Raw genomic sequence first — 57671 nt, forward strand, 5'->3', positions numbered from 1 at the left:
GAGATCATAAAATGTATCTTCATCTAATGAATTATATTTTTCAAGAGAATCATGTAATAGTTCGAATTCATTTGATTTTAGCTCGTCTTTTAAATTCTTAAGTTCATTATTTAAATTATGAACATGAAGAAGCTTTTTGGATAATTCGATATTATCTAAGGCATTTTCGTCTTTCTTTAAGATAGCAACTTGTTTTGATAATTCCTTATTATCAAAACCATTTTCTTTAAATACTAATAAATCTTTGTCTTCTTCATCGATTGAATCAAAGGTTTCCTTGATTTCACTTTCTATTAATTCAATGTCATATTTAAGTTTTTCATTTTTATTTAAGCTAGCAGCAAAGAACTTGTTAATGATTGATTCTTTATTTACTAAACGAGCATCCCAATTAACTAAACTACCGTTTTTATTATTTTCGACATTTTTTTCTTGAAGAATAATTTCAGAGATTGGAATATTATCATTTTGATAATTTTGAATTATTTCAATATCTTCCTTAATGATTTCAAATTTTTCTATTGCTATTTGATATATATCGTATTTTTCAATAAAAGCATTATCCTTAATGTTTAATATAAATTTTTCAAAAATGCTTTCAAAGTTATAGACATTAATACCATTGATACTTTGATATGATGGAACATTATTTTTAATAAATTCAATAATTGAAATTGCGATATTCTTATTTTCGTTAATAAATTCTTTTACATAATTATCGTTTTTTATTGTATTTATTAATTCTTCATTTCTTAAATTTAAGAGATTATACCCATCGGATCTTTTTGAAATAAGTTTTTCCTTTAAACCGATAAATTTATTTCAAAACGAATCTAAAGTTGAAATTTCTTGGTCAGATACACCGCCATACATAGTTGAATATAAATCGTGAATTTCTTCCTTATCATAATTATCAATATATCTTGAAATGTTTAAATTATAATCATTATCTTCAATTTCTTTTAGTGAGACAATTCTTGAAAATCCTTCTTTTTCAATTCGGTTATTAACAACATCGGATATTTTAATAATATGTGATCTATCTAGTTTATTTTTATTTCCATCTTTTGAAAAAAGTTTAGATCCGTCAACAAACATAAAATCGTCGGTTGCTTTATTTTCTTTAAGAATCATAATTATGGTTGCAATACCTGTACCCATAAACATGTTATTAGGAAGACCAATAATAGTATCAATTTTTTGTTTCTTGATTAAAGATTTTCTGATTTCATATTCGGACCCCCCTCTAAATAAAACGCCATGAGGTAAAACGATTGCCATTATTCCGTCTTTGTCTAAGTGATATAAACTATGCAATAAGAAAGCATAATCTGCTTTTGATTTTGGCGCTATACCATAAGATTGAAATCTTGGATCATTCACCTTATTTTCGGGTTTTCAAAGGTGTGAATAAGGCGGGTTAGCTACAATAGCTTTGACTTTTTTGTCACCATTACTTTCTGTTGGCCAGTCATCTTCCAACGTGTCAGCTTCTCTAATATTTATTAATTGTGGTGGAATATTATGCATAATTAAGTTCATACTTAATGTTTTGAATGAAGTTGGTAGAATTTCTTGGGCAATATATTTAATTCTAATATCATGATGCAATTCATTCATATGTTTTTGGAATTTTTCAGCAACTCTAATTAATAAGGAACCAGATCCGGCGGTAGGGTCATAAATTCTAATGAGATCATTTTTATTATATGTAAACTTGCTTAGATGAAATGAAATAATATCGGACATTAAAATTCCTGCTTCAAGTGGAGTATAAAACTCACCAGCTTTTTTACCAGCTGTTGATGCAAATTCGCCAATTAAATATTGATAAATAAAACCTAAAACATCGTAATCTTGTTTTTTGATTGGAATTTCATCAATAATTCTAATTATCTTTTTGATACTATCTTCATTTTTCACCTTTTGAATTGAAAGATAAAACTCATCAAAGATGTTTTTGTATAATGAATTAGGTTCATTAATAACTTCGATTTCACTATTAAAATGATTGATAGACTCAATAATATAGTTTCTATCAAATTTGTTGCGAAATTCCTTTTTATTCCATGAAGAAAATAAGTATTCATATGGTATATAGTATCCTAAATTGTTTTTTAAACTGTCAACTATTTCGTCAGGATTATTGCCTTTGGTAAGGTCCTCAATATATAAACATGATTCATTATCGTTGTCTTTCTTTTCACTTTTTTGAGCTAGTTGATAATCACCGTTTTTATCTATTAGTGTTTCAGTTTGTTTCGAAGATAGGAATTTATAAAATATTAGACCTAAAATAATTTTGTCATATTCTGTTACATCTAATTGAGATCTTAGTTCATTAGCAGCAGACCAAATTTTATTAGCAAGCTTTTGCTTGCTCATTTTAATAAAGTCTTGATTATTTTCAATATTTTTTGACATATACAGCTCCTTAAAAATAAGAATAAAATTTATACATTAAATTATAGCCTTATTTATTAATTTGCCTTCCTCTAAGGTTGAAAAAAGATTAATACTAATTAACTAATTAATTAAATACAGAAGTTAAAGAATTTTTTTGTTGCATGTCTAAGTTAGCTTAATATAATTTAGCCTAAATTTTAGGAATATTTAAATATTGTTTTTGTGATTCAAAAATAAATGAATTAATTAAGTTAGAATCATTTTATAAATTTATATTTAGGTTAACAATGTGATGTAATTTGAGTATTTTTTGTAAAAAAATATGGCTAGTTATGTAAAACTAACTATATTTTTTAATTGTCACTTTCCTTTATTAATATCTATTTTTGATTCTTTGATAATTCTTTTTATTTTTAGCAAGATATGAATTAACAATATCCTCTTCTTGAATATCAACCAATAAGCCTAAACCTAAATAAGCCTCATATGCCTTTAAGATCTTATTTTTGTCTTTGGTATTTAAAAGTTCGGTAAAAAGTTTGTATGTATATGCCAATTGAAGTGTAAAATTTTTGTGTTTAATGTAGGGTTTGATAATTGGACTTATACCTTTTGGATATGCAATACTAGTTATAAAATGAATTCCATCAGCAAACTCCTCTAGCATCTTTTCGCGATCTATAACTTTATTTTTTTTTCAATATTTGAAGGCCTTAACTTCGTTGGCAAATTCTCCCAATTCAACTAATAGAGCAATAACAATTTTTGTATCAAAAAAACGAAAATCCTTTTTTGAAATGGTTTCAGAAAAAGCCTTATCCAGGTCAATTTGCAACATAAAAATTTCTTTTAAATCCATAGCAATAATTATTATATTCCCAATCATAAAAATAAAAACTTTTTATTTATCAATTAGTTAATTTTACATTTTAAAATTAAAAAGAAATAATTATGATTTTTTATTTTTAACATTATTTTCGTTAAATTGCAACAAAAATGGGCCACCTAACATATATAGTAAAATGTTATAGGTGGTCTTATTATGCATGAAATAGAATTAAACTATTTTCAATTAAATAGAAAACGAAAATTAGATGTTATAACTACATATTCTAATTTAACAAATAAGCAATTATCTTTAAAAGCAAAATGTTCAATATCAACCATAAAAAGATTAAAACAAAAATTAAGAAATGCTAAATTATGCAAAAAAGAGGTTAACTTAGCACATGGCAATCAATGAGGCGATAGAAAAAAGATTTACAGTAATGATTTAATTATCAATTATGGAAAAAAATACGAAAGTGAAAAATTAATTGCTGGAACAAAAAATAGTTCTTGTAATTCATATATGTCTTACCGTTTGTTTTATGAGAGAATAGCTAATGTAAAAATATCATATAGTCAATTAACAAGAAGACTTACGCAAAGCGGATTTCTAAGTGCTTTTGCTCATAAAAATACAATAAAAAGACAAAAAACTTTTGTAAAAAAATATATACCTTATAAGCCAAATATTTTGCCTAAAGAAAAGATTGCAAAACCAACCATAATCTCAAAAAGAAAATTAGTAAATATGGGCGAATGTGTTGAACTTGATGGATTTATTCATTTTTATGTTGATCAAACCTTATGAACAATTGTTGCATGTATCGATGTTTCAACTTCAAAAGTTTTATCACTTTATTTTGACGAAAAAGCCGAATCAGTAAAAGGTTATCAAATTATTATTCAAGATATGATTAATAAATATGGGATACCAAAAGTAATGATTAGCGATAATAGAATGAATTTTCATAATAACCTTGAATCTAGCGCTATTTTGTATGATGCAGTCACAAAATTAGGTACTGAATTTATAACAACATCAGTATCTAATGAAAAACCACATATAGAAAGTTTTTGGAGAATTGCACATAATAGAATTCCGATATTTTTAAAAGATAGAAATATTAAAACAAACCAAGACGCTAATAAATATAGATGCGAAATTATTGCAATGCTTAATGATATAAAAACAAGAAAATCAATTACCGATTCTGAAAAAAATGAATTTAGAAAACCAAACAGCGCAACTCTTGAAGCTTATTTTGATTTGCCAATTAAAAGACAAATTTTTAATGGAATTGTAACATTTAAAAATAAAAAATATATTCCTAAAAATGAAAAAAATCAAAAAATAAAAGTCACATCAAAAAATGATGCAACTTTTATGATCGGTGCAGATCAACAATACTATTTTCACATAAACAATAAAAGATATAAAGCTTTTGAATTAAATGAAAATGACATTCAAATGTATGAGAAAATAGCATATAGTAAAAAGCTTCCTCTTGAAATATCGGTGGTTAAAAAAATTGTGAAACATCAAGAAGCCGGATATTACTACAATCAAATGTTATCTAAAAAAACAGAAATTTTAGAATCTTTTGTTAAAACTGGTCTTATTTCACAAAGAGAAATAGATTTAATGCGATCAATTAATGAAGATTTAGAAAAAATAAGAAGAGATATAAATAAAATTGTAATTTTATAATAAATTATTCTATTCCTAAAAGTAGAGCTATTTTTTTATATTTTTTTATTAGAAATTATGCAAAATGTATAATTAAACAAATTCAAAATATCGGTGGCTCATTTTTCACGCTAATTAATGTTATGATTTTTTATTTTTAACATTATTTTAAAAATATAATTTATAATTATTAATGCTTTTATGCTCCAGTGGCGGAATGGCAGACGCAGTTGACTCAAAATCAACCGGTTAAGAGCCGTGCTGGTTCAAGTCCAGTCTGGAGCACCATATAAATAATTTACCTTTCACAAATGTAGATACAGAATACTTATAATACAAATATAAGTATTTTTTTATTATAATTTATCTTAATAAATAATAAAATACCAAAGGTGGTTTAATGAATAACAGAAAACAAGAATTAAGAAAGTTAAAACGGCTTGATTTACATTCAAGTTGATATTCGATATTAACCATTGCTGTCATTATCATTGTATGAGCCTTAATTATTTATATGGTTACCATATTTGAAAATAAATATTCAAGTGATAGCACTTTTAAAATATTTAACGATATTACTGTCAGCATTATTGCTGGTTTAATTTCGGGTATATTATCAATATTGCTAGCTTTTATTTTTCTTGATTTAATTAAAAGAGCTAAGATAAAGGATTATTATTCATATTACTGTTATCTAAAGTCGATGGCTAATAAATCAAAATTTGTTTTTTTAAAGGACCCTAGAATTCCCCTTGCCTTGTATTCCAAGAAAGAACAAGAATTGACTAAAAATGATATTATTTTGATTACCGCTGAAATATTGGGATATTCACATGAATCGCCTCATTTTAAGAATTTGGAAAAAGAAATAGAAACAGACTTTGCTATGCATTCGTTTATGACTCCTGACTTTATAAAGCAAAAAAAGATTGCAATTTTGAGAATACTTATGTTTGATATTTTGATTCCATTGGCTATAATGAGTATTTTGATTGCTTCTGTTATTATCTTTTATAATAGACATCATGAAGAAAAAAACATCCCATTATCAGCAATATCAAGAATGTTAATTATAATTATTTCTAATGTTTTTTCGCTAGCTATTTCGACAACTATATATGAATTTTATATTTTAAAACAAGTCAAAAATTATCAAACATTTAATGATTTTTATCTGCTATCGTTTAATAATTTTGGGTATAAATTCTTAAATTCATCGATTGTTAGAAATTATTAAATAATCATATATTTTACAAATTGTTATTAAAAAAAGTTTAACTAGCTTTTCAGTTAGTTAAACTTTTTTTAGCTTCTGAAATCTATACTTGAAATTTTTAAAAAAATAATTAGAGCTAAATAATTATAAATAATATAGTTTTATATCTAGTCTTTATAATATAATTTAAAAAACATATTTAGGAGTATATTTTATGAAAAAAATATTAGTTATAAATGCAGGATCTAGTTCTATTAAATGAACATTGTTTAATGAGAAATTGGTTGTTGAGGCTAAGGGAATTGCTCAACGCATTAAGTTGAAACAAGGTATTCTTACATTGAAATATAAGGAAATTAATAAAGATTTTGAAATACCTCTTCCTACGTTTTTAGAAGCTGTCAAACAATTGGTAAAACAGTGAAAAGAATTCAATATCATAAAGGATTTTAATGATATTGAAAAAGTTGCATTTCGTATTGTGAATGGTGGTCCAAAATTGCAAAAAACAACCCTTATCGATGAAGAGAAAATCGAAATTTTAAAGCAATCAATAGATTTGGCACCAGTTCACAACCCTGGCGCAATTGAAGCAATTGAAGCATTCAAAGCTTTATTACCTTCTGCAAAAATGTCAATGCATTTTGATACTACATTTCATCAAACCATGCCTAGGATCTCGTATTCATATCCTATAAATAAGGATTTAGCAAAGGAATTAAATATTAGAAAGTATGGATTTCATGGATTAAATCATAATTATATTACTTTAAAGTGCCAAGAAATTTTAAATAAAAAAGACGTTAACATAGTTAGTTTACATATCGGAAATGGTGCAAGTTTATGCGCTGTGCAAAATAGTCAGTCAATTGATACGAGTATGGGTTTTACACCGCTCGCTGGTATTATGATGGGGACTAGATCAGGAGATTTTGATCCATCGATTATTCCATTCATTTTAAAGCACAAGGATATTAGTGTTGAAGAACTATTTAAATTATTCAATGAGCAGTCTGGTATGTTGGGCGTTTCTGGTATTTCATCTGATCTAAGGGATATTCAAAAGGCCAAGATAACTAATTCAGATGCGCAATTTGCTCTCGATTTATATACTCAAAGAATTGCCGATTATTTAATTACCTATTTAAATAGAATTACAGAAAAAGTTGATGCTATAGTATTTACTGCAGGCGTTGGCGAAAATGACGATTATATAAGAAGTGAAGTTATAAAAAAAATAAATATTGTTAATCTTTCACTAGATAATAAGAAGAATCAATGCCGAGAATTTAGTGATTATAAGATTATTTCTGATGCATCAAGCGCTATTCCTATTTATGTAATTCGTGCCGAGGAAGAACAATTCATTGCAAATGAAGCAATAAATTTATAGTTTTAAAGTAGCCTTATAAAGCTACTTTTTTTCTAGGTATTGCAATGATTTTGAAACAATAAGCAATCATGATTAATTAATATATAATTAATAAAGATATTAAATTTTAATTAAAGGAGTTAATGTTGCTTCGATTATTTAGATACATGGACCATAAGTATAAAATTTTATCAATTATAACCATTTTGCTAACATTACTTCAAGTTATCTGTTTTTTATTTGTACCGATTTTCATTGGAAATTTATCCAATTTAATCGCACAAAATTCATTTTTACAATTGCATAAAGACCAAACAAGTATATTAGATTATTCTAAAATCAATATTCTTAGGTTGTTTACAATTGAAGGAACACTCTCTTATTCTATAAAGTGGTTTACCTCATATTTTGCTCTTGTGTTATTAATTGGAACAATAGTAACCTTATTAGGGTCTATGCTTGCTTCATATATTTCGACAGGTGCTGCAAAACATATTCGAAAGTCGTTATGACAGCATTTAACAATTCTTTCGGAAAAAGATATTGAGTTTTTTAGTCATTCAAAAATTTTAACAAGGTTTACTATCGATATATCTAGGATACAAATTGGAATTTCCTCTGGTTTAAGATTAAGCATTATCGGCCCTTGCAATTTAATTTTTGGGTTAGTTTTTGCTTTGCTAACTGATCTGAATCTTTCAATTACATTAGGCGCTTTTGTTCCTGCATTATTTGTTATTATGGCGATAGCAGGAATGTCTTCTATGAGATTATTTCCAAAGGAACAAAAAGCATATGATGAAATTAATAATGAAGCAAGAGAAAGTATTTTAGGTGTAAGAGTTATTAAATCATATAATCTTGAAAATGTTCAATTAGATAAGTTTCAAAATAGTAATAAAAACTGGTCGAACGTAGCTAAAAAATCTTGAATTATTTATCATATTACTTTTTCATTTATTAATTTGTTTGCAAATATTGTGACTTCATGTATATTATTAGCCACTGGCTTTATTATTAGATCGAGAATTAACCAAGGTTTTTATGGTGTGATAACTGATTTGAAAGTTTTTAAGGATTTTAGCGATGTATTATCCTTATATAAAACAAAAATATCTAATGCTACAACATTTATAAATTATGTAATGTTTATTACTATTGGGGTAGTTATGTCTTCATTTGCAGTCTTTTTAATTTCTCGTGGAAATGTTTCATCAAAAAGAGTCATTGAAATCTTAAAAAAAGAAGCAGATATAGATTTTATAAAATCTAATAAAGTTATTACTAAAGGTGAAATTGAATTAAAAAATGTTTCATTTAAGTATCATGAAGAATCCGAAAATTTTGTTATAAAAGATATTAATTTAAAAATAAATCCAGGTGAAAAAATCGGAATAATAGGGCCGACCGGATCAGGCAAGACAACGCTTGCTAGATTACTTAGCCATGAATTTAAAACTATCCACGGAAGCATTAGCATTGATGGCAATGATATTAATGAAATTGATACAACTTCTTTGCGAAAAAATATTTCATTTGTTTATCAAAAACCAATTTTGCTTTCTGGAACTATTAAGTCTAATTTATTAATGGCAAATAACAAAGCTACACAAGAAGATTTAGAATATTTTGCAAAATTAGCATTTGCTTATGATTTTATAAATGCATACAATGATGGATTTGAGCATGAGGTTCTTAAAAATGGATCAAATTTGTCAGGAGGACAAAAACAGAGAATTTCAATAGCTCAAGGCCTTTTAAAGCAACCAAAGATTTTGATATTAGATGATGCAACATCTGCTCTTGATACTAAAACTGAGAAAATGGTTAAGGATAATATTGATATGCATTTTTCTTCAAGAAAAATTGTAACTATTATTATTACACAAAAAATATCATCAATTATTGATGCTGACCGAATACTGGTAATGGAAAATGGTTCGATAAGCGATATCGGGACGCATAAAGAGTTATTAAAAACTTCGAAGCTATACCTAGAAATAGCAAAAACGCAGTTAGGAGGTTTAGATGTATAATTTGGACCCTCTTAAGGTGGATGATAAGCAACAAAGTTTAACAAAAACCCAAAAAAAGAATATTCAAAAGCAAAGAAGAAAAATAAAAAGAGACGCTTTCAAAAGATTAATTTGGTATTTGAATTATAGAAAAGGGAATCTTTTTTGGATAATTGTCTTTTCAGTTTTTTCGGCCTTATGTTTAACTACCGGTACTTTCTTTTTAGGATATTTTATTGATAATTTTTTATCTGCTTCATTTCTTGTTGGCGAAATAAAATCTTTAGTACCAGAATATGTTGATAATTTTAATATTTCAAGCTTTGTGTGACATTTTGTTTTACTTATATTAATATTTGTTTTTCAGCAAATTTTTTCGTTAATTTCAAATGTTTTATCAGTTAGAGCCTCAATTTTGTCATGTTTAATTATGCGAGAAGATGCTTATAAGGCAATTATGAAAATGCCTGTTTCATTTTTTGACTCAGTTAAGACTGGCGAATTAATGTCTATACTAACTAGTGATATTGATAATATAAATAATGGTATGACTGGAAGCCTTAATACTATTATTATAACTTTTACAACAATCATTTCATCCTTTGGATTTATGTTTTACTATTCTGCTTATTTAACTCTAATTACTCTATTTTTAATGCCTTTAATGCTTTGCTTTGTTTTTATTGTTTTAAAGAAGGCTAATCCACAATTTAGAAAGCAACAATCACGTGTTGCTTCATTAAATGGGTTCATTGAAGAAAATCTTGCTGCACATCATTTAATTAGATCACTTGATTTTACTAAACAAATTGAAGACGAATTTATTATTAAAAATGATAAATTATATAGTTCATCTCTTAAGGCTAATCTGTATATTGGTTTAATGTGACCTCTTGGCAATGCCGTTATTAATATATTGCAATTAATTATCGTTGTAATTGCTTCTGCATTTACGGTTGTAAATATTGGTACAGGCTCTAATTCTAATTTTACGCCCGGGGTTATTATTACATTTGTTTTATACATAAGAGTTATGGCTAATAGTATTGTTCGTGTTTTTGAGAATCTTTCGTCTATTCAAATGGCGCTAGTTTCAGCAGTTAGAGTAATGAATTTGGCTACATTCAAACCACTTGTTGATGAAACCAAATTAAGGTCAATTAATTATACAAAGGGAAATGTTTCATTTATGAATGTTGATTTTTCCTATACAAATGATGTTAATAATCTTCAATTAAAAAATGCTTCATTTATGGCAAAAAAAGGGCAAGTATTTGCTATTGTCGGCCCTACTGGCGCTGGTAAAACTACGATTATAAATCTTTTAAGTAAGTTTTATTTACCGCTATCTGGTAACATTGAAATTGATGGAAATAATTCGCGCGATATTAAAGAACAAAGTTGAAGACAACAAATATCGATTGTTTTGCAAGATACATTTTTATTTAAAACCACAATTATGCAAAATCTTCGTTATGCTAATCCAAATGCTACTGATGATGAAATAAAGGAAGCTGCAAAAATTTCACACGCAGATGAGTTTATAATGCGATTAGGAAATGGATATGAAGAAATTATTGAAGAAGGTGGCGCTAATTTATCGCAAGGTGAAAGACAATTAATTGCTATAACACGAGCAATCATTGCTAATCGAAATATTTTAATTCTTGATGAGGCAACTTCTAATATTGATACGAGAACCGAAAAAATAATTCAAAAAGCAATGATGAAATTAATGAAGGGTAAAACTTCGTTTATTATTGCTCATAGACTTTCGACTATTTTGAGCGCAGATAAAATTTTGGTTGTTAATAATGGCGAAATTGTTGAATCTGGTACCCATAAGGAATTATTAGCTAAAAAAAGTTTATATGAAAAAATGTATAATTCATCATTCAGGGAAGACTAGCACCTATTTGTTTGCTAACTAATAAAGCCATTTTTCATGGAGCTAAATTAAAAAATCTGGTTTAAATCCAGATTTTTTTGTTAAAGCAATAATCTTTGTTATCTCTTTTGAAAAAACCTAATTTTACTTTTTAAAAGTTTTATAATTCTCTAAAATTTTGCTAATTTCATCTTGACATATTTCTCTGATTTCGCCCAGATTCAAATTATTATCTAATTTTAGTGTGCCTATTGATACTCTTTTTAGGTAGGTTATTTTATAACCAAAAAAATTTAGCATTTCCTTAACTTGATGAAATTTACCTTCATAAATAGTTATATATGCAGATTTAGAGTCTATAAAGATAAACTCATATCTTTCTACATGATAATTATTTGCAATGATAATTGGTTTGGGATAGTGATTTTTTATTTTTTCATCAAAAGGTTTATTAGTCTGGAAATAATATGTTTTAGGTATTTCGAATTTTGAGTTCATAATTTGGTGGCCTAAAAAACCATCATTACTTATTATTAATAATCCCTCTGTGTCTTTGTCAAGTCTACCATATGAAAAAAATTTATTGGGATCAAGGTCAATAATTTCGAAAATTGTTTTACTTTTTTTATCAAAATTTGCCGTTATGTATCCTGATGGTTTGTTGAAAACAAAATATTGTTTTTCTTTATATTCAACTAGCTTACCATCAATCATAATTGTATCATTATTAATATCAACACAAATTGGCTTAAGGATTGATTTATTATTTATTAGAACCCTTTTAGCTTTTATTATTTTTTTGCATTCATTTCTTGAAATGTTAAGATATCAAGAAATGATTTTTTCTATTCTTATTTTCATTATATTTCATCTTGTATTCTATTTAGAGCATTAATGTAAATTTCGAGTGATTTTTTTATTTCTTTGAATGTGAAGCATTCGTTTGGTCCATGCATTAAATGCATATATTTTGTTGAACCAAAGGCTACGCAATTATTAACTATACGTGCGTAGGTCCCTCCGCCAATTGCTAATGGTAGCTCTTCGGTATTCATTGCTTCATTATATGTTTGCATTAGTAATTTTATTAATTTGCTTTCGGGTGACATAAACATAGAATTTTTAGTTCCAACTACTTCAAAATGTACATCCGAAAAATTGCATGAAAGGTATTTTTTTATAGAATTTGTAACCTCTTCAACAGAATGGGTTGCCGGGACTCGCAAATCAAAAGTTATGATATGTTTGTCAGAGGTTGTTTTGATAATACCAAGATTAGCACTAAGGCTACCCGAGAAATCATCATAGTCTGGAAAAATATTTTTTAATCTAAAATCACGAGTTTCTAAATTTTCACTAATAAATTTTATTAGATTATATCTTAATAATTGGGGATGTTTTTCTTTTAGTTCTAGGATTGATTTGATAATAGCATTATCACCTTTTTCTGGCGTTGAACCATGACCACCCTTCCCTAGTACACTGTGTAGTTCTCCGTTGTATATATATTCAGTTTTGTCTGGTATTTGATTTACAACATTTCCGGCATTTATTTCAAGATTATCAATTTTATTAAAAATAAAACTAACTTGATATATAAGTTTTTCTGCAAAAATAAGTGGCCATTCTCCGTCAGGAGTATATGAAACATATGGATGGCCGAAGTCTGCAAGATAAAATTTCATTGATTTCATAGTTGTCTCTTCGGAAATCCCAAAGATAATTCGAATAGACCATTCATCATTGACTAGACCATTGTCTTTGAGATATTTCATTGCATACATGTTAATGATTGCAGGACCCTTGTCATCAAGACTACCTCTACAAATTATTTCATTATCAGTGATTACTGGAACAAAGGCGCTAGTTTTTCATTGCTTTTCATCGCCAGCAGGAACAACATCTAAGTGAGCTAAAATACCTAGAATTTTTGCCCCATTACCAATTTGTGCATATCCATATCGATTGTGTGGATCTTTATATGTTTCAAAGCCAAAAGAATCAGCTAATTTTAGGGCATAGTTTAAAGCATTATCAGCGTTTATACCAAATGGATATTTTCCTTCTTGCTCTATACTGATGGAAGGGATTTCGCATAAGCTTGCAATGTTTTTGATCATTTTATCAAACGCTTCTTTTTCTTGATTAAATTGAATATATTTTTTCATTTTAAATCCTTAAAATAAGATTAATTTTTAACTAATTTTATAGCAATCCCTTTGTTTTGAAAGACGTAATTATCGTCATGTTCAAAATAGACCTTTATTAATTCAGGATAGTCAGTAAATGGGTTACGATTTCTTTGATGTTTATAAACACCATTGTTTCTATCGATATCAAATTGTGAAATTCCATCTAATTTATTTCATTTTAAATAAGTTTCTAAATATTTTTGTTTTATTTGATTTATGCCATTTTCTTCAAAAAATACTCTTTGTGCAGAGTGGTTGTTTGTAATATTTTTGTCTCTATAAGTTAACACAAAATAGAAGAAGACTCTTGCTATATCACCTTTAAATTCATCTATTACTTCAAAAACCTGCTCTCCATCTTCTTTTCCAATTCCTAACTTTGAACCATTGCTTGAAACTATTTTGCCATTTTGAGTTTCTCCATATGGTAAATTACCATGGATAGCATTGACTTTTTTATCTGATGGTCAAACATGGTGAGCATCATTTCTCATTGGCCCTTGTTTTGCAAATCAGGATTGTGCAATGATATGTTCACGATTCATACCTTGCCCCTCTTTATTTCCAATGTCACGATATTTGCCAAATTCAAAGTTGTATTTGTCTTTTCCCCCAATTATTTCCGTATATAGATCTAAAACTGTGCCATCTTTTTCATAATACTTATCAACGAATGCATCAACATAAGTATTGTGCAACTTTGCATAAGCAGCTCTACCGACACCCGTTTTGTCTCGGTTTTGTAGTTGAATCATAAAAAGTTTGTCTCTTAATTCTTGTCCACTTAACCCATTTAGTGATTCATAAAATTTATTCGAGTTATCATATTGGATGTGAAATCCATTATTTGTGGTTGGGGCAGCGCCATTTCTTGCCAAGGTGTTATTATCTTGTTCTTGTTGTCTATTATCTTTCTCTTTCTTATCGGGAGTAATAGGATTATTCTCGGTTCCTGCTTCTGATTTTTTATCATTTGGATTTGCTGAAGGACTTATTTCCCTTAGAGTTTCATTATTTAATATTTCAATTTCCTTAATTAATGAATCAAAGTTTTTAGAGTTTTCCTTGCTTTCTATAATCTCTAGCTTGTTTCATAGCTTATTTAATTTTTCATTATCTTTTATTTTAAGGATGTTTTTTAGAAGTTCTTCTTTTTTATTTAGATATTTTTTTTCATTTTCAGAAGTTTGCGTTTGCGTTGAACATGAGGACAAAATCAAAAATGTTGTTGGTAACGTTAGCGTTGTTAAATAAATCATTATGTTTTTTGAATAAGTTTTTTTCATATTAATAATTTCCTTAGAATAAATTGGTTAACATTTTAATTATAATACTATTTAATTTTTAGCGTTTTTATAATACTCTAATATGCCTTAAAAGAAGGTTAATACTCACGACATAGAAGTTGTGTTATTTTATATTAATAATAGCAATGTTCTTAACATTAAAAAAACACACCACAGTGTGCTTAAGAGGTTACAAAATATATTATTATTGTGATTTTGCTTCAGCTTTTCTTGCTTCTCTTCTTAGGTCGCGGGCTCTTTCTTTAGCTAATTTGTGAGCTCTTTTTTCAGCTTTAACCTTATTTGCTAATCTAACGTCTTTTCTCATCGCATTTCCTTTCAATATTTGCTAATTTTATTACTTTAGAAGGATAGTTAATATTATAACTATTTTTTCTTAATTTGCTCAACTTTTTGCTCGATCAAATCAAAATCAATATCATCCATTGCTTTTATTTTTTCTTCAAGCGATAATGATTTCTTTAAATGTTCCTTATTTGATATTTTATGATTAAGTTCTTTGAAGTCATTGGCCGCATCAAAAAGGTTAATTTGATCTTCTTCATCAAAGATTTGGTTATTAATCTTTAATGAATTAGTGTAATAATTTTTTTTAAATAGTGTTGTTTCAGTTGTTTCTTCGATGCTGCTATTTTTTGTTAAATTATCTTGAAATTTCAGTTTTAGAATTTCTTTTTGTTTACTATCATCTTCAATAAGTTTGTTTATTTTTATATGCTGAATTAAGTAACCTGAATTATTTAATTCATTGCTAAATTTATTTAATTTTTCGATCTTAATTTTATCACTTTGACTGCACTTAAAATCAAGTTTTTGTGTTTCATTATTTTCATTTGTTATTAGTAATTCAAGGTTTTTAGTATTTACTTCTATACATTTTGGAATGCAATTGATATTTTTTAAACAGTTGAATAATTTGGTCCCACGGTTTGCGCGCCCTGTATATTTTATGTCCCTCATATTTCATTGTTTATACATTCCGCCTTCAGTTATCATTGTTACTACATTTAAAGGTAAACAAGTTGTAAAAGTAGACACAAAAATTTCTTCATTTGTTTGTAATTTAGGCAATAGTTTTATGCCTTGCGCTTTGAGGGCTAGATCAGTTGAAAAAACATTTTCATTTAATAAGAAATATGAACCATTATTAAGCAGTATAAAAATATCCTTTTCATCATTGCCAATTTTTGCATCGATTAATTCATCATCATTATTTTTAAAATTTATACAAATTCTCTTCTTGTTTAATACTTTTGAATTAAAGCTAGATATCTTTACTTTTTTAGCAAAACCATATTTTGTTATTAGTATAATGTTAGCATATGATTCATATGATGTTATTTCCATTACTCGAATAATTTTTTCATTGCTATCAAGATTCACTAATGAAGATATATGCACACCCAATTCTTTTCATGAATTATCTTTTAAAATATGTGCTTCAATGATGAAAAAATTCCCCTTGTTAGTAAAGAAAATTAATTTTGAAAGAGAATTAATTTCATCATAATATTTAATTGCATCTCCTTCTTTTAGTTTATATGTAGCAAAGTCGTTAGCATTATAGATTTTTGTACTAATTTTTTTGATATAGCCTTCTTGAGAAATAAAGAAATAAAAATTTTCATTTTTAGCAAGAAGTTTATGATCAATATCTTTATTTATGCCTTCTTCTTTAATTATGGTTTTTCTATCCTGTGCATATTCAATTTTTATTTCAGTTAGTTGTTTTATTAAAAAAATATTAAATTCGTAGTTATCACTAAGTAAGGTTTTACATTGTGTAATTAAGGCTTCAAGGTTAGTTTTTTCTTGCTGAAATTCAATTTGATCCATTCTTGAGAGTTTATATAATCTTAGCTCAGCTATGGCTGTTGCCTGAATTTCGCTAAAATTAAATGCCTTTATTAGTGAAAGAATTACACCTTTTTTGGAATTATCACTTTCCTTGATTAATTTGATAACTTCATCAGAAATTTCTGCTACTCTAATAAAACCTTCAACGATTTCATGGCGTAATTTATATCTTTGAAGATCGTATTTTATTCCATTGGTATTTATTTGTTTTGAATGCTCAAGAAATGCATATAATGCTTTGTAAAGCGATAATAGGCTAGGTGCATTTTTATATATAGCAAGCATATTGTAATCATAATTAACTCTTAGTTTAGTTTTGTTCATTAGATATATCATGATTGCCTCGGCATTTGCATTTTCTTCAAGTTCAATGTATATTGACAATCCATTGCGATCAGATTGATCTCTAATTTCTTTAATTCCAGAAATTACTTTTGAAGAAATGATTGTATCAATTTCAAAAACCATTTTCGACTTAACTACACCAAAGGGAATTTCAGTAATTTCTATGCCAATAATGTTTTCTTTTTTGTCATAAACATAATTATATTTTGAGGATAGTGCAATTTTTCCTCTTCCGGTCATAAAAGCATCGTGGATTCCTTTGGTCCCGTTAATTATGCCTCCGGTCGGAAAGTCAGGGCCTTTAACATAATTCATTAATTCGCTAGTGGTGATATTTGGGTTTTTAATCATAGCAATTAAGGCATCAATTAGTTCCCCTAAATTATGAGGAGGAATTTGTGTTGCAAAGCCTGATGCAATCCCCATTGCTCCATTTACTAGCAAATTAGGAAAAAGGGTCGGTAAGACAACAGGTTCATATTCTGAATCATCAAAGTTTGGAATCATTGGTACTACTTTGCGCTCCAAATCTTTTAGCATTAGTTCTGTTATTTTTTCTAATCTTGATTCTGTGTAACGCATAGCAGCAGCAGGGTCATCATCAATGGAACCCTTATTTCCATGCATTTGCACAAGCGGATAATTGCTTTTTCATTCCTGCGCCATTCTTACCATTGCTTCATAAACAGAACTATCGCCGTGTGGGTGATATTTACCTAAAACATCACCAACAATCCGTGCCGATTTTTTGAATGCCTCCTTGTTTCTAAGTTTTAGATTTCACATTGAATAAAGGATACGACGTTGTACTGGTTTTAAGCCATCTCTGGCATCGGGTATTGCACGCTGTTGAATAACATATTTTGAAAAACGGGCAAAACTATCGCTCATAATGTCGACCATATTCTTATCAATAATATTTTCAATTACCTGGTCATAATTATTTTTATTTTTCTTGTCCATAAGTCGTGCCTCATTTATTTTTTATTAATTTCAAATTCATCAATACTTGAAAAGTCGATGTTATTATTGATTCAATTTTTTCTTGCCTCCGAATCATCACTCATAAAGGTAGTTATATACCTTTCTACTAATGCTTGCTGATCGATGCCTACTTTAATGATTGAACGAGTTGCGGGATTCATTGTTGTTTCTCAAAGTTGGTCAGCATTCATTTCTCCAAGTCCTTTATATCTTTGGATTTCGTAGTTTGTATATTGCGACGTTATTTCTCTTAGTTGTTCTTCGTCTCAAGCGTAGAAATATTTGTTATTTGAGTTTTTAATTGTTATTTTATATAATGGGGGCAAAGCGATATATACCATTCCTAATTCAATTAGTTTTTTCATATATCTTCAGAAAAATGTTAATAAAAGCATTTGGATATGGGCTCCATCAACATCAGCATCAGTCATAATAATAATTTTTCCATATTGAGAATTCTTGGCATCGAATTCGCTACCAATTCCAGCTCCAATCGTGTTAATAATTGTTGCAAGTTCTTCATTTGCAAGGACATCAACTAACTTGGCCTTATCAGTATTCATTACAACCCCACGTAAGGGAAGAATGGCTTGAGTCATTCGATTTCTGCCCATTTTAGCTGACCCACCGGCCGAATCACCTTCGACTAAAAAAAGCTCTTTGATTGTTTTGTTCTTTGTTTGTGCAGGAGTTAATTTGTTTGAAAGAATTTTTTTTGAATCGAGTTTATTTTTTACCTTTCTAGCTTCATTTCTAGCATTTCTTGCCGCAATTCTTCCATCATATGTTCGCTTAATTTTCTCGATGATTTTGTCAGCTTCTTGCTTGTTTTCATTTAAAAAAAATGTAAATTTTTCACTAAAGAAATCTTCAACAGATTCCCTTGCTTCAGGCGTTCCTAATTTATCCTTAGTTTGCCCAACAAATTCAAGAATACTTTCAGGAATTTTTAGTGATACTACAGCAATTATTCCCTCTCTAACATCTAATCCATCAAAATTAATTTTTGTTTTAGAACTTGAATTTTTTGCATACCATTCATTAATTGTTTTGGTTAATGCAGATTTAAATGCTGTTTCATGAGTTCCTCCATCCCTAGTTTTAACATTATTGACAAAGGAATATATTGATTCACTATAGTTTTCAGTATAGGCTAATGATATTTCAACCTCAATATTGTTTTTTGATTTTCCTGACGCAAAGAAAATTCTACTGATAAATTTTCGGCCCTCGCCAACAAAGTTGATATATTCTTTAATTCCTTCATTGGTTTGAAAAACAACATTTTCGTTAGTATTTTCATTGATATAGTTGATTTTCAAATTTGATATTAAGAAACTGGCCTCTCTTAATTTTTCTTTAACTGTTTCAGATGAAAATTTCGCTTTTTTAAATATTGAATAATTAGGTCAAAATTGAACCCTAGTTCCACGTTTTGTAGTTGGTCCTATAATTGTTGTTTTAGTTGTAATTTTTTCTTGTTCAAAAGATGTGAAGTATTCTTTTTTGTCACGATAAACGCTAACTTCAACCTTAGAACTAAGGGCATTTACTACTGAGGACCCAACGCCGTGAAGTCCTCCACTAGTTTTGTATGCCCCATCGCCGAATTTACCGCCAGCATGTAATTCGGTAAATACTAGTTCAACACCACTTTTTCCTGTCTCATGTTTATTGATTGGAACACCTCTTCCGTTGTCTTCAACAATAACAGACCCATCACTTTTTAATATTACCTTAATATTATTAGCATATCCGGCTAATGCTTCATCAATAGCATTATCAAAAATTTCCCAAATTAGATGATGTAATCCGTTTGAATCAGTAGAACCAACATACATTCCAGGTCTTTTAATAACTGCCTCTAAACCCTTTAAAACTTTTAAATCTTTTGCTTCGTAATTAGTTGTACTCATGATAATTAATTATATATTTTTTGAATATTTAAATAAAAATTAAAAAATATAAAGACACAAATGAGTGTTTTATAGACGTTGGTTTTTATTGTTTTCTTCCAGTTCTTGGTTAATCATATGAATATCTGCATTCATAATTTTTTCACCCAAAAAGAAAATAGCAATTTTGTTAATTATTTTATTTTTAGTTATTTTATATATTTTTGCAAATGTGATTTTAATAATATATCTAATTAAGAAAAAACAGGTAAGTCAGCTAATAAATAGTATGATAGTGATCAAAATTAAAACTATAAAATTATTTGATTGCATTAGAAAATGTTTTCCATTATTTAAAATAAGATAAACAATCCATGCTGTAATGAGAATGATAGGAATAATAATTGCATAAACACATAAAGCAAGAAAGAAAATGTAATTTCTTTTAAGTTTTGGATATTTTTTTAGTTTACAAAAAAAATTATTTTTATTTGTCATTTCTTAAATTAAATGTTTTTATTTCAACTTCGTTAATTATTTCATTCTCAAGTTTCTCAAGATTTTTAAGTTCTTCTTCTAATCTTTTTGCTTCCTCTCTTGTGGGTTTGGTGACTGGGAATCTTGGAGCAAAAAGTTCACATGTTTCGCAAGCTTTTTGGATCGATATTTCCATTGTGTTAATGGCTTTGGCAATTGTGATTGTTTCATTTTTATCGAAGCTTAATAATGGTCTAAAAATAGGCAAATCACAAACCTCTGATATTGCGTGGATTGATTCTAATGTTTGCGAAGCAACTTGTGCTAAATTTTCACCATTCGAAATTGCTTTTATATTATATTTTTTGGCTATTTTTTGTGCAATACGATAGAAACTGCGACGCATTAGTGTTATTTTATATTTTTGATTTGATACAAGACCTATATAATTCATTAATTTTGTGTAATTAATTTGAAAAAGAGTAGAAGATCCTTGAAATTTGGTTAATGTTTTGATAATTTGTTCGATTTTCATAGTCGTTTTTTCATCGGTATGAGGGGGTGTAATGAAGTTTAAAAATTCAATCTTTAATCCCCTTTTTTGCAATAAATATGCAGCAACTGGAGAATCGATTCCACCACTTATTAAATGTAAAACACGTCCTGATGAACACACTGGCATTCCACCAAGGGCATAAATGTAATCGCTAAAAATATATGTAAATTTGTCTCTTATTTCAATATATATGGATAAATCAGGATTGCTAAGGTTTACAACTTTATTTTTAAAATTATTTAATATAAAACCGCCAAAGTGCATATTGATTTCCGATGAAGTTAAATGATAATTTTTATTATGTCTTCTGGCATTTATAGCAAAAGAGTTGAATGATTTTTTCGAGGCTAGTTCAAATACTTTTTTTTCAATATCTTCAATATTGGTTGATGTCTTATGAACTATTGAATAAGATGAAATTCCAAAAATAAATTTTAGGGATTTTAAATTTTGTTCTGAATACTTACAAAAAGCTCTGTCGTATTCCATTCTTAACTCATTTTTAGGTATATATAGTTCAATATTTTTTCTTAATTGATTAATGAAATCCTTTTTATTTTCACCTTTTAGTGTTAATTCTCCGTATCTAATTAATATTTCCATTTCTTGATTAGCACACATTTTATTTCTCCTTTGACTTATTAATTAATTTTAGCGATTTATTAATTATTTCATCATATTTATTCTGATATATTAAGTTAATTAATTCAATATTTTTTTCTTGAAATTTATTTTTTGTTAGCAAGTTAAAATTATCGATTAGATGCCTTGCAACCAAATATTTTATGTTAATCACAATAATTTTTTTTTGAATGACTTGATTTATTAAGTTTAGTTCATATTCGTCATTTATATTTTGCTTTTCTAGCAGTGATTCAAATTTATTTTTATAATAAATTATTTCCTCATTTAATGGTATTTTAAAGTCATGTAGTCCAAATGTCTCAATTAACATATTGGTCATTTTATCCTTGAAAGCGGTCTTATCTTTTTTGTTTCAATTATTTTTAAATTGTCTTTGAAAAAACGGGATTTTACACATTTTTTTTAGAATATTATTTAGATTATTTAATCTTTCAAAATATGAAATATTGCTTGAATTTTTTTTATTTTTTGATTTAAAATACGCCAGATTTTGGTAATAAAATTCATAAAAATTATTTATTAATAATTTATATTTTGCGTTTTGGCGGTCTGATTTAAGATTTTTTCAATTTTGTATATCAAAAAGATCAATTATTTTGCTTATAAGCTCAGAATTCGATTTTAATATTTCAAAACTATCTATTTCTTTTTTGATTTCAATATATTTGTAAATTATTTTTTTTGAAAGGCTTTCAAGTTTTGTTTTGAATGCTACAATTCAATCAAAAAAATTAGTTTTATGAATTTTAATTTTAATTTCTTCAATCACACTTCTAGTTTCATCAATGAAAGAATTTAGCATTTGCCAATTAAAAAAAAATTGGTGAAAAGATGAATACTTGATGACAAGGTCCTCAATAAATTTAAATGGAATTTCAATATTATTTTCAATATATGAGTATAGTGTTAAACCATTTTTTATAAAGAATAAAAAATCATTTAATATTTTTTTGATATTTTTTGAATTAATTAAAAAATGATTATTCCAACCTTTATATAGTTGAAGCTTACTACTATATTCGACAATATTTTTTATTTCATTGTATTTTTTATTAAATTCAATTGAAAAATCTTGCAAGAAAAGGTTGTTTTTATTGTTATCAATACATTTATTTATATTTAAGAAGACGGATTTTAAATTATTTGAAAAGATGAGAAATTTTGAGATATTTTGACTTTCAAGAAAAATAAAATCTTTGTTTTCTTTTATTGTTTCTTTTATTGTTTTTCATTCGACAATTGCTTTATTAAAAATTTTTTTAAATTCAGGGCTTTTCGATTTTTTTTCTTGTATGTTTCTTATGTTATTAATCATATGCAATTCATTAAGAAAAAAAGTTATCTTAGATAGTGAAAATTCAATAATATTTATTACATTAGCAGTTATTTTTTCTTGGTATGTACATTTATTGTTTTTATCTGTAAATTCATGAAATTGATTATTAATTTTTTTAATTTTTTTTAAATTTTGGTTTATGTATTCAATCTTTTTTTGAAGTTTCTTGATTTTAAATTCCTTTTTTAAAGATCGAATAATGAAGGTGATAATAATAGGTATTATCCAAATTACATTTAACAAAAAATACAAATAATTGTGTACCATAGTAAGTAAAATTATATTTTATATATCTTATTTATTGTTCACAATATATCTAAGTCTAGTTTTATTTGAAAAAAACGTTAAATTGCAACAAAAATGGGCCACCTAACATATATAGTAAAATGTTATAGGTGGTCTTATTATGCATGAAATAGAATTAAACTATTTTCAATTAAATAGAAAACGAAAATTAGATGTTATAACTACATATTCTAATTTAACAAATAAGCAATTATCTTTAAAAGCAAAATGTTCAATATCAACCATAAAAAGATTAAAACAAAAATTAAGAAATGCTAAATTATGCAAAAAAGAGGTTAACTTAGCACATGGCAATCAATGAGGCGATAGAAAAAAGATTTACAGTAATGATTTAATTATCAATTATGGAAAAAAATACGAAAGTGAAAAATTAATTGCTGGAACAAAAAATAGTTCTTGTAATTCATATATGTCTTACCGTTTGTTTTATGAGAGAATAGCTAATGTAAAAATATCATATAGTCAATTAACAAGAAGACTTACGCAAAGCGGATTTCTAAGTGCTTTTGCTCATAAAAATACAATAAAAAGACAAAAAACTTTTGTAAAAAAATATATACCTTATAAGCCAAATATTTTGCCTAAAGAAAAGATTGCAAAACCAACCATAATCTCAAAAAGAAAATTAGTAAATATGGGCGAATGTGTTGAACTTGATGGATTTATTCATTTTTATGTTGATCAAACCTTATGAACAATTGTTGCATGTATCGATGTTTCAACTTCAAAAGTTTTATCACTTTATTTTGACGAAAAAGCCGAATCAGTAAAAGGTTATCAAATTATTATTCAAGATATGATTAATAAATATGGGATACCAAAAGTAATGATTAGCGATAATAGAATGAATTTTCATAATAACCTTGAATCTAGCGCTATTTTGTATGATGCAGTCACAAAATTAGGTACTGAATTTATAACAACATCAGTATCTAATGAAAAACCACATATAGAAAGTTTTTGGAGAATTGCACATAATAGAATTCCGATATTTTTAAAAGATAGAAATATTAAAACAAACCAAGACGCTAATAAATATAGATGCGAAATTATTGCAATGCTTAATGATATAAAAACAAGAAAATCAATTACCGATTCTGAAAAAAATGAATTTAGAAAACCAAACAGCGCAACTCTTGAAGCTTATTTTGATTTGCCAATTAAAAGACAAATTTTTAATGGAATTGTAACATTTAAAAATAAAAAATATATTCCTAAAAATGAAAAAAATCAAAAAATAAAAGTCACATCAAAAAATGATGCAACTTTTATGATTGGTGCAGATCAACAATACTATTTTCACATAAACAATAAAAGATATAAAGCTTTTGAATTAAATGAAAATGACATTCAAATGTATGAGAAAATAGCATATAGTAAAAAGCTTCCTCTTGAAATATCGGTGGTTAAAAAAATTGTGAAACATCAAGAAGCCGGATATTACTACAATCAAATGTTATCTAAAAAAACAGAAATTTTAGAATCTTTTGTTAAAACTGGTCTTATTTCACAAAGAGAAATAGATTTAATGCGATCAATTAATGAAGATTTAGAAAAAATAAGAAGAGATATAAATAAAATTGTAATTTTATAATAAATTATTCTATTCCTAAAAGTAGAGCTATTTTTTTATATTTTTTTATTAGAAATTATGCAAAATGTATAATTAAACAAATTCAAAATATCGGTGGCTCATTTTTCACGCTAATTAATGATCTAAGTCTAGTTTTATTTGAAAAAAATGCAAAAAAATAATATAATTTTCCTTATATGAGAAAGCAAAAGAAAGTGTCACTATCTTGTCAGGAATGCTTGCATAAAAATTATTCTGTTAATAAAAGTAATGAAAAAAGACTAGAGATTAAGAAATTTTGTAAATATTGCAATATTCAAACAATTCATAAAGAGGAAAAATAAGGTATGCTAGAAAAAACAAAGATGAGTCCTGAAGAAAAAAAAGAGATTAAAGATAGAGTAAGAAGAGAGAAAGCTCTTTTAAAGGAAAGAAAAAAGGATGAAGCTAAGGCAACGAAACTTTACACTTTTAGAAATTTAGTAAGGGAAATTAAGAGAGTTGCGTGGCCAAGTAATTTCAAGTCTTGAAAATGGTTTGGAATTACTATTGCCTTTGTGTTAATCATGGCTATATTTTGCTTTGTTATAACTTTAATTTTTACCGGTTTATGAAATGTAGTGGGTATTAGAACATAATATTTTTTAAGGAGAAAAAATGTATTCAGATTGTAAGTGATATATGATATCAACTGTTTCAGGCAAGGAAGATAATGTTGTTGAAGCATTGAAAAATAAGATTAGTTCTCAAAAAATGGAAGATTTCTTTAAGGATATTAGAATTTTTAAGATGCCCCATTTGTCTAGCAAAGAATTGCAAAAGAAAAGCAGGGGCGAGGAATACAACATTAAGTATGTAAATATTTATAAAGGTTATATTTTTCTTAATATGATAATGACTGATGAATCCTGGTATTTAGTTCGTAATACACAATACGTTACTGGTTTGATTGGATCTTCTGGAAAAGGTGCAAAACCAACGCCAATCAGTGAAAACACCTTTGAAAAAATGGTTGAAAAAGAAAGGATTCTCATTGAGAAATTTGAGGCGGGTGATATTGAAACAGCATTCAAAGAGGGGATTATTGTTAAAATTAAGAGTGGTATATTCAAGGGCGAAGTTGGCGAAATTATTAGAAATGATGACATTGAACAAAAAGCATTTGTAAATATTGAACAATTTGGAAGAAAAGTGCCAACGGAATTCTCACATAATGACCTTGAGATTTGCTCTTAGTTATTTATGGTATTTATTTTAGAGGAGAATTATGAATAAAATAACAAAAACGTTAATTAGTATTGGTTCGATTTCTGCTTTGACTCTCCCATTAATTGCCATTTCATGTACTAACTATAAAGCAGAATTAGAAAGAGAAGTTTCTCTTGCTAAGCAACAATTATCTAATATTGAATTTGCTGATGATTATGAAGACAAATTAAGAAAAGAAATTATTGACGCTGAAAATATATTAAAAAATAATAGCAGTAAAAATATCGATTATCAGAAGGCACTTAGTGATTTTATTGAAAATACAAATAAAATTCTTAATGATAATAAAACAACAACTGAAAAATATAGTAATAACCAAAGAGATGTATTTATTTTTTTAAATACATTAAAGCAATATGCACATGAACAGTTGTCAGATAAAAAATATGATGAATTGAAAATTGAGTTAGTTAAACAATACAGCGCAAAAGAAGAAGAAATTAAGAAAATAAATTCAGTTTTATTTAATGATAATGCTAAAGCCAAATTAATACAAGAACTAAATAAAATTCTTGATGACATTAAAACGAAAAAAGCTGAAGTTGACAAAAAAGCCAGTGCTAAATTATTTTAAAAAAGAAGAATCATAAAATATTTGAATCTTCTTTTTTGTTTTTATATAAGGAGATTATTTTAAAAAAATGAAGGAATTTTGGTTTAAGGAAGGCGAAAAGCTAGATGAATTAGTTAATTATCTTCTGTCATTTAAAAAAATAGAAGCTATATTATTAGACGGGGAATTAGGCGCAGGGAAGACAACATTAACTGCGCAAATAGCCAAAAAATTAGGTGAATCTAAGGCTGTGGTTTCCCCAACATTTAATACTATAATATGCTATGATAAAATGGTACATATTGATGCGTATAAATTAGTTGGTGATTTATTCCCATATGAAGAATATTTTGAAGATAAAATTGTTGTTATTGAATGGTCAAAAAACATTATACATAATTTTAAATATTATTTTAATATTGAGGTCAGTCTTCATGAAAAGGATGGTCAAATTTTTCATTTATTTAAAATAACTAAGCAAACTTGTTATCAAGGCTTATTCATTGAAACTTCTTTGCCAGATTTTTGCATAGCTTTAACTGAAAATGGTAATGTGATTGACCATATATTAATTGAAAAACTAATTAAAAAAACTGATAAATTCTTTGAATCAATAGATGAGTTATTAGGAAGAAATAATACAAAGTTGAATTATCTAGATAATCTTTACATAACAAATGGACCTGGAAGTTTTACCGGAACACGCCTAGCCTTTGTTTTTGCATCTACTAATAAACTTCTTCAAAATGTAATCGCAAAAAATGATATAAAAGTTTTTATTGCGCCAACATATGATTTGTTTTTTAAACAACTAAATTTGGATGTTATTTATATAAAAGCTAATAGGTATAAGGCATATGAAGTAATTAAAACTAATTTAGGAATAACTATAAATTTAGTTGATAGTATAAATTCAGTAATAGATTTTAATTACCAAAATTTCTTTAAAAATTTTAGTAAATATGTTGATTTATTTAGAGAATCAAATGACATCTTAAAAGAGGAATTAATTTATGCTTCTGATCCTCAAATTGGAGGTGTTTAATGAAAATTTTTGCTATCGAGAGCTCTCATGATGATACCTCTTTTGCTGTTTTGGAAGATAATAAGCCTGTTTGAATGAAAACTATATCTCAAACAGAAATTCATAAAAAATACGGTGGAACCATTCCAGAAATTGCTTCGAGATTGCATGTTAGAAATATTGCATTATTAATTGAGGAATTTAAAAATATCGTTGTTAATAACAAGGAGATTTGTAAGAATATTGATTATATTGCTTATACTAAGGAACCGGGATTGGTAGGATCGCTGCAAATAGGTTTTATTGTTGCACAAACAATGTCCAGAATATATCAAATACCAGCAATTGGGTTAAATCACTTAGAAGGCCATTTTTATTCAGCTTTTATATCGAAAGAATTAGAATTTCCTGCCTTATGCTTATTAGTTTCAGGTGGACATTCGCAATTGATGTTATATACTGATTCTAATAGTTTTGAGATAGTCGGTGAAACTTTGGACGATGCCGTTGGTGAGGTTTATGATAAGATTGCTAGAAAACTATCATTAGGTTTTCCGGGTGGACCGATTATTGATAATATTTGAATTAATAATAAAGAAAAATATAAAAATAAATTTTCAATTCCACATACATTAAATGAATTAGATTTTTCATTTAGTGGAATCAAAACAGCCGTTATAAATCATTTTAATAGTCTAATAAATAGAAACGAAGAAATTAATATTAATAAGATTGCTTGTGAATTCCAAAATACGATAATTGCCTACCTTAAAATTAATTTAGAAAAGGCAATTAAAAAGTATGGACCAAAATGTATTACTTTAGCAGGAGGAGTAAGTGCTAATAAAGGAATTAGAGAAATGGTGTTAACCCTTCACAACAATGTTTATCTACCATTAATGGAGTATACAACCGATAATGCAATGATGATTGCTAGACTAGCTTATGAAAAGGTAAAAAAATAATATGTGAAAATTTATAAAAAGTTCAACTTCACAGGAAAATTGATTAGATTTTACCAGTTATGAGATTGTTTTTTGAGGACGCTCAAATGTAGGAAAGTCTTCGTTAATTAATGCTCTAGCTAATAATAAATTGGCAAAAACTTCTTCAAGTCCAGGACGTACAAGATTAATAAATTATTTTGAAACTAATAATAAAAAGATTGTGGTTGATTTGCCTGGTTATGGTTATGCTAGTATGTCTAAAAAAGAACAGCAAAAAGTTAGCGGAATAATAGATTATTATTTTCGCAACAGCCCAAATGACAAGATAGTTTGTTTCTTAATTGACGCCAAGATAGGGTTTATGCCGATAGATTTGGAAATGATTGAGTATATTAATAATTTAAAAATACCATTTAATATTATTATTACTAAAATTGATAAGGCTAACCAATCACAAAGGCATAGAGTAAAAACCCAGGCGCTAACATTTAAAAAAGAAGTAAATATTTTTATAGTCTCATCAGAAAAAAAAGTAGGGTTGCAAGATATTATCAAACATTTTGATTTTTAGTATTTAAATATGTTGCTTTCCAAAAATTTAAAATTACTAAAAATTAAATAATCTAGGTTTAATTTAGTGCGCATTGGTCCATTTTTATATCAATTTTTGTATAATTTTACATATGAAAAACAAAGAAGACAAAAAAAGATTACTCATTTTAATAATTCAAGTATTTACTTTATTTATAGTGCCAATGATTCTTTTGTTTGTAGGATTATTCCATTTACCTAATAATTGAAGAGTTCCTATTATTGTTATTTATTCGCTTTTGGTATTGGGCCTTGGAGTTTTTATATTTTTCATCATAAGAAGATATTTAAAAGAATCATCAATTGCAAATCAAACCCTAAATCAGTTCATTCAAAATGAAATAAGTGATCAAGGGATTGGCACTATTATTTTTTTAAATAATGGAAGGATTATATGAGCTTCAAACTTTGTTATTAACAAATTTGGTAAGTCAATAGTCGGAAAAAATATAAAAACTGTTTTTAATATTGAAGAATGAGATGGAAATAATAATAACTTTGTTTTTAAAAAAGATGACTATGAGTACGATGTTCAGGTTATTTTTGAAAAAAATATTGTTCAGATTAAAGATATAACTATTCAAACAGCTTTATTAAATGATTACAAGATGCAACGTGTTGTTTTTGGCGAATTTCATATTGACAATATGAATTTATACCAAGTATCCTTATCACAAGAAGATCTTTATGCTATATATTCAAGTTTTGGGTCCTTGTTTGATGATATTTCTAAAAGTTATAATATTATTTACCGGCAATATGAGAATGGGCGTTTCTTTGTTTTAACTAATCAAGAAACTCTTGAGCAACTAGAAAAAACCAACTTCGAGGCATTTAATCAACTTAAAAATAAGAGTCTGCATAAAGGTATATCCTTGACATTGTCTGGTGGGTTTTCATATGGTTTATTCAAGTTGGAAACACTTGATAAATTAGCCAAAGAGGCATTATTACAATCCAAAACCCGTGGTGGAGACCAAATAACTGTTTTAACAAAAAATGAACATCCAAGATATTATGGAACTAGCTCAGAAATAAACATCAATATGTCTCGTACTAATGTTAGCTATATTTCTAAGGTTTTGATTGCAAAATTAAAGTCTAAGAATATTAACAAAGTTATAATTTATGGTCATAAGAACGCCGATCTTGATGCGCTGGGTTCTGCGTGGGGTATTCATAAATTAGCAAGAGCTTATGAAAAAGAAACATTTATTCAAAACAAGACATTCGATGAAACCACGCAACGCGTTTATGATCATATGAGTCCATTAGACAAGCAAATCTTTATATCGCCAAAGGAAGCGACATTATTAAATGATAAAAAAACACTTGTAGTAATTTGTGATGTTGCTGATGAAACAAGAATTGAAAATCCCAACGCATTTAAAGGTATTGAAAAGGATAATATAATCATTATTGATCATCATCGAATCGGGGCAAACCCATTATATGCTTTTAGAGAAAATACTTATATTGACTCATCAGCATCGTCAGCCTCAGAAATTGTTAGTGAAATAATTGCTATTTCAAATAATGGTGACAAGATGGATGAGATCACAGCACAATATTTGTTAAATGGCATTTATCTTGACACTAATAATTTTCAAAAACAAACAAGTTCCAAGACTTTTTCAGCAGCTGCCTTATTAGAGATATGAGGCGCTAAGATCCAAATTTCAGTTAATACTTTAAAATTAGATATAGAAACCTTCAAACAAGTTTTAGAACTTCTTGAAAACTTGCAGGAGGTTAAACCTGGATATTTCATTGCTTATAAAAACATTTTTGTTTCCCCTGATGTAATTTCAATTGCTGCCGATGAAATCCTAAGAGTTAATGGAAGAAAAGCAGCCTTTGTTATTGGCAAATTAGCTGGGACTAAAAAATGTAAGATGTCAGCCAGAGGAATTGACACTAATGTTCAATTAATTGCAGAAGCAGTTAACGGTGGAGGGCATTATGGCACGGCAGCAGCTGAAAGTGATGAAAATATCGAACTTTTTGTTGATAACTTAATACAAGCGATAGTGAGTGTAAAAAATGAAAGTAATAATAATTAAACAATATGATAAATATAAAGCAAATGAAATTGTTGAAATCAATGATGGGTTTGCAAAAAATTTCTTAATAAAAAATGGTTATGCTCAACCAGTGAATAAACAAACTCTAGCTAATTTAGAAAGAGTTAAGCAAAACATTGCCGAAGATCATGCAAGGGAAGTTGAAAAAGCGATTGTTTTAAAAGAGCAAATTGAAAAAATAACTTTAAACTTTTTCTTAAAATCGAACGGAAATATTGTTCACGGTTCAATAACCAACAAGGCTATTGAAAAAGAATTAATAAAACATAATATTAAAATTAGTGCTCATGCCTTAAATAAAGATTCTTATAACACCTTCGGAAAACATTATATTAATGTAAAGCTTCACCCGGAAGTTAATGCAATTTTATTAATTCAAATATTCGAAGAAAAATAATTTTATAACATAAAAAAACAATAAAATGAAGGGAGCAAAATGAGCATGCAAACATTAAACCCAAGAGAAACTGCTATTGCTAATAATGAAGCCTCCTTATTGGGATTAATTTTATCTGAACCTGAAACATATTTGAAAATTGCTGTTTTAATAAGGCCAGAAATGTTTCACTTTAAGAGTCATCAAATATTATATTCCGCTATTGTTGAAGTGCATAACTCTACTGAGCATTTTGACCTTTCTAATTTATTGGTTTACTTAGAGCAAAAAAAGCAGTTTGATTTAGTTGGTTCATTTTATATGAATACTCCTGAATATATTGGCTATTTGGTTCAAAATGCAGGTTTCTTGAGTGAAATTGAAATATATGTAAAAAACATAATCGATCAATATAAAATCGATAAACTTAATGAATTAATAGTTGATATTAAAAATACTATTGATAATAAAACCTTTAATGTGTCGGACCTTTTATCACATATTCAATTATCCTTGATCAATATTGATATATCAGAAATTAATTCCTCATTTGAAAAAATTGGCGATGTTGCAAACAATATAATGCAACAAATTTTGCGCAAGGAGGATAGTGATATTGGAATAGGATTGCAACTTGGTTTTCCAGAATTAGATGAATGCTTGCTTGGTTTAAATAGCGGGGATTTAACTATTATTGGTGCTAGACCGGCTATGGGTAAAACGGCCTTTGCTTTGAATATTGCTAATAATGTAGCTAAACAAGGGAAAAACGTTTTATTTTTTAGCCTTGAAATGTCCAATCCGCAATTAGTCCAGCGGATGATTTCTATAGACTCAACTGTCCCTATTTACAAACTTAAAACCAAAGAATTAAGTATTGATGATCAAAGAAATTTATCTCATACTGTCGAAAACATGTTCGAGTGAAATATTGTATTAAATGATCTTGCTACTTTAAATATTTCAGATATTATTACCTTATCAAAAAGATACGCCCGAAATGCTAAGGTTGATCTTGTTATTATAGATTACCTACAACTTATTGGAGACAATTCAAAAAGGTCGCAAGAAAATAGACAACTTGAAGTGGCCAAGATTTCACGTTCATTAAAGCAACTTGGTCGGGAATTAGCATGCCCTATTATTGCCTTAAGTCAATTAAGCCGTAGCGTTGAAAAACGTGAAGACAAAACCCCTATAATTTCTGATTTAAGAGAATCTGGAGGTATTGAGCAAGATGCCGATAGAGTTATCTTTTTACATCGCGATGACTATTATCGAAACAAAAAAAATGATCAAAATGCTAATAACGAACAAAAGGAAATGTTTTCGACAACAAACGTTATTGTTGCCAAAAACCGTCACGGATCAACTAAAACTATTCAATTAGGGTTTTATCCTGACTTTAATAAATTTGTCTATGTCTTAAAGGAACACGGCAACAACAAACATCAAATTTTCAAAGAAAAGGAGGATTAAATCATGGATAAGAAACAAAAAAAACTTAGATAAAAAAATTCAAAAAACGAAGCTCTCCGTTGAGCAAAAAAAGGCTCTATATGATGAAAAAATGGCTATCTTAAACCCACAGCAAGTAACCATTTTTAATATATGAAAAAAATATCCTAAAAAAGTTATTTGAATGTTATTGAGTGCTTTTTTATACAATATAGCAATTACTGTTTTTCTTAGAAAGGCAGCAACTATTGCTTCAGGCACATCATCGCTTTCTCAAATTATTACTTTTACTGCTCCTGCTACTGCACAATTCTATGGTTTATTTTATGTATTAGTTAATTTACCATTAATGTTTGTTTTCTGAAGAATGAATCCGAGAATGTTTATGGTTTTAACATACTATTGAATGCTATTTCAGGTTATTGTTCAATTAATATATATAGAATATGACGGTCGTGGATCAAATCCAATTGTTAACTTTATTAATCAAAAAATTTCATTCTATAATCCGGTTGGCGAGAATAATTTCTATTGGGCTCCTTTCGGAATTGATACGAGAGTAGTTTCAAAATTATATAACAACGGACAAAGTAAAGAAATATTAAAAGTTCTTCAAGGCGAAAATTTAACAATTGAATTTGATAAAGGCGCTAAGGAAGTTATTGCTTATTTTCAAAATCAATACGCTCCAAAAGACTTGAATTTGATAGTTAAAAATATTACTGATTCTGCATTAGTTGAACAATTTAAAATAGGAAAAGTATCACTCTTAGGTTCAATACCTTTATTATTAAAAGACACTAAAATTTATGGTGTTTATGATGGACAAAATTGGCCGGTTCTTGTCTATGCTATTATGGGTGGTGCTTCAGAAGGATTTGCTTCTATAGTTGCATGAAGACAAAAAGGTTCTATTGGAGGAACATCAGTTATTTCTAACTTTATTGCATATAAAAATAAAAAACCAGTTGGTAATGTATTCTTAATGGTAGCAATTTGTTTTTCGTCTTCATCAACGATTATCATTGGTTCATTAGAATTTAGCGGCAATATTACAGGGCATGTTTGAAATTCGGGCTTATTCTTAGTAAGAATTTTAGGTACTATTTCATATTTATTAGTATTTTCGACACTTGTTAATAAGTTTTATCCTAAATATAAGAAAGTTAAAATTGAGATATATACAAGATATCCTGAAATTGTTGCTGAACAATTTAAAAAGATTGGTTATGCTCACTCATTTAATATCTTCAATGGCGTTGGTGGATTTAGCCATGAGGAATTTGGCAAAATTGAAACTGTTGCTTTATTTTTAGAAAAAGATATTATTATGGAACAAGTTAAGAAAGTAGATAAGTCTGCGTGAATAACTACTTCAAATATTCATAATATATCGGGTGTGTTTGATACATCGTTTGTTGATTAAGAGTCTATATGGAGACTCTTTTTATTTTTTATAATACTAGTTTCGTATAAAATAAATTTTTATTTCGTTAAAAACTTTATAATTTAATATATTTTATTGGAGCAAAATGAGCAAAAAAGTAATTTTAGGAATGAGTGGCGGAGTTGATTCTAGTGTGTGCGCATACCTACTTTTAAAACAAGGATATGAAGTTGAAGGTTTGTTTATGCGAAATTGAGATTCATTTTTAAACAATGATTTCTTAGGTAATGAAGACATTTCACAAAATATTTGTCCACAAGAACAAGATTATCAAGATGCAAAGGATGTTGCAAATCAGCTAAATATTAAGCTACACCGTGTGGATTTTGTTAAGGAATATTGAGACAATGTTTTTAAATACCTAATTAATGAATATGAAATTGGCCGTACACCAAATCCTGATATTTTTTGTAATAAATTTATAAAGTTTAAAGCTTTTTCGGATTATGCATTTAATGAATTAAAAGCCGATTATATTGCTATGGGTCATTATGCATACACTAATGATGGGGAATTATTTCGGGCCTTTGATCAGACTAAGGATCAATCGTATTTCTTGGCTCAATTAAACAATGAACAACTAAAAAAGGTTATTTTTCCTCTAGCTAATATAACAAAAAATGAAGTAAGAACAATTGCTAAGAAGTTAAACTTAAAAACTGCCTTTAAAAAAGATTCAACAGGCATTTGTTTTATTGGCGAAAGAAGATTCACAAAATTTCTTGAAAATTATATTCCTGCTCAACCAGGTGACATAATTGATATTGCCACAAGCAATAAGGTTGGGGAGCATAACGGCGCAATGTATTATACAATTGGTCAACGTAAGGGTTTAAATCTCGGTGGATTTAAGAAACCTTATTTTGTTGTTGGACATAATATTAAAAAAAGAATTATTTATGTTGCCAATGAGGACCATAAAGAATATTTGTTATCCGATAAGATCATTGCCAAAAATTGAAATTTAATTGCTAAAACATATAATCAGGAAAACCTGTCGGCCAAATTTAGATATCGTCAAGAAGATATCAAATGTAAGATTCAACTTTTAGACAATAATGAAATTGCGGTCATGTACAATGAAACAGAAGCTATAACCCCAGGACAACAAGTTGTAATTTATGATGGTCAAAAAGTTGTAGGGGCAGCAATCATTGATAGAATTTTTTATAAACAAAAACAAAAGAATTTTTTATAAATCAAATACATGATATAAAACAAGGAGAAAAAAATGCTTTCATCAAAACAAATTAGACAAATGTGACTTGATTTTTTTGCTTCAAAACAACATCTTGTTGTAGAATCTAAATCTTTAATACCTCAAAATGACCCTTCATTATTATGAATTAATTCGGGTGTGGCAACATTAAAAGATTATTTTAGCGGTAAAAAAGTTCCGCCCGCAAAGAGAATAACAAATTCGCAAAAATCAATTCGTACTAATGATATTGAAAATGTTGGTATAACCGCAAGACATCACACCTTTTTTGAAATGCTAGGAAATTTTTCTATTGGTGATTATTTTAAAAAAGAAGCTATTGCATTTGGATATGAGTTTATTTTTAATGTATTGAAACTCGAAAAAGAAAAAATATATATAACATACTATGAAGAAGATTTGGATACATATAATAGATGAATTGAATTAGGTATAAACAAGGACCATCTTATAAGTGGAACAAGAGATACTAATTTTTGAGATGTTGGTCAAGGACCTTGTGGACCTGATACTGAAATTTTTTATGACCGGGGTGAAAAATATGATAAGCGCGGCATTGAATTGTTAAAAGAAGATATTGAGAATGACAGATATATTGAAATATGAAATATTGTATTTTCGCAATTCAATAATGATGGCGAAAATAACTACTCTGAATTAGCTACTAAAAATATCGATACTGGTGCAGGGTTAGAAAGAATAACCTCTATTATTCAGGATGCGCCTACTAATTTTGATACTGACCTATTTTTGCCTATTATTAGAAAAGTAGAAGAATGAACAAAATATCACTACGATATAAATAACTATTTTACAAAAGAGCCAGAACAGTTAAAAATTAATACTTGATTTAAGATTATTGCGGATCATATTAGAGCAAGTGTGAATGCTATTAATGATGGCGTTAGCCCTTCAAATGTTGGCAGAGGATACATTATTAGACGTTTAATAAGAAGAGCTTACCGCGCTGGTTTATCATTAGGAATACAACAAAAAACCTTTTTATATAAATTAGTTCAAGTTGTTAAGGACTCATTGATATATGAAATCGATGTTAAAACTGTTTCAAGAGTAATTTCTGATGAGGAAAATTTATTTGCTAAAACCATTAAAGATGGCGAAAAACTTCTTGAACACGAACTAAATAAAAAAGGTTTTATTGATGCTAAAATTGCCTTCAAAATGTTTGATACCTATGGCTTCCCTATTGAATTAACGGCTGAAATATTAAAAGAAAAGAATATCGAAATTAATTTGCAAGAATTTTATGATTTTCAAAAGGAACATCAAGAACGTTCAAAAGGCAGCTTAAAGGCTGCGATGCAAAAGGTTATTAATTCGCTTTCACTGGTTGACAGGAAAATTTCTGAATTTATTGGTTATGAATTTCTTGAGTCTAGATCAAAAATTATCTATTTGCTAAATGAAGAGCAGGAAATTGATAAGGCAGATAGCGATGATGAATTTTCATATGTTATTCTTGACAATACTCCTTTTTATGCAACTAGTGGTGGACAAAATCATGACTTTGGCTATATGATGCAAGGAAATAATAAAATTGAAATAATTGATGTATTTAAAGATAAATACCAAAATCATGTTCATTATGTTAAAGGAAAGATTGATAAAAATTTACCTATTGAATGTTATGTTGACAAAGAAAAAAGAATTAATTATGCTAGAAATCATAGTTCAACACATATTATGTTTCATGCTTTAAGAAGAACTTACACAAATGATATTATTGAACAACTTGGTTCAAACATTCATCCTGAATATTTTACATTTGACTTCGGATTAGATCATCGGCCAACTAAGGATGAAATTAAAAAAATTGAGAATATTATGCATGAATATATTGCAATGCAGGCTAAGAGAAATTATATTATTACTTCAGTCAAAAAAGCACAAGAAATAGGGGCATATATGACAATTGATGAATCTGAATATTATGATGCTAATAATGTCAGAGTTGTTGAATTTGAAAATATTACTAAGGATTTATGCGGTGGGACACACGTTGAAAATTCTGGCATAATCGAGAACTTTAAAATTATTTCTGTTGATTCGAAGGGAACTGGAATTTATCGTTTGAAGGTTATTACCTCGGAAGAGTATGTTAATAAACATTTATACAATGAAATTTTAGAAAAGCAAAAATTATTGTCTTCCTTGGTAAAAAATAATAAAGCATTAGAATCTAATTATAATTTATCTTATTTGGTAGATATTCCTAGCCTTTCATCGCAGAAAGAAAAAATGTTGGATTATTATGATGAAGTCGAAAGTAAATTAAGAGAAGATTATAAGAAATTATTAAAAGAAAAGAATAACGAATCAGTAAATTTAAATGCTTATAATCCTGAAATAATTGGCAATAATGTTAAGTTATTCATAATTAATGAAAATGATGCAAGCTTACTAAGAAAAATTGCTGTGCAAATTCGTGAAGCAAATGCTGATGCATTGATAATCGGTCTTTCTAGAATTAATGATGATAATTATTTTCTAATTGTTGCTTCAAAACAATATGACTCAGCAAAGATTTTTAAAAAGATAATTTCTAACTTTAATGGTAAAGGTGGCGGTAATCAAATAGTATCGCAAGGATCAATCAATTCAACTAAACAGATTAAAATAATTATGGATGAAATTAAGGAATTAATAAATGCGTAAACTAGCTATGGATTTAGGCTCAAAAACATGCGGTTTTGCTATCAGTGATATTAATAATATAATTGCTTCTGGATTAGAAACACTCTATTTTGAGGAATGACATTTTATCGACGTTATTAGGAGAGTGAAATATTGACTATATGAAAGTCAATATAAGAATGAAATTGATACAATTATCTTAGGTTATCCAACAAGAATGGATTTTTCAAGAAGTCCAAGGACAATCATGGTGGAAAAATTTAAGCAAAGACTTCAAGACAATGTTGAAATAAATGTTATTTTACAAGACGAGAGAGAAAGTACAATATTTGCTGAAAATATTTTATATAATGCCGGATACAATGGCAAAAAAAGAAAAAATAAAAAAGATTCATTAGCTGCCCAAATCATACTAGAGGATTATTTAAAAAAAGGTTAGATTTATGGAAGAAATCAATAAAAATAACAATAAAAACATACGACAAAAATTATTTATCTTCTCACAAGAAAGAGAAATCATTTTGGAAAACAATGTTAAAATGTGAGTTTTGTTTTCGATTGAAGAAAATGGTGAAAAATACATATTTTTAACTAATAAAAAAGGTATTTTTCTATTTAGACAAACAAAATCTCATATTTTAGAAGAGGTAGAAGATGAAGGGATTGTTTCAATCTTAAGTGATTTATTAGAAGAGTTTGCTAATGAATTTGAATTAGTAGATGAAAATGGCGAATCTATTGAACACATTTTGTTTGAAGCTGAGACGGTAGATGATTTATGCGCAAATTAATATATATATCATCTATTTCTAACGGGACAAGCAAAATACCTCCCAATGTAAGAACGGGATTAATTATTTCTATTGCTATAGCTTTATTAATTGCCATTATTGCTCTTGTTCTTAGTCTTTATTATAAGAAGAAGGCTATTAAAAAATATTTATCTCCTAATGAAGAACGCGAAAAAGAAAAACTTATTAAAATTAATCCTAATTATGGTGTAGTTCTAAGCGGTATTAAGAAGTTTTATAATAATGATTTAAGTGATTTTTTTGTATGTTTTGTTGTTAATACCATTTATTTAAATGATTACCATAATATTTATATAGAAGATGATGATAATTATCTTGCTTTATCAGTATCAAATTTAGCTAATAAGAAAGTATTTTTTAATGGAACAATAGATTTAGGTATTAATGAAAAAATTTTATATGAATTTCCAGATCTAAAATTTGAAAATATCCAAAGTGTTGCTAAGCTTCCAAATGACAATGAATTAATAATAATTTTAAATAATAAGGATCAATTATTGGAGTCAACCATAAGTTCTAAAATAAACTTTTTAAACCCAAAAGGAATAATGATTATTGAAAATAATAAAAACATTAATTTAGATTTGTTAAAGAAGATATCAGCAAATCTTGGTTTGCGTTATGAAACTTTAAAATTCAAAAATAAAAGTGTTATACTTTTAGCTAAAAATAACATAAAAGACATTGTTGAAAGAGGAGAAAAAGAAGATGGAAGATAAAAAAATATATTTAACAAAGGAGAGCCTTGAACAATATGAAAAAAGATTAGCATATTTGCAAGAAGAAGCTAGACCGTTAGTCATTGAAGAAATTAAGGAAGCTAGAAATCAAGGTGATTTATCAGAAAATGCTGAATATGATTCAGCCCGTGATAAGCAAGCCGCCATTGAAAACGAAATTCTAGAAATTCAACATATTTTAGAAAACGCCCATATTATTGTTGAAGACACAACCGGTTCTCATATTGTTAAAATTGGTTCAACAGTTAAGGCTTTAAATTTAAAAAATAATGCTGTTTTAACTATTATTATTGTTGGCGCACTAGATGCAGATCCATTTAGTGGGAAAATATCTAATTCTTCTCCGTTAGCCAAAGCAATTCTTAATCATAAGGTCGGCGATATTGTAGAGGTTGAGGCCGCTCCTAAATATAAGGTAAAAATTGAATCAATAATGTAGCTAAATCGTTAAATTGCAACAAAAATGAGCCACCTAACATATATAGTAAAATGTTATAGGTGGTCTTATTATGCATGAAATAGAATTAAACTATTTTCAATTAAATAGAAAACGAAAATTAGATGTTATAACTACATATTCTAATTTAACAAATAAGCAATTATCTTTAAAAGCAAAATGTTCAATATCAACCATAAAAAGATTAAAACAAAAATTAAGAAATGCTAAATTATGCAAAAAAGAGGTTAACTTAGCGCATGGTAATCAATGAGGCGATAGAAAAAAGATTTACAGTAATGATTTAATTATCAATTATGGGAAAAAATACGAAAGTGAAAAATTGATTGCTGGAACAAAAAATAGTTCTTGTAATTCATATATGTCTTACTGTTTGTTTTATGAGAGAATAGCTAATGTAAAAATATCATATAGTCAATTAACAAGAAGACTTACGCAAAGCGGATTTCTAAGTGCTTTTGCTCATAAAAATACAATAAAAAGACAAAAAACTTTTGTAAAAAAATATATACCTTATAAGCCAAATATTTTGCCTAAAGAAAAGATTGCAAAACCAACCATAATCTCAAAAAGAAAATTAGTAAATATGGGCGAATGTGTTGAACTTGATGGATCTATTCATTTTTATGTTGATCAAACCTTATGAACAATTGTTGCATGTATCGATGTTTCAACTTCAAAAGTTTTATCACTTTATTTTGACGAAAAAGCCGAATCAGTAAAAGGTTATCAAATTATTATTCAAGATATGATTAATAAATATGGGATACCAAAAGTAATGATTAGCGATAATAGAATGAATTTTCATAATAACCTTGAATCTAGCGCTATTTTGTATGATGCAGTCACAAAATTAGGTACTGAATTTATAACAACATCAGTATCTAATGAAAAACCACATATAGAAAGTTTTTGGAGAATTGCACATAATAGAATTCCGATATTTTTAAAAGATAGAAATATTAAAACAAACCAAGACGCTAATAAATATAGATGCGAAATTATTGCAATGCTTAATGATATAAAAACAAGAAAATCAATTACCGATTCTGAAAAAAATGAATTTAGAAAACCAAACAGCGCAACTCTTGAAGCTTATTTTGATTTGCCAATTAAAAGACAAATTTTTAATGGAATTGTAACATTTAAAAATAAAAAATATATTCCTAAAAATGAAAAAAATCAAAAAATAAAAGTCACATCAAAAAATGATGCAACTTTTATGATTGGTGCAGATCAACAATACTATTTTCACATAAACAATAAAAGATATAAAGCTTTTGAATTAAATGAAAATGACATTCAAATGTATGAGAAAATAGCATATAGTAAAAAGCTTCCTCTTGAAATATCGGTGGTTAAAAAAATTGTGAAACATCAAGAAGCCGGATATTACTACAATCAAATGTTATCTAAAAAAACAGAAATTTTAGAATCTTTTGTTAAAACTGGTCTTATTTCACAAAGAGAAATAGATTAATGCGATCAATTAATGAAGATTTAGAAAAAATAAGAAGAGATATAAATAAAATTGTAATTTTATAATAAATTATTCTATTCCTAAAAGTAGAGCTATTTTTTTATATTTTTTTATTAGAAATTATGCAAAATGTATAATTAAACAAATTCAAAATATCGGTGGCTCATTTTTCACGCTAATTAATGTTTTGTTAAATTTATTTTATTTTTTTTAACTTAATCATGTATAATGATATGGTACTTATTTTAAAAACGTTCTTATTTAATGTAAAAAATTAAAAAATTTTCATAATAAAAAGTTTAAAATAATGTATACTTATAAAAGTGCACTTTTTTGTGCCTAATATGTAGTTCTTTGAAAACTGGATACGAATACCATAACGTCAATTTTAATTTTTTAAAAATATAATAAAACCAAAATCAAATTTTAAGAGTTTGATCCTGGCTCAGGATGAACGCTGGCTGTGTGCCTAATACATGCATGTCGAGCGAAGGTAGCAATACCTTAGCGGCGAATGGGTGAGTAACACGTGCTTAATCTACCCTTTAGATTGGAATACCCAATGGAAACATTGGCTAATGCCGGATACGCATGGAATCGCATGATTCCGTTGTGAAAGGGGCCTTAAAGCCCCGCTAGAGGATGAGGGTGCGGAACATTAGTTAGTTGGTAGGGTAATGGCCTACCAAGACTATGATGTTTAGCCGGGTCGAGAGACTGAACGGCCACATTGGGACTGAGATACGGCCCAAACTCCTACGGGAGGCAGCAGTAGGGAATATTCCACAATGAGCGAAAGCTTGATGGAGCGACACAGCGTGCACGATGAAGGTCTTCGGATTGTAAAGTGCTGTTATAGGGAAAGAATACTTGGTTGAGGAAATGCTTCCAAGCTGACGGTACCCTGTCAGAAAGCGATGGCTAACTATGTGCCAGCAGCCGCGGTAATACATAGGTCGCAAGCGTTATCCGGAATTATTGGGCGTAAAGCGTTCGTAGGCTGTTTATTAAGTCTGGAGTTAAATCCCAGGGCTCAACCCTGGCTCGCTTTGGATACTGATAAACTAGAGTTAGATAGAGGTAAGCGGAATTCCATGTGAAGCGGTGAAATGCGTAGATATATGGAAGAACACCAAAGGCGAAGGCAGCTTACTGGGTCTACACTGACGCTGAGGGACGAAAGCGTGGGGAGCAAACAGGATTAGATACCCTGGTAGTCCACGCCGTAAACGATGATCATTAGTCGGTGGATAGTTCACTGACGCAGCTAACGCAGTAAATGATCCGCCTGAGTAGTATGCTCGCAAGAGTGAAACTTAAAGGAATTGACGGGGACCCGCACAAGCGGTGGAGCATGTGGTTTAATTTGAAGATACACGGAGAACCTTACCCACTCTTGACATCCTTCGCAATGCTATAGAGATATAGCGGAGGTTAACGAAGTGACAGATGGTGCATGGTTGTCGTCAGCTCGTGTCGTGAGATGTTTGGTCAAGTCCTGCAACGAGCGCAACCCCTATCTTTAGTTACTAACGAGTCATGTCGAGGACTCTAGAGATACTGCCTGGGTAACTGGGAGGAAGGTGGGGATGACGTCAAATCATCATGCCTCTTACGAGTGGGGCAACACACGTGCTACAATGGTCGGTACAAAGAGAAGCAATATGGCGACATGGAGCAAATCTCAAAAAGCCGATCTCAGTTCGGATTGGAGTCTGCAATTCGACTCCATGAAGTCGGAATCGCTAGTAATCGCAGATCAGCTATGCTGCGGTGAATACGTTCTCGGGTCTTGTACACACCGCCCGTCACACCATGGGAGCTGGTAATACCCAAAGTCGGTTAGCTAACCTCGGAGGCGACCGCCTAAGGTAGGACTGGTGACTGGGGTGAAGTCGTAACAAGGTATCCCTACGAGAACGTGGGGATGGATCACCTCCTTTCATACGGAGTACACACTGTTATGGAAAAAATATTTGTATCCAGTTTTGAGAGATTTATCTCTCATTTTGTTCTTTGAAAACTGAATATCGACATTGAAAATTAAATTTATTAATATTTCAAAGTTTAGATCAACCTATAGAATATATCATACAATAGACAAACAATAGGTCTTATACTACTATTAAACAAGATAAGAGTTTTTGGTGGATGCCTTGGGTCTGGAAGTCGATGAAGGACGTGATTACCTGCGATAAGCCTCGGTTAGCTGGAAATGAGCTGTGATCCGGGATTTCCGAATGGGGAAACCTAATTAAGTTAATACTTAATTATCATATTGATGAATTCATAGTCAAATGAAGAGACACGCTGTGAATTGAAACATCTCAGTAGCAGCAGGAAGAGAAAATAAAGAATGATTCCCTAAGTAGTGGCGAGCGAAAGGGGAAAAGCCCAAACCAACATTCGTTGTTGGGGTTGTAGGACTACATTATAGAGTTACAAAATATGCACATAGCAGAATAAGTTGGAATGCTTGAACATAGAGGGTGAAATTCCCGTAAGCGAAATGTGCGTATCTCTTTGTAGTATCCTGAGTAGGGCGGGGCACGTGAAACCCTGTCTGAATCTGCCGGGACCACCCGGTAAGGCTAAATACTAACCAGACACCGATAGTGAACTAGTACCGTGAGGGAAAGGTGAAAAGAACCCCGGGAGGGGAGTGAAATAGATTCTGAAACCAATTACTTACAGTTAGTCAGAGCCCGTTAATGGGTGATGGCGTACATCTTGCAGAATGGACCGGCGAGTTATGTCAACATGCGAGGTTAAGTGGATTAAAGCGAAGCCGTAGAGAAATCGAGTCTTAATAGGGCGCTTAGTATGTTGATATAGACCCGAAACCAGGTGATCTACCCATGAGCAGGTTGAAACTTAGGTAACACTAAGTGGAGGACCGAACCGTAGTACGCTAAAAAGTGCCCGGATGACTTGTGGGTAGGGGTGAAATTCCAATCGAACTTGGAGATAGCTGGTTCTCTCCGAAATAGCTTTAGGGCTAGCGTGTAGTGTTAAGTGATGGGGGTAGAGCACTGAATATGGAATGGCGGCGCCTAGCTGTACTGACTATAATCAAACTCCGAATACTATCATGAATTGCTATGCAGTCGGTACATCGGTGATAACGTCGATGCACGCGAGGGGAACAACCCAGATCGTCAGCTAAGGTCCCAAAATTGTGTTAAGTGAGAAAGGTTGTGGAGTTTCTTAAACAGCTAGGATGTTGGCTTAGAAGCAGCCATCGTTTAAAGAGTGCGTAATAGCTCACTAGTCGAGAGACTCTGTGCCGATAATTCAACGGGACTAAAACACAATACCGAAGCTACGGGCATGAAAATGCGTTAGGAGAGCGTTGTAAGGGCATTGAAGCCAGACTGTGAAGACTGGTGGAGCGCTTACAAGTGAGAATGCCGGTATGAGTAACGATTCAGAGTGAGAATCTCTGACGCCTATTGGGGAAGGTTTCCTGGGCAAGGTTCGTCCACCCAGGGTTAGTCGGGTCCTAAGACGAGGCCGAAAGGCGTAGCCGATGGACAACAGGTTAATATTCCTGTACTTTCTATAAATGTGATGGAGTGACGGGGGAGGATAGTACTACCACTTATTGGATTGTGGGGTAAATAGTAACTGGGTTATGTAGGCAAATCCGCATAATAAATTTTTAACCGGGAGCTATGATGCATAGTGAAAGGGCAACTAAGTAGCGAATTGGATGATTTCATACCTCTTAAAAAAGCTTCTAACATATAGTTTATGGAAACCCGTACCGAGAACGGACACACGTCCCCAAGATGAGTATTCTAAGGCGAGCGAGAAAACCAATGTCAAGGAACTCTGCAAATTCATCCCGTAAGTTCGCAAGAAGGGATGCCCACCATAACAAGTGGGCCGCAGTGAATAGTAAGGGGGAACTGTTTATCAAAAACACAGCTCTATGCTAAATCGTAAGATGATGTATATGGGGTGACTCCTGCCCAGTGCCCGAAGGTTAAGCAAAGGTGTTAGCATTAGCGAAGCATTGATGTGAAGCCCGGGTGAACGGCGGCCGTAACTATAACGGTCCTAAGGTAGCGAAATTCCTTGTCGGCTAAATACTGACCTGCACGAAAGGAGTAATTATCTCTTAACTGTCTCGACATTGGACTCGGTGAAATTATGGTTCCGGCGAAGACGCCGGAGACCCGCATCTAGACGAAAAGACCCCGTGGAGCTTTACTATAACTTCATATTGGAGTTTGATTTAACTTGTGTAGGATAGGTGGGAGACTGTGATGCTTGGGCGCTAGTTCAAGTGGAGTCGTCGTTGAAATACCACCCTTGTTACGTTGAACTTCTAACTTGTTACCATGATCTGGTAAGAGGACAGTGTGTGGTGGGTAGTTTGACTGGGGCGGTCGCCTCCTAAAGGGTAACGGAGGCGTTCAAAGTTACACTCAATACGGTCAGAAACCGTATCAAAGAGCATAAAGGTAGAAGTGTGATTGACTGTGAGACCTACAAGTCGAGCAGGTGCGAAAGCAGGACTTAGTGATCCGGCGGTTCTTCGTGGAAAGGCCGTCGCTCAACGGATAAAAGCTACCCCGGGGATAACAGGCTTATCTTTCCCAAGAGATCACATCGACGGGAAGGTTTGGCACCTCGATGTCGGCTCATCGCATCCTGGAGCTGGAGTCGGTTCCAAGGGTTGGGCTGTTCGCCCATTAAAGCGGTACGCGAGCTGGGTTCAAAACGTCGTGAGACAGTTTGGTTCCTATCTGATGTGGGCGTTGGAATATTGATGAGAGCTACTCTTAGTACGAGAGGACCGGAGTGGACGCACCGATGGTGTGCCAGTTGTTTCGCCAGAAGCATAGCTGGGTAGCCAAGTGCGGCAGGGATAACCGCTGAAAGCATCTAAGCGGGAAGCCCCCTCAGAGATGAGTATTCCCTATTAAATTCCTTATAGACTATGAGGTTGATAGGCTGGAGGTGTAAGTATAGCAATATATTCAGCTGACCAGTACTAATAAATTGATTGGTTTAATAGTGATTCTATAGAAGTTATCTAAAATAAAAAAGTCGATATTCAGTTTTCAGGGAACAAAAAGCCAGTCTTGGCTTTTTTTATTATACTTTTACCCTAAACTTGAAGTAATTTTGTAAATTATTTTATAAAACTCAAGCAAAAAACAAAAAAGAATTAAATTTGAAAAAATCAGCATTTTTTACATTTCTAGCTCGAAAAGTATTTTTATTTAGTTATAAATAAACTAAATAAAATGAGGTAAAAATGATAATAAAAGATCAAAGAGTAAAGATTCCTAAAAAGGTTCAAATTATAAGAAAAGATGATAATAAATATGTATATTATGCCGCAGGAACAAAATATAAAAAAGATAAAAAATATAATATTGATAAGAGAGTAAATATTGGGAAAATAGATCCAAAAAAATAGCAACTTATTAATAGCAAATGATGAGTATTTTTTAATTTTTCCAGACACAAAAATAACAATCATAGAAGATGATAAAAAAATATCATCCGTTATTTCTATCGGGCAATATTTGGCAATAACTAGAATTTTTAAAGATTTATATATAGATGAACAATTAAAAAAATATTTTTAACACAAAAAGCGAATTAATAAAGGCATTGACATTTTATTATATTGATGAAGAATCTATGGCTTCGCAATTATTTGAAAAGTGGCATATAAAATTTTTTCTGGTTTGTTTTCAATTCCTTCAAAACGATATGAATGCTTTTGCATAAAGTTATAACAACAAAAAAATACTTGAATTTAATTATAGATGATCAAAACAATTAAGAACATATTTAGAATATTCGGATGACGCATATTTATCTGTCGATTTAACGAACTTTAATATAAGCTCAAAAAACATGAAACATGCTGAATATGGAAAGCCAAATGTTGATGAAGGACTTCTGCAAATAAACTTGTCGTATTGTTTAGATCCAAAGACTGGGTTACCAATTTTTTATGATTTATATCCCAAATCAGTTATTGATGTAAGTTACTACAAAAAAATGATTGATAAAGTTTTAAATTTGCGTTATAAATCAGCAGCTTTAGTATTGGATCGGGGTTATTTTTCAAAAGACAATATTGAAAATTTCTGAAAACATTAACTTTATAATTATGGCAGAAACTTATAACAAGAGATTAAGTAATTTATTAAAGAAAAAACAAGGATAAAATATATAAAAATGCTGAAAATTTAATTTTGAACATAAAGTTTTTGCTTGAAAAACATACGAGCAAGCTTTTACAAATTCAACAAACAAGTATTTTATTTATATGTTTTATAATGAACAAAAAGCATTATTAGAAGTTGAAAAATATAATACGGTTTTAAATATATTATCAAAACAACTTGAAAATATTGAATACTTAAATGAAAATATTTATAGAACATATGGAAATTATTTTGATTTTAAAGTGGATGAAGAAAGCAAAATAATTTCTTATGAAATAAATAAGAAAAATTATCAAGACGTGCTTGATAATTCTGGTTATTTTTGTCTAATAAATTTAGATTTGTGTGATTGCTATTCTCAAATCTCTTACTCAAAAAGTAAGCAGGAGATAAATTGACGCAAAATTTACTATATTACTAGTTTAAACACGATTTTATTTATGTGCTTTTGATATTTCTTACTTGTATTTGATATCCTCTCATTTTTCTAAATTAAAGTCCTGAAGAAAATTAATTAATAAATCTCCGGCAGCAATTAAGTCTGAAATTGCACAAACACCTATAGGGCTATGTAAATATCTTTGTGGTAAAGAAATGGTCAGAGTCGCTGCACCACCATGAGCAAATTGAAGTTCATGAGCATCTGTTCCTCCTCCCATTGCAACAAATTTATATGTAGGTATGTTATATTTTTTTGATATGTTTTGAAATTCTTTAACTAATTTTGGGTCCATCATTGTACCACGATCCTTTATTCTTAGAGCAGCACCCTTGTATAATAAAGTATTTCCTGGGATTGTGTTAGGGGTGTCATGTGATGCGCATGTATCAAGAGCAATTGCTATGTTTGGCTTAATTAATGAAACACTAGTTCTAGCCCCTCTTGTTCCTACCTCTTCTTGCACTGTGCCAACTAAGTAGAGATCAACATCAAGATCTTTATCGTTGATGGCATTAGCAACGTATTCTAGAACAGTTATACCAGCTCTATTATCCATTGCTTTTCCACCCAATAAATTAGGATCATTAAATAGTATAGTTTCACCTGACATGTATACTAAGTCACCTACGCCAACTCCTTGTTCTTTAGCATCTTCATCTGATTTAAAACCAAAATCAGCATAAATTTCATTATTAGAAATTGCTTTTGAAATTTCATTTTCTTGCATAATGTGTATGCTTGTGTGGCCAAAAACGCCATTAAAGGTTTTGCTTTCTTCTGTTACTAATTTTGCTTTTGTCCCAATTACTGTTGATGGTCAAATACCTCCAACAGGAGATAAATAGAGTTGCCCCTTTTTATCTATATTTCTAACTAGAAACCCTACTTCATCCATATGTGCAGCAATCATAACTTTTGGCGCACTAGGATTTTTTGATTTCTTTCTAAATATAACTGATCCAAGGTTATCTCTACTAATCTCAAATTTTTTATTTCCTAGTGATTTTTTCAACTCATTAACCACAGGCTCTTCATAACGCGACATAGCCTCAATTTCCATGTATTTAATTAATCTTTGTTTGAATAACTCATTTTTATCCATAAATTTATAAACCTCTTTAAATATAAAAATAATATATAAATTTTATCAAAATAACTAAAATAACTAGTTTTAATAATTGATATGTGACCTTCAATTTTGTATAGTTCATCTTTATGTTTTGATAAAAAAACACTAGCAAGCGTTGCTAGTGTTAAATTATTATTTTTTAAATTCAATATAGCTTTGTTGTTTTGAATGGTTTGTAAATGTAATTGAAAAATCACCTTTTACCTTATTATTAAATTTATAAGCAACATAAAGAACTAATTTATTTATTCCATTCCTTTTTTCAATCTTTCCAAGAAATTCAACTGTTGTGAAGCCACTTGGGCTTGTGTAATCAATTATTCCACCTTTCTTTTTTAAGAAAACATTGTGAATTTTCTTGTCAAATAATCTACCAAATAGTGCATCGTCAACTATTTTGCTAGTTAATTCTTTTGGTTTTGAATTATTATTTTGAAGGGCGTCAATAATTTGTTGTTCTGTGTATTTTTGCTTGAGACCTTTATTGTCATCTATACCAATCAGAAAAATACTTTTTGTTGCTTCAACTTTAAGTTGATATGCCTCTTTGATTTGATTTGTGAAGTTTTTCATTTTTTCAACGTAGCCATTAGTTTTAGAGTAAAAATTATGGTTTGGTTCCTTCAATCATTCACTAAATTCATTTCTTTTTTTTAATATATCTAATGCGTTATTACGATATTCTATAAGTTTTTGCTTATTGTACTTAATATTTTTTAGTTGTAATTCATTTAATTTTTTGTTTCCTTCAATGCTAAATGTATTTCCAAAATCTTTAAAAGGTTTATACATGTTTGCTAGCATTATTTCAGTTTCGACATATTTTTTTACTGTACTAATGTATTCCAACACTTGACCAACTGTTGTGCTATCATTTATTAATTTTTCAAAATGATTTTTAATGTCAGTAGTTGTTGCAGATACTTCTTTTCCAAAAAATTTATCATCATATACAGGACTTATTTTTTGTGTTTCAGTACTAATTAAATTTCTAAATTCTTCTTTAATTTCATCAACCAATTTTTTTTTTGTTAGGTGATTTTAGTTTAGATAACGGAACCAAATTATCATTCATATCATAAATAATATTTGATTCGCCTTTTAGAGATTTAATAAGTTTAGTTGCTAATGTGGTAGGACTACTCAATCTTTCTTCATCATCAGAAATTCAAGGGCTATTATGATTTGGTTCATGGTTTTCTCATGGTTCATTTGATTCAGGTTCATTTGATGGGAATATATCTAACTCATTTTCGATATAGTCATCTTCTAGTGGAAAATCAAAAGCATGTTGTGTTCCGTCATCTTTGGATTTATCATAGTATTTATATCATTGTTTGTAGTATAAATTATCAATTGTTTTTTTGATTAATTCATTAGTTGGATCACTAAAATCAATTTCAAATTTTGGTCCTTTAAAACCATTCAAAATATTTGAGCTAGTGTCTTGATCCTTTGGAAGATCAGGGATCAGATCTTTTGGTAATAAATTTCCAATCAATAAATTTTTAATATGTTTATTTTTATGTCTAATATCATTTAGAGTATCCTTTGGTAGAATACTTTTAATAGTTTCATAAACTGATTGTAAATCATTTTTTTGTTCTTTAACTTTAGGTTTTTTCTTAGGAGTATCAGATATTTTGTCAGGGCTAGGTTTTGGGTTTGGTATATTATGTGTTTTTGTATTTACACATGAAAATGCAACCGCTGCGGTTGCTATTGTTGGTAAAAGACCTAAGAAAAATCAACTTATTTTTCGCATATTTTCTCCTTAGTATTAGGTTTTATTAATAAAAATATTATATTACATTATCACTATTTTCCTAGGTAAATAGGGTTAATAGTAACTAAAAAAGCAATTAGTAATAATATAAAGCTTTTTTGCTTACATTAAATTGATAACAATGCATGGTTGTTGCAAAAAGCATAAACTTAATTAGCATAGATTTTTTAGTTTAAATTATTTAATTTTTAAATTACTTCCAAAAATAAAAGATGGATAATTGATTATGTTTTCTCTTGCGTTTTTTGTATTTGTGCTCAGTTTAAATGTCTTGAAAAATAATTAAATATATTTTTGTCTATTTAGCAATCCTAGCTTGCTTAATTGTCTCAAAATATGCCTTTGAGCTAAAATAATGTATAAAACTATACTATTTTTTTGTTTTGTTATTCTAACAAATTAATTATTAACTAAACTTATTCAAATCTTGCTAAATTAGATGAACCAATGAAACAAATAAAAAATCATTTATATACTAAAAACTAATAATTTAACAAGTTTTAGAAATTCATATAGAAAAAATGAAAAAAGAATCTAAAGGCAATGTTAAACCTTGCTATAGTGAATTAAATAAATATTTCTTGTGGATGGTCTTTAAGTAAATCGCGAAGACCGATAAACATGATAGAAAATTAATCAATTAAGAAAATGATTATTTTAAAAACCTTGATGACAAAGAAAGAATTAAATTATAAAAAAATATTATGTTATCAATTGTACCTTAATATATGGTTTTAAATATCTATCTTTATTTTTTCTTCTTAATTTTAATTGAAATTGAAGTAATAGGTTTAGATATAGTTTATTCTCAAACCAGTTTAAATTATCTTTTTTAACCAAAAACAAAAAAAAAAAAAAAAATAAATTATAATTATGACTTGCGCCAATTCTTCTAGACATAATTAAAAAATGTTTGGGAATAGCTTGAATTCATAAAATTTTAAGGAGAAAAATGAAAAAAAGCAAATTACTTTTTCTAGGATTTTTACCTGTTTTGGCAACACCGGTTATAGCTCTATCATGTGCAAATCCTGCTAAACCGGAAAAACCAGAAAAACCAGCTGAACCAAAGAAACCAGAAAACCCAGAAACAAAGAAACCAGAGACTCCAAATGAAGATAAAAATCAACAGTTTGGCGATAATATTAAAATTGTTTATGAAGATTTAAAGAAACATCATTCAAAAGAAGTTCTTACAGACTTAATAAAACAAAATAAACCAATTAAAGATTTATTAATTAAGAATGCTATTAAACTAGACTCAGTTGATTCAATCAATACTAGCAATAATCTTATAAATAATATAAAAAACGAAGCACCAAAAATTGAAATTGATTTTAGTGACCCAACTAATGAAGAAATTAAGAATGTAATTGATAATTTTTATTACAAGAATTTATATAAAGAATACGACAGAACTAAGGATGATGGCAAACACGGATTTGATTTTCTTGATGATGGTTATACAGATTTAGGTGTTATTTCAATGCAAAATAATGAACCAGACTATAACGAACCTTGAGATGAAGATGATGAACCAGGTGAATTAAGTTTTACAAATGCCGAAAATATGAATATTAAAACAAAAAGCGAAGAGAGTTTTGATAAAAAAACTTATGACCCTAAAAAAGATGATGGAAAGAATCAAAATTTTGACTTTTCTATTGATGATAATAATAAGGATTTAATTGTTTCCAAATCAGAAGGGAGACCATGACAAGAATTGCCTGATAATAATGAACCTTGGATTTCTGATGATGAGGAAGGCAAAGATAATTCTAAACAAGATTCAAAATCACAAATGAAGTCGCCAGAGTTAAAGGAAACAGAAGCCAAAAAACAACCTATGGTTTTTACAGATTTTGCAGAGCTTGCCGATTTATTCTTAAAAGGAATAGAAGGTAAGGGTCCAAACTTTATATTTGAACCAAGATCGATAAAAAACTAAAATAAAATATTGAAATTTATAATCAATCTAATAAAGCACGAGGAGTTATTTTAGGTTTAACTTCTTGTGCTTTTGTGATATTTAGGATGATTTGCTAACCTATTTTTTGCCTTATTAGACACAAATTTTGCCAAAACAAAAAAAAAAAAAAAATACTATAAAATATGCTTTATAAACTTAATTAAATATAAGGAGAAAAATGAAAAAAAGCAAATTACTTTTTCTAGGATTTTTACCTGTTTTGGCAACACCAGTTATAGCTCTATCGTGTGCAAATCCTGCTAAACCAGAAAAACCAGCTGAACCAATGAAGCCAGAAAAACCAGCAGAACCAAAGAAGCCAGAAACTCCAAATAAAGATAAAAATCAACAGTTTGGCGATAATATTAAAATTGTTTATGAAGATTTAAAGAAACATCATTCAAAAGAAGTTCTTACAGACTTAATAAAACAAAATAAACCAATTAAAGATCTATTAATTAAGAATGCTATTAAACTAGACTCAGTTGATTCAATCAATACCAACAATAATCTTATAAATAATATAAAAAACGAAGCACCAAAAATTGAAATTGATTTTAGTGACCCAACTAGTGAAGAAATTAAGAATGTAATTGATAATTTTTATTACAAGAATTTATATAAACATTATGATAGATCAAAAGAAGGCAAACAAGGGTTTGATTTTCCTCTTGATGAAGGTGGAACCTTTGATTTTGATGTGTATCCGCTAGATCTGCCAGAGGAAAATATTCCATGAGAATTTTATGAACCGGACCATAATCAACCATGGGATGAAGATGATGAACCATCTAAGCCAAAAGTTTTACAAACAACACAAGATGCAAGTAATTTGGCCGATTATTTGGCAAATCTACTTAGCGGTAGTTTAGGAAACTATGGTATCCAAAGTGATAAAGATGGCTTTACATTTAAAATAAATTAAATTTTATAATAATTAATTTTTTATTCTAAACCAGATATAAGTCTGGTTTTTATTATCAATAGGGTTAAAAATTAATATTAAAATGCGAATAAAACTTATTAAGCATGGCTAAAAAATGCCGTTTTTAAGCTAAAATACCTTGTTGAAGTTAAGAACAAAAATGCGATGCATATTCAAAAGCCTAGATATTTTGTGAATAAAAATTGAAAATTATATACAAAAAGCCCCATTGTTCAAATAGAACAAGAGGAGAATAATAAAAAAAGAAAATTACTTTTCAGAACTTTAGCCAACATTAATAGTAGTAATTTGCAGCCCTTACTTATAAAACAAATCATACTATAAACTAGAACAAACCAAACCACTAAAAATCTAGCATCTATAAATTCTAAAACTAGTGAACAAAAATGATTTACAATCAGTTTATGAAACTATTAAAAATATTCTGCCAAAGGATACTCTAAATGATATTAGACATAAAAATAAACATATTAAAAATTGATTGGTTGGAAATTCATTACCAAAAAATATAATCTTAGATACTCCACAAAAAAGGTGTCGGATGAGAAAATGAACTAGATAATTTTATTTTTTAGTAAGTAAGGATACTTTGTAAGGAAAAACTATAAAAAATGCTTATAAATTGAATAAATTATGATTAAAAAATTCAGCAAGCGTTGAAAAAAAGTAAATTTATATAAAAATCCGTGTCTAAATATAGGATACGATTTTTAGTTTCTTATTTATAAAGAATGTTAGAACTGTTTGCAAATATATAATAAGCAGCTTATTATAATCGTGAGCTCGTTCCAGTTTAGTATGATCAAAAAAAAATAAGGAACTTACTGATAGAATAGCAATGGAATGCAGTATTAACTTATTGAATAACTATGAGTCGTTGCCTTCCTTAAATAGCCAAATTGATTTTTTGATTGTCAAATAATACTAATCCAAACAATATTCAAGAAAGCATTAATGCCGCAAATGAATTTATTAACTTCTTACTTGAATCAGAAAGAAAACGGCTAGTTTCTGAAGGAAAAATCGCAGAAGAAATAATTGGAATTCTTAATAATCAAAAGAATGAAGTTTTGCGCGAATTTAAACTAAAATTAGAGGGTTTTGATTCCTCAACAAAAAGAACAAATTAAATTAGTATGCTCAAAAAAATGGCTGTTTTGCCATTTTTTTATTTCTTAGTTTAATGATTGAATAGCGAATTAAATAAAACAAATTTATGTTAGTGATATTTTTACAGTAAATATGTTTTTATTAGATCAAAGACGTAAATTAGAATAATGCTAAGTAGTAAAAAGTGACATCATAAATGCCTTGGCTTTGTCTAAAATTTTGGTCATAATTAGAGCATTAATCGCGAAATTTTGCCAAAACAAAAAAAAAAAAAAATACTATAAAATTTGCTTTATAAACTTAATGTAAATATAAGGAGAAAAATGAAAAAAAGCAAATTACTTTTTCTAGGATTTTTACCTGTTTTGGCAACACCAGTTATAGCTTTATCATGTGCAAATCCTGCTAAACCAGAAAAACCAGAAAAACCAGAAAAACCAGAAAAACCAGAAAAACCAGCTGAACCAATGAAGCCAGAAACTCCAAATAAAGATAAAAATCAACAGTTTGGCGATAATATTAAAATTGTTTATGAAGATTTAAAGAAACATCATTCAAAAGAAGTTCTTACAGACTTAATAAAACAAAATAAACCAATTAAAGATCTATTAATTAAGAATGCAATTAAACTAGACTCAGTTGATTCAATCAATACTAACAATAATCTTATAAATAATATAAAAAATGAAGCACCAAAAATTGAAATTGATTTTAGTGACCCAACTAATGAATTAATCGAAAAAACAATTGATAATTTATACTACAAACAATGATATAAATACTATGATAAATCCAAAGATGACGGAACACAACATGCTTTTGATTTTCCACTAGAAGATGACTATATCGAAAATGAGTTAGATATATTCTCTTCAAATGAACCTGAATCAAGTGAACCATGAGAAACCTATGAACCAGAGCATAATAGTCCTTGAGAGTGAGATGAAGGCGCTGATGAGGTCTCTCCAAATGAACCAGAGCATAATGAACTTTGAATTTCTGATGATGAAGAAGGATTGCCTAGTGCTACTGAATTAGTAGATAAACTTTTTGAATCTCTAAAGGGGGGATTCAATATCATTTATGATATGAATCCTGTGTTCCCCACTTTAAGTATAAAAAAATAAATATTCCATTTTATGTAGTTTATTAAGTTAAGCTAAAAGAATTTTTGGAACTGCAGATAATTTTGTGTAAAAATCTCCTAATAGCAAATATTTAAACTCAAAATATTTATATAGGAGATTTTTTAATATGTCAAAAAAAGAAATTAAAATGCTAAGTGCAAAAGAATTATATGATAAATATAAACCAGCAACTCAGGAAGAGGTTTGCGAAATTATTAAGCAAAATACCAAGGATCTTATTCAAATAATGCTAGAAGAAGAGATGAAAAAACACCTTGGTTACGATAGATATGAGCGTGAAAAAGCGATAAAGGATAATTATCGAAATGGTAGTTATTCTAAAAATGTAAGACCCAATTTAGGTGAAATTGAACTTCAAATTCCGAGGGATAGAAACTCTGAATTTGAACCAACAATAGTTCCAAAATACCAGTATGATATTTCTAAAATTGAAAGCCAAATTATCGGTCTTTATTCAAAAGGAATTTCAACAAGAGATATCTCTCAAACTCTTAAGGAAATGTACGGAGTTGAAGTTGACGCTACTTTCGTTAGCAGAGTAACTGAAAAGATAATTCCACACATAACGGAGTGAAGAAATAAACCTTTAGAAAAAACTTATGCAATGGTTTTTATTGATGGAATAAGGTTTAAAGTTAAAGAAGAAAATAAACTTGTTGAAAAGTCAGTTTACATAGTTATGGGATACTCCTTGGAAGGATATAAGGATGTTTTGGGGTTCTGAATCGGGGAATCTGAAAGTGCAAAATATTGAATTCAAGTACTAAATGACCTTAAATTAAGTGGAGTTCATGAGATTTATCTCATGGCGAGTGATAATTTAGTGGGAATTAACGAAGCAATCAAAGCTGTTTATTATAAAACACAAATTCAAAAGTGCATAGTTCATCAAATAAGAAATTCGACAAAACATGTTAACTATAAATTGAAAAGAATTTACCCAAGAT

Annotated in this window: 46 protein-coding genes, 1 tRNA gene and 2 rRNA genes (2 of these 49 cut by a window edge); 35 read left to right on the top strand and 14 right to left on the bottom strand. The window is 28.8% G+C overall.

The genetic code is table 4. The features are described 5' to 3' along the window. Together ACT1UH_RS00245 and ACT1UH_RS00250 are read right to left on the bottom strand one after the other, a co-directional pair. Positions 1 to 2424: the 5' portion of a type I restriction-modification system subunit M gene (locus ACT1UH_RS00245; RefSeq protein ID WP_444705005.1), read on the bottom strand. Its footprint begins 258 nt before the window's first position; the window shows 2424 of its 2682 coding nt (coding positions 1-2424); the start codon lies at positions 2422 to 2424; its stop codon lies beyond the left edge, outside the window. Between the two features lie 355 nt (positions 2425 to 2779). Then, positions 2780 to 3265 carry a dUTP diphosphatase gene (locus ACT1UH_RS00250; RefSeq protein WP_444705006.1) on the bottom strand — a complete coding sequence of 162 codons (486 nt, stop codon included), beginning with the start codon at positions 3263 to 3265 and terminating at the stop codon, positions 2780 to 2782. Positions 3266 to 3448: 183 nt separating this feature from the next. On the opposite strand from ACT1UH_RS00250, the gene ACT1UH_RS00255 reads away from it, so the two are divergent. The 6 genes from ACT1UH_RS00255 (at position 3449) to ACT1UH_RS00280 (ending at position 11433) form a co-directional block, all read left to right on the top strand. Beyond that, positions 3449 to 4942, top strand: a complete 1494-nt coding sequence (locus ACT1UH_RS00255) for a hypothetical protein (protein ID WP_444704989.1) — start codon at positions 3449 to 3451, stop codon at positions 4940 to 4942. Between the two features lie 182 nt (positions 4943 to 5124). Then, a tRNA-Leu gene (locus tag ACT1UH_RS00260) sits at positions 5125 to 5209 on the top strand. 112 nt (positions 5210 to 5321) lie between these two features. Beyond that, on the top strand, positions 5322 to 6158 hold the full coding sequence (locus tag ACT1UH_RS00265; protein WP_444705007.1) for a hypothetical protein: 837 nt from the start codon (positions 5322 to 5324) through the stop codon (positions 6156 to 6158). Between the two features lie 193 nt (positions 6159 to 6351). After that, complete coding sequence (locus ACT1UH_RS00270) at positions 6352 to 7530, top strand: acetate/propionate family kinase (protein ID WP_444705008.1); 1179 nt, start codon at positions 6352 to 6354, stop codon at positions 7528 to 7530. Between the two features lie 146 nt (positions 7531 to 7676). Continuing rightward, on the top strand, positions 7677 to 9545 hold the full coding sequence (locus ACT1UH_RS00275; protein WP_444705009.1) for an ABC transporter ATP-binding protein: 1869 nt from the start codon (positions 7677 to 7679) through the stop codon (positions 9543 to 9545). Next, complete coding sequence (locus ACT1UH_RS00280) at positions 9538 to 11433, top strand: ABC transporter ATP-binding protein (protein WP_444705010.1); 1896 nt, start codon at positions 9538 to 9540, stop codon at positions 11431 to 11433. Before ACT1UH_RS00275 ends, ACT1UH_RS00280 begins: the two co-directional genes overlap by 8 nt. A 123-nt stretch (positions 11434 to 11556) precedes the next feature. Here the strand turns inward: ACT1UH_RS00280 and ACT1UH_RS00285 are convergent, their stop codons facing one another. The 9 genes from ACT1UH_RS00285 to ACT1UH_RS00325 all read right to left on the bottom strand — a co-directional run bounded on the left by ACT1UH_RS00285 (position 11557) and on the right by ACT1UH_RS00325 (position 23273). After that, positions 11557 to 12273 carry a pseudouridine synthase gene (locus ACT1UH_RS00285; protein ID WP_444705011.1) on the bottom strand — a complete coding sequence of 239 codons (717 nt, stop codon included), beginning with the start codon at positions 12271 to 12273 and terminating at the stop codon, positions 11557 to 11559. Continuing rightward, entirely contained in the window at positions 12273 to 13580 is a 1308-nt protein-coding gene (locus tag ACT1UH_RS00290; RefSeq protein WP_444705012.1) for a M20/M25/M40 family metallo-hydrolase, read from the bottom strand. Before ACT1UH_RS00290 ends, ACT1UH_RS00285 begins: the two co-directional genes overlap by 1 nt. Before the next feature lie 20 nt (positions 13581 to 13600). Next, positions 13601 to 14890 (bottom strand): endonuclease, encoded by a 1290-nt coding sequence (locus tag ACT1UH_RS00295; protein ID WP_444705013.1) that lies wholly within the window; start codon positions 14888 to 14890, stop codon positions 13601 to 13603. A gap of 205 nt (positions 14891 to 15095) precedes the next feature. After that, the gene (locus ACT1UH_RS00300; protein ID WP_438340645.1) at positions 15096 to 15218 is read right to left on the bottom strand and encodes a hypothetical protein; all 123 of its coding nucleotides are present in this window, start codon (positions 15216 to 15218) and stop codon (positions 15096 to 15098) included. Positions 15219 to 15277: 59 nt separating this feature from the next. Then, positions 15278 to 18076, bottom strand: a complete 2799-nt coding sequence (locus ACT1UH_RS00305; RefSeq protein ID WP_444705014.1) for a DNA topoisomerase (ATP-hydrolyzing) — start codon at positions 18074 to 18076, stop codon at positions 15278 to 15280. Between the two features lie 14 nt (positions 18077 to 18090). Then, the gene (locus tag ACT1UH_RS00310; protein WP_444705015.1) at positions 18091 to 20013 is read right to left on the bottom strand and encodes a DNA gyrase/topoisomerase IV subunit B; all 1923 of its coding nucleotides are present in this window, start codon (positions 20011 to 20013) and stop codon (positions 18091 to 18093) included. A 69-nt stretch (positions 20014 to 20082) separates the two neighbouring features. After that, positions 20083 to 20490: a hypothetical protein gene (locus ACT1UH_RS00315; RefSeq protein ID WP_444705016.1), complete on the bottom strand. Its 408-nt coding sequence runs from the start codon at positions 20488 to 20490 to the stop codon at positions 20083 to 20085. Then, entirely contained in the window at positions 20480 to 21646 is a 1167-nt protein-coding gene (gene thiI / locus ACT1UH_RS00320) for a tRNA uracil 4-sulfurtransferase ThiI (RefSeq protein WP_444705017.1), read from the bottom strand. The genes ACT1UH_RS00315 and thiI overlap by 11 nt, the downstream gene beginning before the upstream one ends. A gap of 1 nt (position 21647) precedes the next feature. Further along, positions 21648 to 23273 (bottom strand): hypothetical protein, encoded by a 1626-nt coding sequence (locus tag ACT1UH_RS00325; protein ID WP_444705018.1) that lies wholly within the window; start codon positions 23271 to 23273, stop codon positions 21648 to 21650. Positions 23274 to 23412: 139 nt separating this feature from the next. On the opposite strand from ACT1UH_RS00325, the gene ACT1UH_RS00330 reads away from it, so the two are divergent. From ACT1UH_RS00330 to ACT1UH_RS00445, 24 genes are all read left to right on the top strand, one after another. Then, positions 23413 to 24906 (top strand): hypothetical protein, encoded by a 1494-nt coding sequence (locus ACT1UH_RS00330; protein ID WP_444704989.1) that lies wholly within the window; start codon positions 23413 to 23415, stop codon positions 24904 to 24906. 176 nt (positions 24907 to 25082) lie between these two features. Further along, positions 25083 to 25229 (top strand): 50S ribosomal protein L33, encoded by a 147-nt coding sequence (gene rpmG / locus ACT1UH_RS00335; RefSeq protein ID WP_438340651.1) that lies wholly within the window; start codon positions 25083 to 25085, stop codon positions 25227 to 25229. Between the two features lie 3 nt (positions 25230 to 25232). Then, positions 25233 to 25523, top strand: a complete 291-nt coding sequence (gene secE / locus ACT1UH_RS00340; RefSeq protein ID WP_438340652.1) for a preprotein translocase subunit SecE — start codon at positions 25233 to 25235, stop codon at positions 25521 to 25523. Positions 25524 to 25542: 19 nt separating this feature from the next. Next, positions 25543 to 26121 carry a transcription termination/antitermination protein NusG gene (gene nusG / locus ACT1UH_RS00345; RefSeq protein ID WP_438340653.1) on the top strand — a complete coding sequence of 193 codons (579 nt, stop codon included), beginning with the start codon at positions 25543 to 25545 and terminating at the stop codon, positions 26119 to 26121. A gap of 31 nt (positions 26122 to 26152) precedes the next feature. Then, positions 26153 to 26728, top strand: a complete 576-nt coding sequence (locus tag ACT1UH_RS00350) for a variable surface lipoprotein (protein WP_438340654.1) — start codon at positions 26153 to 26155, stop codon at positions 26726 to 26728. 67 nt (positions 26729 to 26795) lie between these two features. Further along, on the top strand, positions 26796 to 27752 hold the full coding sequence (gene tsaE / locus ACT1UH_RS00355; protein ID WP_444705019.1) for a tRNA (adenosine(37)-N6)-threonylcarbamoyltransferase complex ATPase subunit type 1 TsaE: 957 nt from the start codon (positions 26796 to 26798) through the stop codon (positions 27750 to 27752). After that, positions 27752 to 28696 carry a tRNA (adenosine(37)-N6)-threonylcarbamoyltransferase complex transferase subunit TsaD gene (gene tsaD, locus ACT1UH_RS00360; protein WP_444705020.1) on the top strand — a complete coding sequence of 315 codons (945 nt, stop codon included), beginning with the start codon at positions 27752 to 27754 and terminating at the stop codon, positions 28694 to 28696. Before tsaE ends, tsaD begins: the two co-directional genes overlap by 1 nt. Position 28697: 1 nt before the next feature. Further along, complete coding sequence (gene yihA, locus ACT1UH_RS00365) at positions 28698 to 29249, top strand: ribosome biogenesis GTP-binding protein YihA/YsxC (protein WP_438340657.1); 552 nt, start codon at positions 28698 to 28700, stop codon at positions 29247 to 29249. Between the two features lie 112 nt (positions 29250 to 29361). Beyond that, entirely contained in the window at positions 29362 to 31332 is a 1971-nt protein-coding gene (locus tag ACT1UH_RS00370; protein WP_444705021.1) for a DHH family phosphoesterase, read from the top strand. Further along, positions 31313 to 31750, top strand: coding sequence for a 50S ribosomal protein L9 (rplI, locus tag ACT1UH_RS00375; RefSeq protein WP_438340659.1), 438 nt, complete (start codon positions 31313 to 31315; stop codon positions 31748 to 31750). Before ACT1UH_RS00370 ends, rplI begins: the two co-directional genes overlap by 20 nt. 45 nt (positions 31751 to 31795) lie before the next feature. Next, complete coding sequence (dnaB, locus tag ACT1UH_RS00380) at positions 31796 to 33208, top strand: replicative DNA helicase (RefSeq protein ID WP_438340660.1); 1413 nt, start codon at positions 31796 to 31798, stop codon at positions 33206 to 33208. A 91-nt stretch (positions 33209 to 33299) separates the two neighbouring features. Next, positions 33300 to 34613 (top strand): YitT family protein, encoded by a 1314-nt coding sequence (locus ACT1UH_RS00385; RefSeq protein WP_444705022.1) that lies wholly within the window; start codon positions 33300 to 33302, stop codon positions 34611 to 34613. A gap of 106 nt (positions 34614 to 34719) precedes the next feature. After that, a complete protein-coding gene (gene mnmA / locus ACT1UH_RS00390; RefSeq protein ID WP_444705023.1) occupies positions 34720 to 35832 on the top strand; it encodes a tRNA 2-thiouridine(34) synthase MnmA in 1113 nt (370 codons plus the stop codon). Positions 35833 to 35865: 33 nt separating this feature from the next. Further along, positions 35866 to 38529 carry an alanine--tRNA ligase gene (alaS, locus tag ACT1UH_RS00395; protein ID WP_444705024.1) on the top strand — a complete coding sequence of 888 codons (2664 nt, stop codon included), beginning with the start codon at positions 35866 to 35868 and terminating at the stop codon, positions 38527 to 38529. Continuing rightward, positions 38522 to 38947, top strand: a complete 426-nt coding sequence (gene ruvX, locus ACT1UH_RS00400; RefSeq protein ID WP_438340664.1) for a Holliday junction resolvase RuvX — start codon at positions 38522 to 38524, stop codon at positions 38945 to 38947. Before alaS ends, ruvX begins: the two co-directional genes overlap by 8 nt. Positions 38948 to 38951: 4 nt before the next feature. Further along, positions 38952 to 39299, top strand: coding sequence for a hypothetical protein (locus ACT1UH_RS00405; protein WP_444705025.1), 348 nt, complete (start codon positions 38952 to 38954; stop codon positions 39297 to 39299). Further along, entirely contained in the window at positions 39287 to 40039 is a 753-nt protein-coding gene (locus ACT1UH_RS00410) for a BC85_0335 family putative methyltransferase (RefSeq protein WP_444705026.1), read from the top strand. The genes ACT1UH_RS00405 and ACT1UH_RS00410 overlap by 13 nt, the downstream gene beginning before the upstream one ends. Then, entirely contained in the window at positions 40029 to 40499 is a 471-nt protein-coding gene (gene greA, locus ACT1UH_RS00415; RefSeq protein ID WP_438340667.1) for a transcription elongation factor GreA, read from the top strand. Before ACT1UH_RS00410 ends, greA begins: the two co-directional genes overlap by 11 nt. A 70-nt stretch (positions 40500 to 40569) precedes the next feature. Beyond that, entirely contained in the window at positions 40570 to 41997 is a 1428-nt protein-coding gene (locus ACT1UH_RS00420) for a hypothetical protein (RefSeq protein WP_444705027.1), read from the top strand. Positions 41998 to 42419: 422 nt separating this feature from the next. Continuing rightward, positions 42420 to 43940: ribosomal RNA gene (locus ACT1UH_RS00425) — 16S ribosomal RNA — on the top strand. A 180-nt stretch (positions 43941 to 44120) separates the two neighbouring features. Next, positions 44121 to 47024: ribosomal RNA gene (locus ACT1UH_RS00430) — 23S ribosomal RNA — on the top strand. Together the 16S and 23S rRNA genes form the textbook arrangement of a ribosomal RNA operon. Positions 47025 to 47266: 242 nt before the next feature. After that, a complete protein-coding gene (locus ACT1UH_RS00435; RefSeq protein ID WP_444705028.1) occupies positions 47267 to 47431 on the top strand; it encodes a hypothetical protein in 165 nt (54 codons plus the stop codon). Positions 47432 to 47847: 416 nt separating this feature from the next. After that, a complete protein-coding gene (locus tag ACT1UH_RS00440; RefSeq protein ID WP_444705174.1) occupies positions 47848 to 48126 on the top strand; it encodes a transposase in 279 nt (92 codons plus the stop codon). Positions 48127 to 48295: 169 nt separating this feature from the next. Then, complete coding sequence (locus tag ACT1UH_RS00445; protein ID WP_444705029.1) at positions 48296 to 48685, top strand: hypothetical protein; 390 nt, start codon at positions 48296 to 48298, stop codon at positions 48683 to 48685. Here ACT1UH_RS00445 and ACT1UH_RS00450 read toward each other — a convergent pair. From ACT1UH_RS00450 to ACT1UH_RS00460, 3 genes are all read right to left on the bottom strand, one after another. Further along, positions 48653 to 49738 carry a M42 family metallopeptidase gene (locus ACT1UH_RS00450; protein ID WP_444705030.1) on the bottom strand — a complete coding sequence of 362 codons (1086 nt, stop codon included), beginning with the start codon at positions 49736 to 49738 and terminating at the stop codon, positions 48653 to 48655. The genes ACT1UH_RS00445 and ACT1UH_RS00450 overlap by 33 nt on opposite strands. A 159-nt stretch (positions 49739 to 49897) precedes the next feature. After that, on the bottom strand, positions 49898 to 50785 hold the full coding sequence (locus ACT1UH_RS00455; protein ID WP_444705031.1) for a hypothetical protein: 888 nt from the start codon (positions 50783 to 50785) through the stop codon (positions 49898 to 49900). Further along, entirely contained in the window at positions 50769 to 51530 is a 762-nt protein-coding gene (locus tag ACT1UH_RS00460; protein WP_444705032.1) for a hypothetical protein, read from the bottom strand. Before ACT1UH_RS00460 ends, ACT1UH_RS00455 begins: the two co-directional genes overlap by 17 nt. Before the next feature lie 973 nt (positions 51531 to 52503). Between ACT1UH_RS00460 and ACT1UH_RS00465 the strand changes: the two genes are divergently transcribed. The 5 genes from ACT1UH_RS00465 to ACT1UH_RS00485 all read left to right on the top strand — a co-directional run. Beyond that, the gene (locus ACT1UH_RS00465) at positions 52504 to 53499 is read left to right on the top strand and encodes a hypothetical protein (RefSeq protein WP_444705033.1); all 996 of its coding nucleotides are present in this window, start codon (positions 52504 to 52506) and stop codon (positions 53497 to 53499) included. A 199-nt stretch (positions 53500 to 53698) separates the two neighbouring features. Next, a complete protein-coding gene (locus ACT1UH_RS00470; protein WP_444705034.1) occupies positions 53699 to 54445 on the top strand; it encodes a hypothetical protein in 747 nt (248 codons plus the stop codon). A 932-nt stretch (positions 54446 to 55377) separates the two neighbouring features. After that, on the top strand, positions 55378 to 55596 hold the full coding sequence (locus ACT1UH_RS00475; RefSeq protein ID WP_444705035.1) for a hypothetical protein: 219 nt from the start codon (positions 55378 to 55380) through the stop codon (positions 55594 to 55596). A 303-nt stretch (positions 55597 to 55899) separates the two neighbouring features. Next, positions 55900 to 56703, top strand: a complete 804-nt coding sequence (locus ACT1UH_RS00480; protein WP_444705036.1) for a hypothetical protein — start codon at positions 55900 to 55902, stop codon at positions 56701 to 56703. Positions 56704 to 56830: 127 nt separating this feature from the next. Next, positions 56831 to 57671, top strand: partial view of an IS256 family transposase gene (locus ACT1UH_RS00485; RefSeq protein WP_444705037.1) — the 5' portion only. 17 nt of this gene lie beyond the right edge of the window; only the first 841 of its 858 coding nucleotides appear in the window; it begins with the start codon at positions 56831 to 56833; its stop codon lies beyond the right edge, outside the window.

The organism is Mycoplasma sp. 332 (genome assembly GCF_052378275.1).
GTDB lineage: Bacteria > Bacillota_I > Bacilli_A > Mycoplasmatales > Metamycoplasmataceae > Metamycoplasma.